Source organism: Citrobacter sp. Igbk 14 (assembly GCF_028069825.1).
Classification (GTDB): Bacteria; Pseudomonadota; Gammaproteobacteria; order Enterobacterales; family Enterobacteriaceae; genus Citrobacter.
Map to the genome: position 1 here is coordinate 1 of NZ_JANEWM010000031.1, position 53,900 is coordinate 53,900.

General features: G+C 51.9%; 54 protein-coding genes, 3 tRNA genes and 1 other annotated feature. Of the genes, 20 read left to right on the plus strand and 37 right to left on the minus strand.

What is annotated here, in order from left to right; all coding sequences use genetic code 11:
• The first annotated feature begins 109 nt into the window (after positions 1 to 109).
• From NNN64_RS13400 to satP, 3 genes are all read left to right on the plus strand, one after another.
• The gene (locus NNN64_RS13400; RefSeq protein ID WP_271441686.1) at positions 110 to 514 is read left to right on the plus strand and encodes a DUF2541 family protein; all 405 of its coding nucleotides are present in this window, start codon (positions 110 to 112) and stop codon (positions 512 to 514) included.
• A 26-nt stretch (positions 515 to 540) separates the two neighbouring features.
• Positions 541 to 1,254, plus strand: a complete 714-nt coding sequence (msyB, locus tag NNN64_RS13405; RefSeq protein ID WP_271441687.1) for an acidic protein MsyB — start codon at positions 541 to 543, stop codon at positions 1,252 to 1,254.
• Between the two features lie 149 nt (positions 1,255 to 1,403).
• Entirely contained in the window at positions 1,404 to 1,970 is a 567-nt protein-coding gene (gene satP / locus NNN64_RS13410) for an acetate uptake transporter (protein WP_137383779.1), read from the plus strand.
• Positions 1,971 to 2,003: 33 nt separating this feature from the next.
• Here satP and NNN64_RS13415 read toward each other — a convergent pair whose 3' ends face one another.
• The 3 genes from NNN64_RS13415 to tal all read right to left on the minus strand — a co-directional run bounded on the left by NNN64_RS13415 (position 2,004) and on the right by tal (position 5,086).
• Positions 2,004 to 3,311, minus strand: coding sequence for an MFS transporter (locus NNN64_RS13415; RefSeq protein WP_271441688.1), 1,308 nt, complete (start codon positions 3,309 to 3,311; stop codon positions 2,004 to 2,006).
• Between the two features lie 123 nt (positions 3,312 to 3,434).
• Positions 3,435 to 4,022 (minus strand): molybdopterin adenylyltransferase, encoded by a 588-nt coding sequence (gene mog, locus NNN64_RS13420; RefSeq protein ID WP_003018973.1) that lies wholly within the window; start codon positions 4,020 to 4,022, stop codon positions 3,435 to 3,437.
• Positions 4,023 to 4,132: 110 nt separating this feature from the next.
• Positions 4,133 to 5,086, minus strand: coding sequence for a transaldolase (tal, locus tag NNN64_RS13425; RefSeq protein WP_137383782.1), 954 nt, complete (start codon positions 5,084 to 5,086; stop codon positions 4,133 to 4,135).
• Positions 5,087 to 5,360: 274 nt separating this feature from the next.
• On the opposite strand from tal, the gene NNN64_RS13430 reads away from it, so the two are divergent.
• Positions 5,361 to 6,791: an alanine/glycine:cation symporter family protein gene (locus NNN64_RS13430; RefSeq protein WP_271441689.1), complete on the plus strand. Its 1,431-nt coding sequence runs from the start codon at positions 5,361 to 5,363 to the stop codon at positions 6,789 to 6,791.
• 77 nt (positions 6,792 to 6,868) lie between these two features.
• Positions 6,869 to 7,642 carry a peroxide stress protein YaaA gene (gene yaaA, locus NNN64_RS13435; RefSeq protein WP_271441690.1) on the plus strand — a complete coding sequence of 258 codons (774 nt, stop codon included), beginning with the start codon at positions 6,869 to 6,871 and terminating at the stop codon, positions 7,640 to 7,642.
• A gap of 46 nt (positions 7,643 to 7,688) precedes the next feature.
• Here yaaA and NNN64_RS13440 read toward each other — a convergent pair whose 3' ends face one another.
• The 7 genes from NNN64_RS13440 to yjjY all read right to left on the minus strand — a co-directional run bounded on the left by NNN64_RS13440 (position 7,689) and on the right by yjjY (position 14,663).
• Complete coding sequence (locus NNN64_RS13440) at positions 7,689 to 8,006, minus strand: DUF2502 domain-containing protein (RefSeq protein ID WP_271441691.1); 318 nt, start codon at positions 8,004 to 8,006, stop codon at positions 7,689 to 7,691.
• A gap of 267 nt (positions 8,007 to 8,273) precedes the next feature.
• Positions 8,274 to 9,560, minus strand: coding sequence for a threonine synthase (gene thrC, locus NNN64_RS13445; RefSeq protein WP_271441692.1), 1,287 nt, complete (start codon positions 9,558 to 9,560; stop codon positions 8,274 to 8,276).
• 3 nt (positions 9,561 to 9,563) lie between these two features.
• Positions 9,564 to 10,493, minus strand: coding sequence for a homoserine kinase (gene thrB, locus NNN64_RS13450; protein WP_271441693.1), 930 nt, complete (start codon positions 10,491 to 10,493; stop codon positions 9,564 to 9,566).
• Between the two features lies 1 nt (position 10,494).
• On the minus strand, positions 10,495 to 12,957 hold the full coding sequence (gene thrA, locus NNN64_RS13455) for a bifunctional aspartate kinase/homoserine dehydrogenase I (protein ID WP_271441694.1): 2,463 nt from the start codon (positions 12,955 to 12,957) through the stop codon (positions 10,495 to 10,497).
• Positions 12,958 to 12,980: 23 nt separating this feature from the next.
• Positions 12,981 to 13,107, minus strand: a sequence feature (Thr leader region).
• Positions 13,037 to 13,102 (minus strand): thr operon leader peptide, encoded by a 66-nt coding sequence (thrL, locus tag NNN64_RS13460; RefSeq protein WP_032337689.1) that lies wholly within the window; start codon positions 13,100 to 13,102, stop codon positions 13,037 to 13,039. Its footprint overlaps the feature before it by 66 nt.
• A 329-nt stretch (positions 13,108 to 13,436) precedes the next feature.
• Entirely contained in the window at positions 13,437 to 14,123 is a 687-nt protein-coding gene (locus NNN64_RS13465; protein WP_271441695.1) for a tRNA/rRNA methyltransferase, read from the minus strand.
• A gap of 399 nt (positions 14,124 to 14,522) precedes the next feature.
• A complete protein-coding gene (gene yjjY, locus NNN64_RS13470; RefSeq protein ID WP_001541509.1) occupies positions 14,523 to 14,663 on the minus strand; it encodes a protein YjjY in 141 nt (46 codons plus the stop codon).
• A 95-nt stretch (positions 14,664 to 14,758) separates the two neighbouring features.
• Here yjjY and arcA point away from each other — a divergent pair, with 95 nt between their 5' ends.
• Positions 14,759 to 15,475, plus strand: coding sequence for a two-component system response regulator ArcA (gene arcA, locus NNN64_RS13475; RefSeq protein ID WP_001194359.1), 717 nt, complete (start codon positions 14,759 to 14,761; stop codon positions 15,473 to 15,475).
• 60 nt (positions 15,476 to 15,535) lie between these two features.
• On the opposite strand, the gene creD is transcribed toward arcA, so the two are convergent.
• Genes creD through creA form a run of 4 tightly spaced genes read right to left on the minus strand, consistent with a single transcriptional unit; the run spans position 15,536 to position 19,539 of the window.
• On the minus strand, positions 15,536 to 16,882 hold the full coding sequence (gene creD / locus NNN64_RS13480; RefSeq protein WP_271441696.1) for a cell envelope integrity protein CreD: 1,347 nt from the start codon (positions 16,880 to 16,882) through the stop codon (positions 15,536 to 15,538).
• 57 nt (positions 16,883 to 16,939) lie between these two features.
• Positions 16,940 to 18,364: a two-component system sensor histidine kinase CreC gene (creC, locus tag NNN64_RS13485; protein WP_271441697.1), complete on the minus strand. Its 1,425-nt coding sequence runs from the start codon at positions 18,362 to 18,364 to the stop codon at positions 16,940 to 16,942.
• Complete coding sequence (gene creB, locus NNN64_RS13490; protein ID WP_271441698.1) at positions 18,364 to 19,053, minus strand: two-component system response regulator CreB; 690 nt, start codon at positions 19,051 to 19,053, stop codon at positions 18,364 to 18,366. Before creB ends, creC begins: the two co-directional genes overlap by 1 nt.
• 12 nt (positions 19,054 to 19,065) lie before the next feature.
• On the minus strand, positions 19,066 to 19,539 hold the full coding sequence (gene creA, locus NNN64_RS13495; RefSeq protein WP_271441699.1) for a protein CreA: 474 nt from the start codon (positions 19,537 to 19,539) through the stop codon (positions 19,066 to 19,068).
• Positions 19,540 to 19,750: 211 nt separating this feature from the next.
• On the opposite strand from creA, the gene robA reads away from it, so the two are divergent.
• Complete coding sequence (gene robA, locus NNN64_RS13500) at positions 19,751 to 20,620, plus strand: MDR efflux pump AcrAB transcriptional activator RobA (protein ID WP_137383794.1); 870 nt, start codon at positions 19,751 to 19,753, stop codon at positions 20,618 to 20,620.
• Here robA and gpmB read toward each other — a convergent pair.
• A complete protein-coding gene (gene gpmB / locus NNN64_RS13505) occupies positions 20,617 to 21,264 on the minus strand; it encodes a 2,3-diphosphoglycerate-dependent phosphoglycerate mutase GpmB (protein ID WP_271441700.1) in 648 nt (215 codons plus the stop codon). The two genes, robA and gpmB, sit on opposite strands and share 4 nt — an antisense overlap.
• Before the next feature lie 71 nt (positions 21,265 to 21,335).
• Here gpmB and yjjX point away from each other — a divergent pair, with 71 nt between their 5' ends.
• The gene (yjjX, locus tag NNN64_RS13510; RefSeq protein ID WP_271441701.1) at positions 21,336 to 21,851 is read left to right on the plus strand and encodes an inosine/xanthosine triphosphatase; all 516 of its coding nucleotides are present in this window, start codon (positions 21,336 to 21,338) and stop codon (positions 21,849 to 21,851) included.
• Positions 21,852 to 21,951: 100 nt separating this feature from the next.
• Here the strand turns inward: yjjX and trpR are convergent, their stop codons facing one another.
• Positions 21,952 to 22,278, minus strand: a complete 327-nt coding sequence (gene trpR, locus NNN64_RS13515) for a trp operon repressor (RefSeq protein WP_271441702.1) — start codon at positions 22,276 to 22,278, stop codon at positions 21,952 to 21,954.
• A 91-nt stretch (positions 22,279 to 22,369) separates the two neighbouring features.
• Entirely contained in the window at positions 22,370 to 24,307 is a 1,938-nt protein-coding gene (gene sltY / locus NNN64_RS13520; protein WP_271441703.1) for a murein transglycosylase, read from the minus strand.
• 331 nt (positions 24,308 to 24,638) lie between these two features.
• Here sltY and ettA point away from each other — a divergent pair, with 331 nt between their 5' ends.
• On the plus strand, positions 24,639 to 26,306 hold the full coding sequence (gene ettA, locus NNN64_RS13525; protein WP_005123940.1) for an energy-dependent translational throttle protein EttA: 1,668 nt from the start codon (positions 24,639 to 24,641) through the stop codon (positions 26,304 to 26,306).
• Between the two features lie 148 nt (positions 26,307 to 26,454).
• Here ettA and nadR read toward each other — a convergent pair whose 3' ends face one another.
• The 3 genes from nadR to serB all read right to left on the minus strand — a co-directional run bounded on the left by nadR (position 26,455) and on the right by serB (position 30,235).
• The gene (nadR, locus tag NNN64_RS13530; protein ID WP_411961646.1) at positions 26,455 to 27,684 is read right to left on the minus strand and encodes a multifunctional transcriptional regulator/nicotinamide-nucleotide adenylyltransferase/ribosylnicotinamide kinase NadR; all 1,230 of its coding nucleotides are present in this window, start codon (positions 27,682 to 27,684) and stop codon (positions 26,455 to 26,457) included.
• A 140-nt stretch (positions 27,685 to 27,824) separates the two neighbouring features.
• Positions 27,825 to 29,207, minus strand: coding sequence for a DNA repair protein RadA (gene radA / locus NNN64_RS13535; RefSeq protein ID WP_271441704.1), 1,383 nt, complete (start codon positions 29,205 to 29,207; stop codon positions 27,825 to 27,827).
• A 59-nt stretch (positions 29,208 to 29,266) separates the two neighbouring features.
• Entirely contained in the window at positions 29,267 to 30,235 is a 969-nt protein-coding gene (gene serB, locus NNN64_RS13540; RefSeq protein ID WP_202039572.1) for a phosphoserine phosphatase, read from the minus strand.
• A 116-nt stretch (positions 30,236 to 30,351) separates the two neighbouring features.
• Here serB and NNN64_RS13545 point away from each other — a divergent pair, with 116 nt between their 5' ends.
• Together NNN64_RS13545 and lplA are read left to right on the plus strand one after the other, a co-directional pair.
• Entirely contained in the window at positions 30,352 to 30,993 is a 642-nt protein-coding gene (locus NNN64_RS13545) for a YtjB family periplasmic protein (protein ID WP_137383800.1), read from the plus strand.
• A gap of 21 nt (positions 30,994 to 31,014) precedes the next feature.
• Positions 31,015 to 32,031, plus strand: coding sequence for a lipoate--protein ligase LplA (gene lplA / locus NNN64_RS13550; protein WP_271441705.1), 1,017 nt, complete (start codon positions 31,015 to 31,017; stop codon positions 32,029 to 32,031).
• Positions 32,032 to 32,130: 99 nt separating this feature from the next.
• Here lplA and deoD read toward each other — a convergent pair whose 3' ends face one another.
• The 4 genes from deoD to deoC all read right to left on the minus strand — a co-directional run bounded on the left by deoD (position 32,131) and on the right by deoC (position 36,603).
• Positions 32,131 to 32,850: a purine-nucleoside phosphorylase gene (gene deoD / locus NNN64_RS13555; protein ID WP_000224864.1), complete on the minus strand. Its 720-nt coding sequence runs from the start codon at positions 32,848 to 32,850 to the stop codon at positions 32,131 to 32,133.
• 195 nt (positions 32,851 to 33,045) lie between these two features.
• Complete coding sequence (deoB, locus tag NNN64_RS13560) at positions 33,046 to 34,269, minus strand: phosphopentomutase (protein ID WP_042312511.1); 1,224 nt, start codon at positions 34,267 to 34,269, stop codon at positions 33,046 to 33,048.
• Between the two features lie 51 nt (positions 34,270 to 34,320).
• A complete protein-coding gene (gene deoA / locus NNN64_RS13565) occupies positions 34,321 to 35,643 on the minus strand; it encodes a thymidine phosphorylase (protein WP_271441706.1) in 1,323 nt (440 codons plus the stop codon).
• A gap of 180 nt (positions 35,644 to 35,823) precedes the next feature.
• Complete coding sequence (gene deoC, locus NNN64_RS13570) at positions 35,824 to 36,603, minus strand: deoxyribose-phosphate aldolase (protein WP_003019042.1); 780 nt, start codon at positions 36,601 to 36,603, stop codon at positions 35,824 to 35,826.
• A 261-nt stretch (positions 36,604 to 36,864) separates the two neighbouring features.
• Between deoC and NNN64_RS13575 the strand changes: the two genes are divergently transcribed.
• Positions 36,865 to 38,415, plus strand: a complete 1,551-nt coding sequence (locus NNN64_RS13575; RefSeq protein ID WP_271441707.1) for a YjjI family glycine radical enzyme — start codon at positions 36,865 to 36,867, stop codon at positions 38,413 to 38,415.
• The gene (locus tag NNN64_RS13580) at positions 38,387 to 39,250 is read left to right on the plus strand and encodes a YjjW family glycine radical enzyme activase (RefSeq protein ID WP_271441708.1); all 864 of its coding nucleotides are present in this window, start codon (positions 38,387 to 38,389) and stop codon (positions 39,248 to 39,250) included. The genes NNN64_RS13575 and NNN64_RS13580 overlap by 29 nt, the downstream gene beginning before the upstream one ends.
• A gap of 108 nt (positions 39,251 to 39,358) precedes the next feature.
• Here the strand turns inward: NNN64_RS13580 and NNN64_RS13585 are convergent, their stop codons facing one another.
• From NNN64_RS13585 to holD, 8 genes are all read right to left on the minus strand, one after another.
• Positions 39,359 to 40,135 (minus strand): metal-dependent hydrolase, encoded by a 777-nt coding sequence (locus NNN64_RS13585; RefSeq protein ID WP_271441709.1) that lies wholly within the window; start codon positions 40,133 to 40,135, stop codon positions 39,359 to 39,361.
• Positions 40,132 to 41,205 carry a patatin-like phospholipase family protein gene (locus tag NNN64_RS13590; RefSeq protein WP_271441710.1) on the minus strand — a complete coding sequence of 358 codons (1,074 nt, stop codon included), beginning with the start codon at positions 41,203 to 41,205 and terminating at the stop codon, positions 40,132 to 40,134. Before NNN64_RS13590 ends, NNN64_RS13585 begins: the two co-directional genes overlap by 4 nt.
• Before the next feature lie 243 nt (positions 41,206 to 41,448).
• Positions 41,449 to 41,610 (minus strand): DUF1328 domain-containing protein, encoded by a 162-nt coding sequence (locus tag NNN64_RS13595; protein WP_003019081.1) that lies wholly within the window; start codon positions 41,608 to 41,610, stop codon positions 41,449 to 41,451.
• A gap of 128 nt (positions 41,611 to 41,738) precedes the next feature.
• Entirely contained in the window at positions 41,739 to 42,356 is a 618-nt protein-coding gene (gene osmY / locus NNN64_RS13600) for a molecular chaperone OsmY (RefSeq protein WP_271441711.1), read from the minus strand.
• A 299-nt stretch (positions 42,357 to 42,655) separates the two neighbouring features.
• The gene (gene prfC, locus NNN64_RS13605) at positions 42,656 to 44,245 is read right to left on the minus strand and encodes a peptide chain release factor 3 (protein WP_016151601.1); all 1,590 of its coding nucleotides are present in this window, start codon (positions 44,243 to 44,245) and stop codon (positions 42,656 to 42,658) included.
• A gap of 92 nt (positions 44,246 to 44,337) precedes the next feature.
• Complete coding sequence (gene yjjG / locus NNN64_RS13610; RefSeq protein WP_271441722.1) at positions 44,338 to 45,015, minus strand: pyrimidine 5'-nucleotidase; 678 nt, start codon at positions 45,013 to 45,015, stop codon at positions 44,338 to 44,340.
• 17 nt (positions 45,016 to 45,032) lie between these two features.
• Positions 45,033 to 45,479 (minus strand): ribosomal protein S18-alanine N-acetyltransferase, encoded by a 447-nt coding sequence (rimI, locus tag NNN64_RS13615; RefSeq protein WP_271441712.1) that lies wholly within the window; start codon positions 45,477 to 45,479, stop codon positions 45,033 to 45,035.
• Complete coding sequence (gene holD, locus NNN64_RS13620) at positions 45,448 to 45,861, minus strand: DNA polymerase III subunit psi (protein ID WP_137383810.1); 414 nt, start codon at positions 45,859 to 45,861, stop codon at positions 45,448 to 45,450. Before holD ends, rimI begins: the two co-directional genes overlap by 32 nt.
• A gap of 155 nt (positions 45,862 to 46,016) precedes the next feature.
• On the opposite strand from holD, the gene rsmC reads away from it, so the two are divergent.
• The 4 genes from rsmC (at position 46,017) to NNN64_RS13640 (ending at position 47,574) form a co-directional block, all read left to right on the plus strand.
• Complete coding sequence (rsmC, locus tag NNN64_RS13625) at positions 46,017 to 47,048, plus strand: 16S rRNA (guanine(1207)-N(2))-methyltransferase RsmC (protein ID WP_271441713.1); 1,032 nt, start codon at positions 46,017 to 46,019, stop codon at positions 47,046 to 47,048.
• 205 nt (positions 47,049 to 47,253) lie between these two features.
• A tRNA-Leu gene (locus NNN64_RS13630) sits at positions 47,254 to 47,340 on the plus strand.
• A gap of 28 nt (positions 47,341 to 47,368) precedes the next feature.
• A tRNA-Leu gene (locus NNN64_RS13635) sits at positions 47,369 to 47,455 on the plus strand.
• 33 nt (positions 47,456 to 47,488) lie between these two features.
• Positions 47,489 to 47,574 (plus strand) — tRNA-Leu (locus NNN64_RS13640).
• A 39-nt stretch (positions 47,575 to 47,613) separates the two neighbouring features.
• On the opposite strand, the gene NNN64_RS13645 is transcribed toward NNN64_RS13640, so the two are convergent.
• Positions 47,614 to 47,850 carry a DUF1435 domain-containing protein gene (locus tag NNN64_RS13645; protein WP_271441714.1) on the minus strand — a complete coding sequence of 79 codons (237 nt, stop codon included), beginning with the start codon at positions 47,848 to 47,850 and terminating at the stop codon, positions 47,614 to 47,616.
• 253 nt (positions 47,851 to 48,103) lie between these two features.
• Between NNN64_RS13645 and NNN64_RS13650 the strand changes: the two genes are divergently transcribed.
• Entirely contained in the window at positions 48,104 to 49,180 is a 1,077-nt protein-coding gene (locus NNN64_RS13650) for a GGDEF domain-containing protein (protein ID WP_271441715.1), read from the plus strand.
• A gap of 109 nt (positions 49,181 to 49,289) precedes the next feature.
• Positions 49,290 to 50,078 (plus strand): siderophore-iron reductase FhuF, encoded by a 789-nt coding sequence (gene fhuF / locus NNN64_RS13655; RefSeq protein ID WP_271441716.1) that lies wholly within the window; start codon positions 49,290 to 49,292, stop codon positions 50,076 to 50,078.
• Positions 50,079 to 50,108: 30 nt separating this feature from the next.
• On the opposite strand, the gene NNN64_RS13660 is transcribed toward fhuF, so the two are convergent.
• Complete coding sequence (locus NNN64_RS13660) at positions 50,109 to 51,452, minus strand: PTS sugar transporter subunit IIC (protein WP_271441717.1); 1,344 nt, start codon at positions 51,450 to 51,452, stop codon at positions 50,109 to 50,111.
• A complete protein-coding gene (locus NNN64_RS13665) occupies positions 51,442 to 51,582 on the minus strand; it encodes a hypothetical protein (RefSeq protein ID WP_271441718.1) in 141 nt (46 codons plus the stop codon). The genes NNN64_RS13660 and NNN64_RS13665 overlap by 11 nt, the downstream gene beginning before the upstream one ends.
• 235 nt (positions 51,583 to 51,817) lie before the next feature.
• Here NNN64_RS13665 and NNN64_RS13670 point away from each other — a divergent pair, with 235 nt between their 5' ends.
• Entirely contained in the window at positions 51,818 to 52,276 is a 459-nt protein-coding gene (locus NNN64_RS13670; protein ID WP_271441719.1) for a YbaK/EbsC family protein, read from the plus strand.
• A gap of 45 nt (positions 52,277 to 52,321) precedes the next feature.
• Here NNN64_RS13670 and bglJ read toward each other — a convergent pair whose 3' ends face one another.
• Positions 52,322 to 53,011 (minus strand): DNA-binding transcriptional activator BglJ, encoded by a 690-nt coding sequence (gene bglJ, locus NNN64_RS13675; RefSeq protein ID WP_271441720.1) that lies wholly within the window; start codon positions 53,009 to 53,011, stop codon positions 52,322 to 52,324.
• Entirely contained in the window at positions 52,972 to 53,697 is a 726-nt protein-coding gene (locus tag NNN64_RS13680) for a helix-turn-helix transcriptional regulator (RefSeq protein WP_271441721.1), read from the minus strand. The genes bglJ and NNN64_RS13680 overlap by 40 nt, the downstream gene beginning before the upstream one ends.
• Positions 53,698 to 53,900: the final 203 nt, after the last annotated feature.

Below are 53,900 nucleotides of genomic sequence, written 5' to 3' on the forward strand. Positions count from 1 at the left end.
CACCAAAAAATTGTAATAAAAAGAAAAGATTACAGGAATGAATCGTTTTTCTGGCAGCGTTAAGATGACGGCAACGAACACATTTTTGAATCCGTCAAAGAGAAACACCATGAAAGCCGCATTAACGCTTCCCGCCAGCCTGTTGGCGGGTCTTCTACTGAGCAGCGCCGCGCACGCTAACGATCATAAAGTTCTCGGCATGATTGCGATGCCCAGAAATGAAACCAACGACCTGGCACTAAAAATCCCCGTTTGTCGCGTAGTGAAACGCATCCAGCTCACCGCCGACCGTGGCGATATTCATCTGAACGGTGCATCTGTTTATTTCAAAGCTGCACGCATGTCCAGTCAAAGCCTGAATGTCCCCTCATCCATTAAAGAGGGACAGACCACCAATTGGATCAATATTAATAGCGACAACGACAACAAACGCTGTGTATCCAAAATTACCTTCTCTGGTCAGTCGGTAAACTCATCTGATATGGCGACATTGAAAATCATTGGCGACGACTAATCCCTTCTGCATAAGTAGAACTCAGTATGAATGTCACGTATTTGAACGACGACGATCTCGCTTTTCTCCAGCATTGTAGTGAAGAGCAGCTCGCCGACATTACGCGTTTACTTACCCACAACGAAAAAGGGAAAGCCCGTCTGTCGAGCGTTCTGAGTCATAACGAATTGTTTAAATCGATGGAAGGACACCCGGAACAGCACCGCCGCAACTGGCAATTAATCGCTGGCGAGCTTCAACATTACGGCGGTGACAGTATTGCCAACAAATTGCGCGGGCACGGGAAATTATACCGGGCGATTTTGCTGGATGTCTCAAAGCGGCTAAAGCTCAAAGCAGATAAAGAGATGTCTACGTTCGAAATTGAACAATATCTGCTGGAACATTTTTTGCGAAATACCTGGCAAAAAATGGATGCTGAGCATAAGCAAGAATTTCTGCAGGCGGTCGATGCAAAAGTCTCCGAGCTGGAAGAACTGTTGCCGCTATTAATGAAAGACCGCAATCTGGCGAAAGGAGTGTCTCACCTGCTCTCCGGCCAGTTATCCCGGATTCTGCGTACGCACGCTGCTGTTAGCGTCATCGGACACGGACTCCTGCGCGGCGCAGGGCTTGGAGGCCCAGTGGGTGCAGCCTTAAACGGGGTAAAAGCCGTGAGTGGAAGTGCCTATCGGGTCACCATTCCGGCCGTGCTGCAAATCGCCTGTCTGCGCCGAATAATCAACACCTCACAAGCGTGATGCTCGTCACAGGGGAAAATAATTCATTTTCCCTTCGTTAGATCATAGACAGTGCCCTCTCCCCTGATTATCATGCCGCGCCCCGAAGACTGTGATCGTTATTCGGGGAAACTATTTCACCATTCAATCAATGATGATTTTGAGGAATTATGGGCAACACTAAGTTGGCTAATCCGGCACCGCTGGGCCTGATGGGCTTTGGCATGACCACCATTCTGCTTAACCTGCACAACGCGGGTTTCTTCGCCTTTGACGTTATTATTCTGGCGATGGGAATTTTCTACGGCGGTATCGCGCAAATTTTTGCCGGCCTGCTGGAATATAAAAAAGGCAATACCTTCGGTTTAACCGCCTTTACCTCCTACGGTTCTTTCTGGCTGACGCTGGTTGCGATCCTGATCATGCCGAAAATGGGCCTGGCAGAGGCAACAAATGGTCAGTTCCTGGGCGTATACCTGGGTCTGTGGGGCGTGTTCACTCTGTTCATGTTCTTCGGAACGTTGAAAGCCGCCCGTGCATTACAGTTTGTCTTCCTGAGCCTGACGGTGCTGTTCGCGCTGCTGGCTGTTGGCAACATTGTCGGTAACGAAGCCATTATCCATGTTGCAGGTTGGGTTGGCCTGGTGTGTGGCGCAAGCGCCGTTTACCTGGCGATGGGTGAAGTACTGAACGAACAGTTTGGTCGTACCATCCTGCCGATTGGTGAAGCGCACTAATCGACGTTATCCCCCCTTACGGGGGGATATTCCTTACAAGCGCTGTAGCTCCCCCTGCACGCTCGCATCACGATGATAAATATCCTGTCGCAGCCAAATCCCCAGACCTAATCCCACCAGCGACAACGCCAGCACATACCAGGCCGGAGCCATTGGCGACACGCTCATTAGCATTGTTACTGCAATCGGCGTCAGACCACCAAAAATGGCATAGGAAACGTTGTAGGAAAAGGAGATGCCGGTAAAGCGCACTTCTGCTGGGAACGCCCGCACCATGACATAAGGTACTGCACCCACAACACCAACACACAACCCCACCAGCCCGTACAACAGGAAGAGATACTCAGGGTGGCTACCGGTCAGGTGATAGAAGAACCAGCTGGAACAGGCCAGCAGCAGGCTACCGATAATAAAGGTTTTGCTGGCACCAACCCTGTCGACAATAAATCCAGCCAGCAGACACCCAATACACAGCATAATGGTGGCGACACTGTTCGCCTGTAACGTCAGCGCGGGGGCAAACCCATACTGTTTCTGCAACCAGACGGGCGACATCAGAATCACCACCACAATCCCGGCTGATAACAACCAGGTCAGCAGCATTGAAATGACCACGGCCTTTTTATGTTTACTGACTACCGACTTCACCGGCAGTTCCTGCGCCAACGCCTTACGTTGCTGCATTTCAAGGAAGATAGGTGTTTCCTGCAGCCAACGACGCAAATACATCGCCACCAGCCCAAACGCCCCGCCCAACAGGAAAGGGATACGCCAGCCGTAGTCATGCACTGCCTGCTGCGTCAGCGTGGTATTCACCAGCGTCGCAACCACCGAACCTAACAAAATCCCCACCGTCAGCCCAGCAGTCAACGTTCCGCATGCGATGCCAATGCGACGTTCCGGTACATGTTCAGCCACAAATACCCACGCCCCCGGAACTTCGCCACCAATGGCTGCGCCTTGCAAAATACGCATCAACAACAGCAACAGCGGAGCCAGGATCCCCATTGAGGCGTAAGTGGGTAGCAAACCAATTGCCAGTGTTGGTATTGCCATCAGCAAAATGCTCAGGGTGAACATTTTCTTGCGCCCGACCAGATCGCCAAAGTGCGCCATGATGATGCCGCCGAGCGGACGCGCCAGATAGCCTGCGGCAAAAATACCGAAGGTTTGCACCTGACGTAGCCATTCCGGGATGTCTGTGGGGAAAAAGAGTTCGCCAACGACGGCGGCAAAGAAGACAAAAATAATGAAATCATAAAACTCCAACGCTCCACCGAGGGCAGCAAGCGTTAGGGTTTTATAATCCTGGCGATTCAGCGGTCGAGAATGTTGTGACATAGCAAACCATGAGTCAGTGGAGTCATTGAACGTTTTGGCGATATGTGTAAATCAAAAATTACTATATCGTAAACAATTCAATACTCCACCGCGTTTGCCATTTATATCACGAATAGACTACTTTCAGGCGTTTGTATCGCGTATTGCGCTTTTAGGGCGAAAAGATGCTACGACAGCGGGCGCAGTTTCCACATACGGCCCATCCAGCAACTGTATACAATACGGTACACTTGCAAAGATACCCGGCACGATAACCTTACCGTCAGCATCTTTTACGCCTTCGAGCGTTTCTTTGATCGATTTCGGCTGCCCAGGCAGATTCAGGATCAGCGCCTGCTTGCGAATGACCCCAACCTGACGGGAAAGGATCGCCGTCGGTACAAAGTGCAAACTAATCTGGCGCATTTGCTCACCAAACCCAGGCATTTGGCGATCGGCAACAGCCAGCGTGGCATCAGGCGTCACATCGCGGCGTGCCGGACCGGTACCACCGGTGGTCAGCACCAGATGGCAGCTCATTTCATCAACCAGTTCACATAACGTTTGCTCAATGATCGCCTGCTCATCCGGGATTAACCGCGTTTGCAGCTCAAAGGGGGTAGTCAGAGCCGATGCCAGCCACTCTTCAAGAGCAGGGATACCCTTATCCTGGTAAACGCCACTGGAGGCGCGATCGGAAATGGAAACCAGGCCAATGCGTAAAGTGTTCATGATTATTCCGTTTAAACAGTCTCGTTAAACAGAATGATACACTGCGAAGGGAAGGACAGACAGGTTTCAGAAGAGGTAGCGTGACCCATATCAGGGCCACGCCTTAATGATTACAGCAGATCGCCGATCATTTTTTCCAGTTTACCCTGGTCTACAGCAAACTTACGGATACCGTCCGCCAGTTTGTCTACAGCCATCGGATCCTGGTTGTGCTGCCACAGGAACTCAGCTTCAGTGATGCGTGCAGGACGCGCTTTCACTTCGCCAGAGAAGGACAGTTTACGTTCGATAGCGCCTTCGCTTTCCGCCAGCTCTTTCAGCAGTGCCGGAGCAATCGTCAGACGATCGCAGCCTGCCAGCTCAATGATTTCGCCGATGTTACGGAAGCTTGCGCCCATGACGACGGTTTCGTAACCGTGCTGTTTGTAGTACTCGTAAATTTCCGTTACGGAAACCACACCCGGATCTTCTGCCGGTGCGTACTCTTTCTTGTCAGTATTGGCTTTGTACCAGTCAAGAATACGGCCAACGAACGGAGAAATCAGGTATACGCCAGCTTCAGCACATGCACGCGCCTGCGCGAAGGAGAACAGCAGAGTCAGGTTACAGTTGATACCTTCTTTTTCCAGCTGCTCTGCAGCACGGATACCCTGCCAGGTAGAAGCCAGTTTGATCAGAATGCGATCGTTGCTGATGCCAGCATCGTTGTACAGTTTGATCAGACGTTTCGCTTTCGCGATAGACGCGTCGGTGTCGTAGGACAGGCGAGCATCAACTTCAGTAGAGATACGACCCGGGACCAGTTTCAGGATCTCCAGACCGATATTTACCGCCAGTTTATCCGTCGCGTCGACGATCTGCTGAGCACGATCGTCGCTCTGCTGCTTAGCCCATGCCACAGCGTCATCGATCAGCTTGCGGTATTCTGGGATCTGCGCTGCGTTAAGAATGAGAGAAGGGTTAGTTGTGGCATCCTGAGGCTGATACAGCTTCATTGCCGCGATGTCTCCGGTGTCGGCCACTACTGTGGTGAACTGACGAAGGGAGGTCAATTTGTCCGTCATGATAGCGATTCTCTTTAAACAGCTTGTTAGGGGGATGTAACCGATCTTCCCTGATGATAGCACGACGCACTCTCAGCGCAACCGCCGGGATTGTCCAACTCACTGCTCATTCCCGATTACGCATCTTAAAGCCCCTGATGCGCAATTAAGGGTTATACCCATTGTTATGGTAAACTCCCGCAATCAATCTCCTGACAAGGTATATACTGTTCGATAATTGGTAGCGCTTACATGGGAATATTAGCGCGTACCGGCATCAACAAGAGGGATGTTAATGCCTGATTTTTTCTCGTTTATTAATGAAATACTCTGGGGATCGGTGATGATCTACCTCCTGCTTGGCGCAGGATGTTGGTTCACCTGGCGTACCGGGTTTGTTCAGTTTCGCTACATTCGCCATTTTGGCAAAAGTCTTAAAAACAGCCTCAGCCCACAACCGGGTGGCTTAACCTCGTTTCAGGCATTATGTACCAGTCTCGCTGCTCGTATTGGCAGCGGAAACCTCGCCGGGGTTGCCCTGGCGATCGCCGCGGGTGGCGCAGGGGCCGTCTTCTGGATGTGGGTCTCGGCGATCATTGGCATGGCGACCTCCTTTGCCGAGTGCTCACTCGCGCAACTGTATAAAGAACGCGATAGCAAGGGGCAGTACCGCGGCGGGCCAGCATGGTATATGGCGCGCGGTCTGGGGATGCGCTGGATGGGCGTACTCTTTGCCCTCTTTTTGCTCATCGCATACGGCCTGATTTTTAACAGCGTACAGGCAAACTCTGTCTCCCGCGCATTGGCATTTGCGTTCGACATCCCTCCCCTCGCATCCGGCATCGCTTTGGCGATACTGTCATTCCTGGTGATCATTGGCGGTATTAAAGGTGTTGCTCGTCTGATGCAATGGTTTGTGCCGATCATGGCGCTGCTGTGGGTCGGTTGCAGCATTGCTATCTGTCTTTGGCATATCGGGCAGATCCCCGAGATCATCGTCAACATCGTAAAAAGTGCTTTAGGGTGGCAGGAAGCTGCTGCCGGCGCGGCCGGTTATACGCTGAGTCAGGCCATTGCCAGCGGTTTTCAACGCGGTATGTTCTCTAATGAAGCGGGAATGGGCTCAACACCTAACGCAGCAGCTTCGGCTGCCTCCTGGCCACCGCATCCCGCGGCGCAAGGCATTGTGCAAATGATCGGTGTATTAGGTGATACGCTAATTATCTGCACAGCCAGCGCCATGATTATTCTTCTGGCGGGGAATGGCACAACCTATATTCCAATGGAAGGCATCCAGTTGATGCAGAAGGCCATGGTCTCACTGACCGGCGAATGGGGGGCTGGGTTTGTCGCATTTATTGTGATTCTGTTTGCTTTCAGCTCTATCGTGGCTAACTACATTTATGCGGAAAACAACCTGGTCTTTTTACGTCTGGACAATATCCGGGTTATCTGGCTGTTGCGCATTGCTACCGTCAGTACCGTGATCGCAGGCACCTTAGTCAGTTTCCCGCTAGTCTGGCAGCTCGCCGACATCATCATGGCCTGTATGGCGATAACTAACCTGACGGCGATTCTGCTGCTCTCCCCGGTTGTTCATACCCTTGCCAGCGACTATTTGCGTCAGCGCAAACTCGGTGTACGCCCGGAATTTGATCCGCGCCGTTATCCTGAGATCAGACAACAGCTTGCACCGGATAGCTGGGATGAAACGCCGCGCAGTTAGCGCGGCAATCACAACCATCGATCAATTCTGTCGTTTTTTTTGCTAAAGTCGCAGTAAATCTCCTGCAAGGACTGGATATGCTGATTCTGATTTCACCTGCAAAAACGCTCGACTACCAAAGCCCGCTGGCTACCACACGCCATACGTTGCCTGAACTGCTGGATCACTCCCAACAGTTAATCCACGTGGCGCGTCAACTCTCTGCGCCGCAGATCGGCAAGCTGATGGGAATTAGCGATAAGCTGGCGGATCTGAACGCGACTCGTTTCCATGATTGGCAGCCAGACTTCACACCGGACAATGCGCGTCAGGCTATTCTGGCGTTCAAAGGTGACGTGTACACCGGATTGCAGGCAGAAACCTTCAGCGAAGCGGATTTCGATTTCGCCCAGCAGCACTTACGCATGCTGTCCGGGCTGTATGGCGTTCTGCGCCCACTGGATTTGATGCAACCCTACCGTCTGGAAATGGGCATTCGTCTGGCCAATGCGAAGGGTAAAGACCTCTATCAGTTCTGGGGAGATACTATCACCGATAAGCTTAACGAAGCGTTGGAAGCACAAGGTGATAATGTGGTGATTAACCTCGCCTCAGACGAGTATTTTAAATCCGTGAAGCCGAAAAAACTGAATGCAGAACTGATCAAACCGGTATTCCTTGATGAGAAGAACGGCAAATTCAAAGTCATCAGCTTCTATGCCAAAAAAGCCCGCGGCCTGATGAGTCGCTACATTATTCAACATCGCCTGACGAAGCCTGAGCAACTGACTGCGTTTAACAGCGACGGCTATTTCTTTGATGAAGAGGCATCAGGGAGTGGAGAACTGGTGTTTAAGCGTCACGAGCAATAATGCAGCACATGTCGGATAAGGAGGCACCTTATCCGACAGCACAAACTTAATGGTGCCCGTTCGCTCCCGGACGGTGGTCGTCGCGGCGATCGTCATGCCGATCGTTATGATGATCATCATAGCGATTGTTGTGTGGCTGTGGACGCGGTCCGTGAGGTTGCCAGCGATGATCCCGCCACTCATAGTGTTTTCCCCACCAACCGTGATCGCGCCAGTTCCCGCCATCCCAGTAGTTACCCCGGCTGTCACGATCGCCAATCTGTAATTTAACTGCCGGTACCAGAGTAATTTCAGCCGCCTGCACGGCAAGGGGAGCAACCAGCATCATAGAAAGCGCAAGAAGCACAGGTTTGAATTTTTTCATTGGTGACTCCTTTTTATCATTGCCCTTATCGGGTCGATAAAAGGAGATTACGTGAAGGGAATAGAAGTTATTATTCTCCGCAATCCTAATCTCTAAGTTAGCGCATTTATTGAGAATTTCTCCTTTTTCGCTACCTATTTCCTCCTTATTTTCTCCATAAAAAAAGCCGGGTAAAACCCGACTCAGATTGTTAGCAAGTATCGCCTACCTGTTACCGGATAACAGGTGCCGTCTGCCCGGTAAGCAGAGCGTCACCGGGCACAACAATTAACTGCGGGTCATCATTAACTGACGCAGCGCAGCAAAATCAGCAGGCAGATGGTGAGAGAGCAGCGGTAAATCTGCACGTTCAGCCAGCTCTTTTGGTAGATCCAGCGTGACATTCAGAATCTGTTCAACGCTTTCTTTAAATTTCGCCGGATGTGCGGTGCCAAGGAACAGGCCATATTCGCCCGGATTCAACTGGTCACGCAGTGCACGATACGCCACCGCAGCATGCGGTTCTGAGGTATAACCTTTCTGCTGCAGCTCACGCATGGTGTCCTGCGTTGTTGCATCATCCACAGCGGCATAGCCCAACTCATTCAGGCGCCATATTTTACGGCGGAACAGTTCCTCCACACGCGGCCAGTTGTTTGGCTGGCTAACGTCCATGGCATTCGATAAGGTCGCCTGAGTCGCTTTCGGTGCCCACTCGCCTTCGGCAAGAAAACGTGGAACCGTATCGTTGACGTTGGTAGCCGCAATAAAGCGCTTCACTGGCAAGCCAAGTGATTTCGCCAACAGACCCGCGGTCAGATCGCCAAAGTTACCGCTGGGAACAGAAATAACCAGTTGGTTACGCGCTTCCTGCGGCAGTTGAGCCACGGCTTCAAAGTAGTAGCAGATTTGCGCCAGCAGGCGGCTGATGTTGATGGAGTTAGCGGAATTCAGACCCAAAGCCGCCTTCAGCTCTTCATCATCAAACGCCTGTTTCACCAGTGCCTGGCAGGCATCAAAGTCACCATCAATCGCGACGGTTTCAATATTGCCGCCCAGCGTACAGAACAGTTTCTCCTGCAATGGGCTGATCTTACCATTTGGGTAGAGGATCACCACACGCACATTTTTCAGGCCATAAAAAGCATGTGCAACCGCCGCCCCGGTGTCTCCGGATGTCGCAGTCAGGATAGTCACCGGTTTGTCGCCGCTGATGTGCGTTAGCATTTGCGCCATAAAGCGTCCGCCAAAGTCTTTAAACGCCAGTGTCGGACCATGGAACAGCTCCAGACAGCCGACATCACCTTCGACCTGAGCAACCGGTGCCGGGAAGGCAAACGCCGCACGCACGCGTTCTTCCAGGATCTCTTGTGGGATCTCCGAGCCAATGAATGCGGACAGGATCTTAGCGCTGCGGCTAACGAAGTCCTGGTTCAGCATCTCATCCACTTCTGTCAGATTAAATTCCGGCAGTTCGTGCGGAAAAAACAATCCCTGATTCTTGCCAAGCCCTTGCGTGACGGCCTGCGCAAAGCTGACCTGTTCGTTGTGATCTTTCAGATTATAGAGTTTCATTGATTATCCCAGTACCCGTGCGCCCGCCGTGTCCAGCCGGCAAATATGAACAAAGCCTTCCTGATTTTGCAGGTAATTTTTACCCAGCCAGTCTGCTACGCGCTGTGCCGTATCCGGCTTATCGCATAAGGCGAACAGCGTTGGCCCTGATCCGGAAATGCCGCTGGCCAGCGCGCCGATTTCCGCTACCGCCTGACGTGCCTGACTAAAGCCGGGCAGCAAGCGGGTACGGTATGGCTCAGCAATAACATCTTTCATCAGCTTCGCGGCAAGCCCTGGCTGACGGGAATAGCAGGCATGAATAAACCCTGCCAGATGCCGCCCGTGGGCAATACAGTCCTGACGACGATACTGTGCAGGTAAAATCGCCCGCGCTTCCGCCGTGGAAACTTTAATGCCTGGATACGCCAGTACCCACAGCCACTCATCAAAGCCTGGCACCTGCTGGCTGATAATGCCGTTTTCTTCGATCATTAACTGCATGCCGCCCAAAAAGCACGGGGCGACATTATCGTAGTGAATACTGCCGGAGATACGCCCTTCCAGTTCGCCCATAATCGCCAACAGCCGCGTATCGTTGAGCGGTTTACCACAAAATTCGTTCATCGCCACCAGTGCGGCCACAACGGAACAGGCGCTGGAGCCTAACCCGGAACCAATCGGCATATTTTTTTCCAGCGTCATCGCAACCGGAACAGCTTTACCCAGTTCCTGACAGAAGCGCTCCCAGCACTGATAGACGATATTTTCCCGCGGCGCTGATGGCAGCTTATTCGCAAAGCGCCCCAGGTTATTCAGGCTGAACTGGTCAGCCGCCTCAACCGAGACCACATCACCCAACAGTGAACCATCTACGGGGGTGACCGCCGCGCCAAGCACATCAAACCCGACGCTCATATTGGCACTGGAAGCCGGGGCATAAACTCTCACCATGTCAGACTCCTAACTTCCATGAAAGGGTGCGAAGAAGATCGGCAAATACACCTGCCGCCGTAACATCATTACCCGCACCATATCCGCGCAGCACCAGTGGTAAGGGCTGATAGTAATGGCTGTAGAACGCCAGCGCGTTTTCACCGTTTTTCACTTTGAACAGCGGATCGTTACCATCCACTTCAGCGATTTTCACCCGGCAGACGCCGTTTTCTTCGATATTGCCAACATAGCGCAATACTTTACCCTCATCACGAGCTTTCGCGACGCGAGCGGCAAACTCATCGTCCAGTTGCGACAAATTCGTCATAAACGCGGAAACATCACCAGAATCATCAAATGCTTCTGGCAGCACCGGCTCAATGACAATGTCAGAAAGCTCCAGTTCGCGGCCGGTTTCACGCGCCAAAATCAGGAGTTTACGCGCCACATCCGTACCAGAGAGATCATCACGCGGATCGGGTTCGGTGTAACCCAACTCCCGTGCCAGCGTGGTGGCCTGCGAGAAGCTCATGCCTTCATCCAGCTTGCCGAAAATAAACGACAGCGAACCGGAAAGAATGCCGGAGAATCGTTGCAGTTCATCGCCCGCGCTGAGCAGATTTTGCAAGTTTTCAATAACCGGCAAGCCCGCACCCACGTTGGTGTCGTACAGGAATTTACGACGCGACTTCGCCGCGGCGAAACGCAGCTGATAGTAGTAATCCATCGACGACGTGTTGGCTTTTTTGTTCGGGGTGACCACGTGGAAACCTTCACGCAGGAAATCGGCATATTGGTCTGCCACCGCCTGGCTTGAGGTACAGTCGACGATCACCGGGTTAAGCAGATGGTATTCTTTTACCAGACGGATCAAACGGCCGAGGTTGAAAGGCTCTTTCGCGCACTCCAGTTCCGATTGCCAGTTTTCCAGATTCAGACCGTGGACATTCGTCAGCAAGGCCTTCGAGTTCGCCACACCGCACACGCGCAGATCGATATGTTTGCCCTTCAACCAGCTTTGCTGACGCTTGAGCTGCTCAAGCAGTGCGGAGCCTACACCGCCAACGCCAATCGCAAACACTTCAATCACCTGGTCGGTGTTGAACAGCATCTGATGGGTAACGCGTACGCCGGTGGTCGCGTCATCGTTGTTCACTACCACCGAAATAGAGCGTTCGGACGACCCCTGGGCGATCGCCACGATGTTGATGTTCGCACGAGCCAGCGCGGCGAAGAATTTCGCCGAGATACCGCGTAGCGTACGCATGCCATCACCAACCACTGAGATGATCGCCAGGCGTTCAGTTACAGCCAGTGGCTCCAGCAGCCCTTCTTTCAGCTCGAGGTAGAATTCATCCTGCATCGCCCGCTGCGCCCGTATGCAGTCGCCTTGCGGCACGCAGAAACTGATGCTGTATTCAGAAGAAGACTGCGTGATCAGCACCACTGAGATACCGGCACGAGACATCGCCGCGAAAACGCGAGCCGCCATGCCTACCATGCCTTTCATTCCAGGGCCGGAGACGCTAAACATCGCCATGTTATTGAGGTTAGAAATACCTTTTACCGGCAAATCGTCCTCATCGCTGCTGGCACCGATCAGTGTACCTGGCGCTTGTGGGTTTCCGGTGTTTTTAATCAGGCAAGGGATTTGGAACTGAGCAATCGGGGTAATGGTTCGCGGGTGTAATACTTTGGCGCCAAAGTAAGAAAGCTCCATCGCTTCCTGATAAGACATCGACTTTAACAGCCTGGCATCAGGAACCTGGCGCGGGTCGCAGGTATATACACCGTCAACATCGGTCCAGATCTCACAACAGTCCGCGCGTAAACAGGCAGCCAGCACAGCGGCAGAGTAGTCAGAGCCATTGCGCCCCAACACCACCAACTCACCTTTTTCATTCCCGGCAGTAAAGCCTGCCATCAAAATCATATGATCTGCTGGAATACGGCTGGCTGCGATGCGACGCGTAGATTCGGTGATATCAACGGTAGATTCGAGGTAATGACCTACCGCCAGTAGTTTCTCAACCGGATCGATAACGGTAACGTGATGCCCACGCGCTTCCAGCAGGCCTGCCATGATAGCGATCGACATTTTTTCGCCACGGCAAATAAGCGCAGCGTTAATGCTGTCCGGGCACTGTCCCAGCAGGCTGATACCGTGCAGGACATGTTTAATTTGGGCAAATTCTTGTTCAACGAAGGCTTTAAGCTGTGTCAGCGGGAAGCCCGGCTGCGCGGCGGCGAGGCCAACCAAAAGCTCTGAGAAAATACGTTCGGCGTCACTGATATTGGCTAAAGCGTCCTGACCACCGATGGTCTTCTCAATCATCGCCACCAGATGGTTCGTAATTTTTGCGGGGGCAGAAAGAACAGTCGCGACCTGCCCCTGCCTGGCATTGCTTTCCAGAATATCGGCAACTCGCAGAAAGCGCTCTGCATTTGCCACTGATGTACCGCCGAACTTCAACACTCGCATGGTTTACCTCGTTGCCTTTGGTCGAAAAAAAAGCCCGCACTGTTTAGGTGCGGGCTTTTTCTTGTGTTTCCTGTACGCGTCAGCCCGCACCGTTACCTGTGGTAATGGTGATGGTTGTTGTAATGGTGATGCTGATGCGTTTCATGATGTTGTGTGCTCTGTAATTATGTACCCTAAATAATTCGCGTTGCAGGAAGGCGGCAAGTGAGCGAATCCTCAGGAGCATAGAAAACTATGTGACTGAGGTAAGCGAATGCAGCCAACGCACATGCAACTCGAAGTATGACGGGTAATCTGTCTGTCTTGTATTCTTTTAGGGTTAAAGTATCTGCTGACCTAAGTCAATAAATTTTTAAATTGATCACATTCCGAAACTTGTTCACGAGCGACTGCTTGCCCTTTTATTTTCAACCAATACAGCATGCGCACCCCACTTGAAGTCAGAATCAAACGCTAAAAAACAAAACAAAGAAGACATTTTATTTTGTAATATTTTTTTCGATATCATGTAAAAAACGGTGCAACATTGCTGTATCTCGCTGTCCTAACAACCCCATCCGCTGCTGTAGCCAATCCGTGAGCTTGATATCATCCGCAACGTCCAGCGTGGTTAATAATTGCAAAACCCGGGCACGTAACGCCTGCAACTGAAGCTCATCCGTCACCTCAATGTTTTTTGCCGGTTGTTGTATTAAACCTGCTAATTGATAGCAATACACCATCACCGCCTGACCCAAATTCAGTGAAGGGTAGTCAGCCACCATCGGCACGCCGGTTAGCACATCCGCTAGCGCTAATTCTTCATTTGTCAGCCCCGAATCTTCACGGCCGAACACCAACGCGGCGTGATCCATCCACGTTGATTTTTCCTGCAACAGGGGAACCAGCTCGACCGGAGTGGCGTAATAATGGAACTTCGCGCGGCTACGAGCCGTGGTGGCGATGGTAAAATCAACGTCGTGCAACGCATCGGCTAACGTTGGAAAAACGTTAATATTATCAATAATGTCACCTGAACCATGTGCCACCCATCGCGTCGCAGGCTCCAGATGAGCCTCGCTATCAACGATCCGCAATTGCGTGAATCCCATGGTTTTCATAGCACGCGCTGCCGCGCCAATATTTTCGGCTCTGGCTGGAGCAACCAGAATAATTGTTAAACGCATTTTGATACTCTTTTTGACCGGCCTGCAGATAATTATGTGATGTGCATCAACATATTACGCAGCGCGAATTTACATATTTTTAACAGAAATCACTGAAAAAGCATTTCACATTCAGTAAAAAATGCTAAACTATTTCCTGCCTGTACTATTGCTTTTTATGTTAACAGAAGTTGCATATCCTTCTGTTTATCCATGATAATTTAATTTAGAATGGTTCTCATAGATTGGATTCATTACATTTATTAATTAGCGCGTGCAACTAGTTGTAATATTGCAATTTTGTGATGAAAGCTATCATTTAGATACGTTGATTTCATCAAACTGTTAACGTGCTACAATTGAACTTGATATATGTCAACGAAGCGTAGTTTTATTGGGTGTCCGGTACGTCTTAGCCTGTTATGTTGCTGTTAAAATGGTTAGGATGACAGCCGTTTTTGACACTGTCGGGTCCAGAGGGAAAGTGCCCACGACCAAGCTAATGATGTTGTTGACGTTGATGGAAAGTGCATCAAGAACGCAATTACGTACTTTAGTCATGTTACGCCGATCATGTTAATTTACGACATGCATCAGGCAGGTCAGGGACTTTTGTACTTCCTGTTTCGATTTAGTTGGCAATTTAGGTAGCAAACATGCAGACCCCGCACATTCTTATCGTTGAAGACGAGTTAGTAACACGTAACACGTTGAAAAGCATTTTCGAAGCGGAAGGCTATGATGTATTCGAGGCGACAGATGGCGCGGAAATGCATCAGATCCTCTCTGAATATGACATCAACCTTGTGATTATGGATATCAATCTGCCAGGTAAAAATGGTCTTCTGTTAGCGCGTGAACTCCGCGAACAAGCTAACGTTGCACTGATGTTCCTGACGGGCCGTGATAACGAAGTCGATAAAATTCTCGGCCTCGAAATCGGCGCTGACGATTACATCACCAAGCCGTTTAACCCACGCGAACTGACTATCCGTGCTCGTAACCTGCTGTCCCGTACCATGAATCTGGGCACAGTGAGCGAAGAGCGTCGTAGCGTCGAAAGCTACAAGTTCAATGGTTGGGAGCTGGACATCAACAGCCGCTCTCTGATTGGCCCTGACGGCGAGCAGTATAAACTGCCACGTAGCGAATTCCGTGCCATGCTTCACTTCTGTGAGAATCCGGGCAAGATCCAGTCTCGCGCAGAACTGTTGAAAAAAATGACCGGTCGTGAACTGAAGCCGCATGACCGTACCGTTGACGTAACAATCCGCCGTATTCGTAAGCACTTCGAATCCACGCCGGATACACCAGAAATCATCGCTACCATTCACGGTGAAGGCTACCGTTTCTGCGGCGACCTGCAGGATTAATATCATCCTGACTGGTATAAAAACGGCGCTTTATGCGCCGTTTTTCATTTCACTACGCCCCTATTTCCACAACCGTAATTCATCGTCCTCAGTTGCGTTCTCCGTTTTGGGCTTTGGCTGTGCAAGTGCGTGCCAGTCAAGATGACGCGTCAGGAACATGACCCCACAAAGCGCCAGTAACAGTACACCCGTTCCCAGCAATAAAGCGCTATCCTGCGAACGCAACAGTGCCCACATCACGCCATCCAGTCCCAGCAATGCTGCGGTAAAAAACAGACTGTTACGCCATCCCTGCAGTATCGCCTGTAAATACACGCCGTTCATCAGCGCGCCAATCAGGCTGGCGACAATCCATGCGGCAGTAAAACCAACGTGCTCCGACAGCGCCAACAACAGCAAATAGAACATCACCAGAGATAATCCCACCAACAGATATTGCATCGGGTGCAGTCGAAGGCTGGTCATACTTTCGAGCACAAAGAAAGACATAAAAGTTAGTGTAATCAATAAAATGGCATACTTTGTCGCTCTGTCTGTCAATTGATACTGATCCGCAGGCGTAGCCACAGCGACGCTAAATGCGGGCATACCCTGCCAGCCAATCTTCTCATCGCCAAAGCGCTCTCCCAGATTATTCGCGAACCAGCTACTTTGCCATTGCGCCTTAAATCCTGACTCACTGACTTCACGCTTAGCCGGAAGAAAATCACCGAGGAAGTTAGGATGTGGCCAGTTGCTGGTCACGGTCATTTCGCTATTACGCCCAACCGGGACAACGGAAAAATCACCTGTTCCACTCAGATTAAGCGACAACACGACACTGAGATTTTTTTCCGCCCAGCCGGCGTCCGGTAGCGGAATGTGGATCCCCTGAGCACGACCATCCAATCCTGTACCAGGTTCGACCACCAGCGATGTTCCATTAATCTGCGAAGCCTTCACGACGCCAATACCGCGCGCATCGCCCACCCCAACCACCACAAAAGGTGTGCCGATGGTGATATTGGGATGGTTCAGTTCACTGAGGCGTTCAGCATTAAACTCGGCCTTCACCGACAAATCGTTGTGCCAGACCTGTCCTTCATAAATACCTATCTTACGGGCTTCAACATTCTGGTTACCCTCAACAACCAGCGATTCCGGCAACCAGAAGTGGATGTAGCTACGCTTTCGCTGGATCTGTTTGTCACCTTCCAGCTCGGTATACAGTTCCGTCACCGGGACGGCAATCAGCGGACCTACCACCTTTTGCGGTCCGCTGGTGCTCTGTCGGATAGCATCTTCTACCTCACTACGATAGTCCGACCGCTCAACAATTATCTGCCTGACCATCGTCAGTGGAATTAACAGCAGCAGCATAGCGCCACCTAAGGTGACTATTTTCCAAAACAGGGGTGATTTAAACATAGCGTTCTCCTTTGCGATGTCAGCAAGGTAGAACAGCTATGTGCGGGGAATTTGAAGTTATGTGAAGTGACGGTGAAGTGTAAACGAGGCCTGCACCCCGCCTTCTGACCGGTTGCACAACGCCACGTCACCTCGATGCAATCGCGCAACCTCACTGACAAACGCCAGCCCCAGCCCACTGCTTTTATGCCCATTCTCGCGGGGCAGCGAATAGAAGCGCTCAAAAATACGCGGCAACGCAAAGTCAGGTATGCCACTGCCGTTATCACTGACCTGTATTGTGACGCGGTCCTCCTGCGAATGCGCGCTCAATACAATTGTCCCGTTCTCCGGCGTAAAATCGATGGCGTTATCCAGCAGATTACCCAACGCCTGCTCCAGCAGTGCGGCATCGGCGTCAACCGTCAGCGATGAAGGTACGACGGTAAGCGTGATGTTTTTTGCGGCCAGTTGCACGCTACGGGCTTCACGAAGCTGAGTGAACAGCACGTCCGTTGTGACGGGCGTGAGCCTAATATCCTGCCGGTTCTCCAGTCTGGCCTGGCGTAACAGCGTTTCGACCAGCACCTGCATGCGCGCATTCTGCGTCAAAATATTATCGGTAAATCGCGCGGCCACACCGGACGGCGGGCCTTCGCGCAAAATTTCTGCCGCGCCGCGAATCGCCGCCAGCGGGCTTTTTAGCTCATGCGTCAACGCATAGACGTACTGCTCAATGTAATTCTTGCCCTCCAGCTTAAGCCGCATACTTTCCAGCGCCTGCGCCAGCTTACGTAGCTCACTGCTACCAAGATCAGGAAGCGCAACGGGGCGATTCTCAGTGACAGAATCAGCATAGCGTGCCAGCCGCGCGATAGACCGATTTATCCACCATACCATTCCTGCGCCAATCATTAAGGCGATCCCCAGTAACACGGCGCTGGCCCACAGTATTCGCCGCTCGCTACGCTGAATAACAGGAGCCATTGCCGCATTTGGTTTGCCGACACTGAGCACACCAATAATACGTCCGCGGTCAACAATCGGTGCGGCAACATACATCACCGAACTTTCCGGATCGGCCGGGTTCTGTGGCGTACTTCGTGCGCCATACTGCCCACGCAGCGTTAACCATACGTCGTTCCAGCGAGAATAATCTTCGCCTACGGCTTTGTTGGCGGAATCAAACACCACCTTGCCCTGCGCGTCCGTCATGTAGACGTGATACTCATTGCGCACTTTGTTAATACCACTGATATTGGCGCGAAAAGGACGATCATGCAGTTGCGAAAATGCCTGCGCCAACCTGCCGTGGGAGGGAGAGCCAGAAAGCAAATCATCACGCGCCAGCGCGGCCAGCAGCGTAGCGGTATCAATCAACGTACCTTCCGTCGCACGACGAACGCCGGGCTTAATCTCCTGTACAAAGATGGACAGAACGAACCAGGCGGCAACGGCGACAATCAGAAAGTAGCCCAGCAGCAAACGCATGCCAATGCGCATCAGGTGCTCCTCAGGCTGTATCCCATACCACGATGTGTATTAATCGGTGAGCACTCCGGGTTGACGGCCCGCAGTTTGGCACGCAGCGTTTTAATGTGCGTGTCTACCGTTCGGTCAAAAGTATCCTGGGCATCGGCCCAGACTAAATCCATTAACTGTTGGCGTGAGTAGACGCGTCCCGGCGACAGCAGTAATGTTTTCAGCAACAAGAATTCATAGCGTGTCAGATTTAACGGCATACCAAACCAGGTAATCTGTGCGGCAAGCTCATTGAGTTCAAAATCACCGCACCGCGTCGCCGGTGGAGGCGTGGAGAATTTTTTCACCCGCCGCAGCAACGTACGCACGCGGGCGCACACCTCACGCGGAGAGAAGGGTTTCGCCACATAATCATCCGCACCGATTTCCAGCCCCAGCAGGCGATCGACTTCATCGCTACGCGCAGTCAGAAAGAGGATTGGCAATGCCGGGTGACGTTCCAGTAATCGCCGGCACAGTTCAAAGCCGCTGATATCCGGGAGTCCGACATCCAGAATGATCGCATCCGGACATCTTTGGCGTGATTTTTCCAGCACGGGCAATCCACGCTCAAAGGCTTCAACGCTAAAACCTTCCTGCTGCAGCATGTAGATAAGCGTATCCGCAATCCCCTGCTCGTCCTCAACCAACCAGATCAGCGCCTGTTGCATTTTGCCTACCTGTTATCGCTGCCACGGCATGATGGGTACCGCGCTGATAGCATTTTTGGGCGATCCATCAACCACCTTATCTGAATAGGCCAGATAGGCCAGCGTGTTGCGTTTCGCATCATAAAAACGCACGACCTGTAAGGATTTAAACACCAGAGACGTACGTTTCTTAAAGACCACCTCGCCCTGGGCTTTGCCGTTTTTAATTCTGTCGCTCAGCTCCACCGGCCCCACTTGCTGACAGGAGATAGCCGCGTCGGAAGTATCTTCAGCCAAACCAAGCCCACCTTTAATGCCACCCGTTTTGGCGCGGCTAACGTAGCAGGTCACATTAGTGACATCAGGATCATCAAATGCCTCGACCACAATTTTATGATCCGGTCCAAACATTTTGAACACGGTATCGACAGATCCAATCTGCTCCGCATGGGCAACCTGCGTCATCATCAGCAGAATTGAGGAAATGACTAAGCTCTTATATTTCATATTGTTACCATTCTTAAATGTTACTCTGTGTAATTATTAGACATTCTAAGATAAAACGTATACAGATCACAGGATTACAATAATCACGCTTTCGTATGTGCGAAAAAAGCACTTATGAGCAAAAAAAACACTGAATGCTAAAACAGCAAAAAATGCTATTATCCTCATACCTGACGTCAGGTACTCGTTGTTGAAAGGATGAGGATATTTTATGGATCAGGCTGGCATTATTCGCGACCTCTTAATCTGGCTGGAAGGCCATCTGGATCAGCCTTTGTCGCTTGACAATGTGGCGGCAAAAGCAGGCTATTCCAAGTGGCATCTGCAGAGAATGTTCAAGGACGTGACGGGCCACGCTATTGGCGCCTATATCCGTGCTCGTCGTTTATCGAAGTCCGCAGTGGCGCTACGCCTGACTGCGCGTCCAATACTGGACATCGCCCTACAGTATCGCTTCGATTCTCAACAGACGTTTACCCGCGCGTTCAAAAAGCAATTTTCCCAGACGCCTGCGCTGTATCGTCGTTCACCGGAATGGAGCGCTTTCGGTATTCGCCCTCCGATGCGCCTCGGGGAATTTGCCATGCCAGCGCATGAATTCGTCACGCTGGAAGATACACCATTGCTGGGTACCACGCAGAGTTATTCCTGCTCGCTTGAGCAGATTTCAGATTTCCGTCATGAAATGCGGATCCAGTTCTGGCGCGACTTCCTTGCTCAGGCTCCTGCGATCCCGCAGGTTCTGTACGGACTCAATGAAACGCGTCCCAGCATTGAGAAAGATGACGAACAGGAAGTGTTTTATACCACCGCGCTCACACCAGAGCAGGCCAACGGATACGTGCAGTCGGCGCAACCCATCCTGTTACAGGGCGGCGAGTATGTGATGTTTACCTATGAGGGTCTGGGGACGGGCGTGCAGGAGTTTATCCTGACGGTGTACGGCACCTGCATGCCAATGCTGAACCTGACTCGCCGTAAAGGGCAGGATATAGAGCGATACTACCCGGCAGAAGATGCCAAAGCGGGAGATCGCCCTATTAACCTGCGCTGCGAATTCCTGATTCCTATCCGCCGTTAACGCTGTAGTTCATCCAACGCAGGGGCATCCAGATGCGAGATGTCCCCTGCCGTTTCAACCACCCAGCCCGGTGCCAGCCATAAACTTTCCTGGTAATCGACACGAGAAATAGAGCAGTTGCGCAGACGCAAACGACGCTCAGCCCATGCAGGCAATCCCAGAATAGTACTCACCAGGCAGCCCAGCGCAATACCATGGCTCACCAGCAATGGACGACTCCCCGGCGGCAGTTCCAGGCAGGATGCCAGCGCCGCGTTGACACGATCGCTCAGTTCCTGCATCGATTCCCCTTCCGGAATACGACCATCCACCGTACCGTTCACCAACTGACGACGCCAGCCCTCTTCTTCTGGGGTCAGTGTATCGATATGGCGTTTTTCCAGCACGCCCATATTGAGTTCACGCAGGCGCGCATCATAAGTGATCTCACAGCCACACGCCTGAGCGATAATTTCTGCAGTGCGTCGTGTACGACCTAAATCGCTACTGATAACGTGCGTAATGCCAAACGAGCGGGCGCGTTCACCAACCTGCATGGCTTGCTGCTCACCTTTAGCGGTCAGTGGGCTGTCTGACTGGCCTTGAATACGTCGCTCGGCGTTCCACTGCGTTTCACCATGGCGAACAAGGTATACCTGTAACATGCTTTTTTTCCGTTATATACTCGTCGTACTTTGAGTAGACTCTGCGATGAATTTTCAAACTGAGCTTAATTATGCACAAGGTTATCTCTGCGACCACCAATCCTGCCAAAATTCAGGCAATTCTGCGGGCATTTGAAGAGATTTTCGGGGAAGGATCCTGCCATATTGAACCCATCGCCGTCGAGAGTGGCGTGCCGGAACAGCCTTTTGGAAACCAGGAAACGCGCACTGGCGCACGAAATCGCGTTGATAACGCGCGCCGCCTGCACCCGCAGGCTGATTTCTGGGTCGCTATTGAAGCGGGAATTGACGATGACGCCACCTTCAGTTGGGTGGTAATTGATAACGGTATCCAGCGTGGCGAAGCCCGTTCTGCTACGCTGCCATTGCCTGCCGTCATTCTCGACAGAGTACGCCTGGGTGAAGCGCTCGGTCCGGTGATGTCGGATTACACGGGTATTGATGAGATTGGCCGTAAGGAGGGCGCAATTGGCGTCTTTACCGCGGGCAAACTGACACGTTCGAGCGTCTATCACCAGGCGGTGATTCTGGCGTTAAGCCCATTTCATAACGCGGTGTATCGGTAATTATTTGCGCTATGTTGTAGGCCTGATACGCACAGCGCCATCAGGTATTTCGCTGCAATGTTGCCGGATGGCGGCTTCGCCTTATCCGGCCTACGACGAATCAGCCGTTTTTGAGCAACACCTGCTCCAGCCACTGGCGTAACTCTACGGGTGCCGACTTGAGGCTGTTGGAACCACGCGTAATGGTGGCAATCCCGGCCCCAAGTTCGTTTTTTAGCTCGCGCTGGCTCATCTCACCACGCAACAACTCTTCAATGATGCGCACGCGCGTTCCCAGCGCTTCGCGCTCATCCGGCGTTAACATCAAATTGAGCAGTGGCTGATGTAAATCTTGCTCGTAAGCCTGTTTAAGCAGGTCGACAAAACGTAACCACTCCTGGTGACGCTGTTCTGCCATCGCTGCTGAATAGGGTGATTGCTGGGTCATAAAATGTCGCCATCGTTGCGGGGGGGAAGCGTGCTTGCTTCCCCCTTTTGTACTCTTTAACGAGTACGATAGCATAACACACTCAACGCGATCAGTAACGACGTTGCCATTCTGCGTCGCTCATCAACGTCGGTTTATCCCCGAGGAAATAACGGTAGTATGCATCGTATGCCAGCACGTTCTTCACATATCCTCGCGTTTCCGAGAATGGAATACTTTCGACAAACGCCACGGCATCAATACGACCTGCGCTATTGCCAAGCCAGGTACGAACGCGTCCCGGGCCGGCGTTATACGCCGCAGAAGCAAAGATACGGTTGTTGCCAAATTGCTGGTACACGTACTGCAAATAGCTAGTACCGATGTTGATATTGGTATCAGGATCTAACAACTGATTTGGGTTGCTGTAACCTGGAATCGAGAACATTTTCACCGTATGCGTCGCCGTGCCCGGCATAATCTGCATCAGCCCACTGGCACCTACCGGCGATTTTACTTTCGGGTTCCAGGCGCTTTCCTGACGTGCAATGGCCATCGCATAACTCTGTGGAATATCTTTTCCGCGGGTGTAGCGGGTAAACAGATCCTGGTAAGCCAGCGGGAAGCGCTCTTCCAGATGATCCCACAGCTTACCGGCGATCGTGGCCTGAACGCTCAGATCCCACCAGTGGTTATTAAACGCATAACGCGCCAATTGTGCCTGCTCAGACTTGGCGCGGCTGGTGACCAGGTTCGCCCACTCACTGCGCGCGGTATTGTCCAGGTTCCAGTACATCAGTTCACGAACACGCGCCATTTCCGGCCCCTGAGTCAGGGCAGAGTCAACATTCGCTGGCGCTTTATCCACTTTCAACGCGTACTCTTCTCCCAGCCTTTGCGCGGCCACCATCGGGTAGAAACCGCGCTGCTGCATGAGCTGATGCAGGATCTCTTTCGCTTCATCATTGCGTCCCCGCTCCAGCAGCAGATCCGCCTGCCAGTAGCGCCACTCATCTTTTTCTTTTGCCTCCATTGGCAAACGCGCCAGCCAGGTGTTCAGCCCGCGACGATCGCCGGTTCCCAGCGCCATACGCACGCGGCGCTCCACAAGCGAGGTGGAATTGGAGCGCATAATCGCGTCATCACGCCATTTGGCCTGCTCGTCGGTGACGTCATTGCCCATCAGACGCCAGGCGACAATGTCGCGCAGTTCCTGGGTTTGCTCGTCATTCAACTGCTGCGCCTGCACCAGGGAAGGGATCATCAGGCGAGCGTTTTCCACATCCTGACGCGCCACGCTGGCAAAGGCCACCGCCGCCATCTGTCGGGTGAAATCCGTCGCACCGGTGGTGCGCGCAAAGGTCATCACCGAATTAGGATCGTTCGCCAGTGCGATGATTGCCTGCGCGATTGTCTGATACTGTGCTGGCATCTGTCCGGCCAGCGCGGTCACCAGTCCGGTATTCCCCGCCTTCATCGCCAGACGGATACGTTCCAGATACGCCAGTGGGTCCTGAGTGCCGGAAGCGCGCCATACGCCGAATAATTTGTCACACGCATTCGGCTGGCTTTTGCCGGTTAACCACAACTCTTTTGCGCCCTGCCAGGCCTCTTCGATTTGCCCGGTGCTCCATTTCGCATAGTAGTAGTTACATTGCGCCTCAGTAGTGCCAGGCTTATCCGGGCTAAATGCCAGCAGCCCGCGCCAGTCTTCCCGACGCGCCAGTTCGTTCACAAAACGCGATTGCAGAGTACGTGCCGGTGGGAGCGTCGGGTTAGCGCGCACAAAGTTCGTTACGGTGATGGTAGGCTGATTCATCAAGTCGTCAGTGATCTGGCGATATTCCAGATAGGGGTACAGAGGATAGTTCTTCAGGCCGGGCATCATCTGCTCTACGACGTCCATTTGTCGGTTATCCCAGGCCTGCTTAATTTGCGCATAGCGATTGCGCTGCTCATCCAGGGAATCGGCTCGCGCCACTTGACTGACCGTCAGCAGACATACGCTGGCAGCCAGCAGGCGCCAGGTAAATTGTTTGGCTTTGTCCACAAGCTCTTCCTCTTGTCGTTTACGTCTGTGCAGCATCATGCCGCTTAATTAGTTCATGCTAACCAGACATTGCAGAATGTGCCACGTCACGGACACTTTTTTACTTTTGTTGCGAGTGAGATCTGCTGGCTGGGATTGGGCAATGAAAAAGGCTACACTTCGCCTTTGATAACTATTTACCAATAATTAGCCCTAAATAATTCAAGTTGCAGCAAGGCGGCGAGGGAGTGAATCCCCTGAGCGTACAAAAGTACGTGACTGGGGTGAACGCACACAGCCAACGCATCTGCGGCTTGAAGTATGACGGGATAAACATAGAGGCGAGTCCAACGTGGCCCAATTCGTTTATACCATGCATCGTGTCGGCAAAGTCGTTCCGCCGAAACGTCATATTCTTAAAAACATCTCTCTGAGCTTCTTCCCAGGCGCAAAAATCGGGGTGCTCGGTCTGAACGGTGCGGGTAAATCTACCCTGCTGCGTATCATGGCCGGCATTGATACCGATATCGAAGGTGAAGCACGTCCGCAGCCGGGTATCAAGATCGGTTACCTGCCACAGGAACCGAAGCTGAACCCGGAACACACTGTTCGAGAATCCGTTGAAGAAGCGGTTGCCGAAGTGGTTAACGCACTGAAAGGCCTGGATGAAGTGTATGCGAAATACGCAGAGCCAGACGCAGATTTCGATAAACTTGCTGCGCAACAGGGCAAGTTTGAAGAGATTATTCAGGCGCATGACGGTCATAATCTGAATGTGCAGCTCGAACGTGCCGCCGATGCCCTGCGTCTGCCGGACTGGGATGCCAAAATTGAGAAGCTCTCCGGTGGTGAACGTCGCCGCGTCGCACTGTGCCGCCTGCTGCTGGAAAAACCAGACATGCTGCTGCTCGACGAACCGACGAACCACCTGGATGCCGAATCCGTCGCGTGGCTGGAACGCTTCCTGCACGACTTTGAAGGGACCGTTGTGGCGATTACCCACGACCGTTACTTCCTTGATAATGTTGCCGGATGGATTCTGGAACTTGACCGTGGTGAAGGTATTCCGTGGGAAGGTAACTACTCCTCATGGCTGGAACAAAAAGATCAGCGTCTGGCTCAGGAAGCCTCTCAGGAAGCTGCGCGTCGTAAATCCATTGAGAAAGAGCTGGAGTGGGTACGTCAGGGTGCTAAAGGCCGCCAGTCTAAGGGCAAAGCCCGTCTGGCGCGCTTTGAAGAACTCAACAATACCGAATACCAGAAACGTAACGAAACCAACGAACTGTTTATTCCACCAGGACCACGCCTGGGCGATAAAGTCGTTGAAGTGACCAATCTGCGTAAATCCTACGGCGATCGCGTACTGATTGACGATTTGAGCTTCTCAGTACCAAAAGGGGCAATTGTCGGTATCATCGGTCCGAACGGTGCAGGTAAATCCACCCTGTTCCGCATGATGTCCGGTCAGGAACAGCCTGACAGCGGCACCATTGAACTGGGTGAAACCGTGAAGCTGGCGTCTGTTGACCAGTTCCGTGATGCCATGGACAACAGCAAAACCGTGTGGGAAGAAGTCTCCGGCGGGCTGGATATTATGCGTATCGGCAACACCGAAATGCCAAGCCGTGCCTACGTAGGCCGCTTCAACTTTAAAGGTGTTGATCAGGGTAAACGCGTAGGCGAACTGTCCGGCGGTGAGCGTGGTCGTCTGCACCTGGCGAAACTGCTGCAGGTTGGCGGTAATATGCTGCTGCTCGATGAACCGACAAACGACCTGGATATCGAAACCCTGCGCGCGCTGGAAAACGCCCTGCTGGAATTCCCAGGCTGTGCGATGGTTATCTCGCACGACCGTTGGTTCCTTGACCGTATCGCCACCCACATTCTGGATTACCAGGATGAAGGTAAAGTCGAGTTCTTTGAAGGTAACTTTACCGAATACGAAGAGTACAAAAAACGCACGCTGGGCGCTGATGCGCTGGAGCCGAAGCGTATTAAGTATAAGCGTATTTCTAAGTAATTACCGTTAAGCGCCGGATGGCGGCGTTCCGCCTTATCCGGCCTACGAGATTAGTACGATTTGTAAGCCGAATACGCGCAGGTCATCCTGCCAATGAGGTAAGTGCGACTTGTAGGCCGGATAAGCGCAGCGCATCCGGCATTAAAACCTACCTCTGCTCACCCATCAGTTCTTTCACCAGCTCCACGCAGCGCAGGAACCGGCCATCATAGTCAGGCTCTTCCACGTGGACAAAATCGATATTGTTTTCCTGTAGCATCTCCACCAGCAGAGACTGAAATGCCTTACGGTCAACCGAACTCCCAAGGCTGCGTAATCCATCCGCCACCCACGGAGTATTGTTTTCCAGCAGGATCACCAGGTCAAAGCGGTATTCGTCAATCAATGCCTGCACAAACGGATGCTCACGCCCTTCGTACTTTTTACAGAATGCCTGAGTGGTCACAAAGTCAGTGTCGATAAATGCCACTTTATTGGCATATTTCACTGCGAAATCAATGTACTGTGCCTGTCCCAGCGCAATCTTGTCGTAGTCCGAGTATTGCAACGCCATCTCGTCGCCCCCCAAATGGGAAAAGACGTAATCACGGCCATATTCCCACGCACTGGTGGTGTTGAAGATATTGGCAAGCTTATTCACCAGCGTCGATTTGCCGCTCGACTCTCCACCGAGGATCGCCACGGTGCGCACGAAAAACGGTTTCACTTCAGTCGGGATATATTCCCAGTAGCGGAATGGGTTTTCTCGAATTTGCCCGCCGCTGATGCTCATAAATGTCCGTTTGGGATCAACCAGTACCGTTTCAATGCCCAGATGTTCAAGATATTGCGGGGCATCAGATTCTTCAGAGGTGTAAATCCAGTTAGGCTGAATCCCCTTCTCCTGCATAAACGTTTTGATGCCATTGCTCCAGACATCCCAACCGTGCGGATACGGCTCCATGCCCTCTTCATTGAAGGCATGAATACGGATGTTTTTCTGATATTTGAAGGTCTGCAACAGCCAGCGCAGACGATCGGAGACCGTTGGCTGTTGTGACATGGCACTGTCTTCAAACAGGCTGCGATCGCGTGTATCGTCATAGCCCATGATGATATGCAATTCATCTACCTGGCTGCAGGCGCGCTGAATAAGATAGATATGACCGGTATGCAGCGGATAAAACTTGCCAAATACCACACCGATATTTTTCTGCTGACGGGGAAACTCAAGCCCCAAAAAACGGTGCAGCGCCTCCAGTTTTTGCGCACTGGGGCTTTTGATTTTGGCATTCAACAGTTGGCTGAGATATCCCTTGGTCATGCCACTGGCATCCGCCACTTGTTGCAGGGTACAGCCCTTTTGCTTAATGGCGGTTTTCAGATAATCAAATGACACAAGAGCCTCCTGCTGGAAAAATCGCGTAACACTGCCTGATGGCGCTTCGCTTATCAGGCCTACAACATCAATCCGTAGGCCGGATAAGACGCATTGCGTCGCCATCCGGCAAATTATACAACATCACTGCATACAGAGGATTATAAGTCGTCAAACACGCTTAGCGCATCTGCAAGCTTTTTAACGCCAAAAACCTGCATTCCTTCCGGTACTTTTTTCGGTACGTTGGCGGCAGGCACAATCGCCCGGCGGAAGCCGTGCTTCGCCGCTTCCGAAATACGTTCCTGACCGCTGGGCACCGGGCGGATTTCGCCTGCCAGCCCCACTTCACCAAAGACGACTAAATCCTGCGGTAGCGGTCTGTCGCGTAAGCTGGAAACCATCGCCAGCAGCAGCGCCAGATCGGCACTGGTTTCAGTGACTTTTACGCCACCCACCACATTGACGAACACGTCCTGATCCGCCATCTGCAAACCACCGTGACGGTGCAGTACTGCCAGCAGAATCGCCAGACGGTTTTGTTCCAGTCCAACCGCCACGCGACGCGGATTCGACATCATGGAGTGATCGACCAATGCCTGGATCTCCACCAGTAATGGACGTGTCCCTTCCCAGACCACCATTACTGAGCTGCCCGAGGTAACTTCATCACCGCGACTTAAAAAGATAGCAGAAGGGTTACTGACTTCGCGCAGTCCCTGTTCGGTCATCGCGAAGACACCCAGCTCATTCACCGCACCAAAACGGTTCTTATGGCTACGCAGGGTACGAAAACGGGAGTCGGCATCACCGTCGAGCAGCACCGAGCAGTCAATACAGTGCTCCAACACCTTTGGCCCGGCCAGCGACCCGTCTTTGGTGACATGACCGACCATAACAATCGCCACACCACGCGTTTTAGCAAAGCGCGTCAGGTAAGCGGCGGTTTCCCGTACCTGCGCCACACTGCCTGGCGAAGACTGAATATCCGCCATATGCATCACCTGAATGGAGTCGATAACCATCAGCCTCGGCTGTTCTTCTTCTGCAATCAGGCAAATTTGCTCAATGCTGGTTTCCGACAGCATATTCAGATTCGCCGTCGGAAGACCCAGTCGGTGTGCGCGCATCGCAACCTGCTGCAAAGATTCTTCCCCTGTGACGTACAAGGTTTTCATCTGCTCGGCAAGTTTGCACAACGTTTGTAGCAGCAGCGTCGACTTCCCTGCTCCGGGGTTACCGCCAATCAGAATGGCGCTACCCGGCACCACACCGCCGCCCAGTACGCGATCGAATTCTTTAAAACCGGTAGAAAAACGCGGCAACTCCTCGAGGCTAATATCAGACAGCTTCTGCACCTTTGCGACACCCGCATTCCCGGCATAGCCGCTGAGCCGCTCGTTACGCGCCACCGTAGGCGACGCCGCAAGACGTACCTCGGTAATGGTGTTCCAGGCCTGACAAGCGCTACATTGACCCTGCCAGCGCGGGTAATCGGCCCCACATTCATTACAAACAAAGGCGCGTTTTGGAGCTTTTGCCACGTTTAACCTCTTTTGTTAATGCTTTTGTCGGATGGCGCAGCCGTCACCCGACATCAAAATTATTTCTGGTTCATGCTGCCGGAGAGAATGCAGAACACGCCCATAAGATCAGCATGACGGATAGTGATCTCCGTCTTTTCATTCACTTTCGGTTTTGCATGGTAGGCGATCCCCAGACCTGCCGTTTTGATCATCGGCAGATCGTTGGCACCATCCCCGATCGCCACCGTCTGCGCCATCGGGATTTCATACTCTTGCGCCAGACGTGTCAGGGTATTGGCTTTGTACTGCGCATCAACGATATCGCCAATCACATTACCAGTGAATTTACCGTCCATGATTTCCAGCTCATTCGCCACAACGGCAGTCAGTCGCAGTTTTTCACGCAGGTATTCCGCAAAGAAGGTAAAACCACCGGAGGCAATAGCCACTTTCCAGCCGAGCGTTTCCAGCTTCAACACCAGTTGCGTCAGGCCAGGCATCAGCGGTAAGTTTTCGCGCACCTGTTGCAGAATGTTGGCATCGGCCCCTTTCAGGGTGGCAACCCGGCTGCGCAGACTGGCGGTAAAATCCAGTTCACCACGCATCGCGCGTTCGGTCACTTCCGCGACCATTTCGCCCGTTCCGGCCAGTTTGGCGATTTCGTCGATACATTCGATCTGGATAGCCGTAGAGTCCATATCCATCACCAGTAGCCCTGGCGTACGCAGATGGGGAATTTTACCTAATGGCGCAACATCCAGTTTGGCGTCATGCGCCAGTTTTGTCGCACGCGGTGTTAACGACCCCGCGAGGCGAATCACTTGATAATCCTCAACGCACCAGGCGGCTACGATCACCATCGCCGCACCCAGTTTGCTCTGGTATTGCGTTAAACGCTGTTTATCCAGCCCACGACCATACAGCAGCCAGCCACTGCGGCCCGCGTGGTAGTCCAGCGGCATGACTTCATCACCGCTTAAAGAAAGGGGCAGACCTGGCCACAGAGAGACATCTTCAGGTAGATCGCACCAGGTAATGTTAGGCATTAAAGCTCCTGTAAAATCGTTCGGGTCGGAATCATCCAGGGGAAAATAACGCATGAGGCTACCCTGTAACCAGCGCTTCTGGCAACATTAAGCCTCAAATTTTCAGCAGGTGGAATATGGCTCGCGCAAAACTGAAATTCCGACTTCATCGTGCAGTGATTGTATTGTCCTGTCTCGCGTTGCTTGTCGCCCTGATGCAGGGTGCATCCTGGTTTAGTCAAAGCCACCAGCAGCAACGTAATCCGCAGTTGGAAGAACTGGCCCGGACACTGGCCCGCCAGGTCACCTTAAACGTCGCGCCGCTGATGCGTACCGAAACACCGGATGAAAAACGCATCAAAGCCGTACTCACACAGTTAACGGAGAGTAGCCGTATTCTGGATGCTGGTGTGTACGATGAACAGGGCGATCTGATTACCCGCACCGGTGAGAGCGTCAATGTCCGTGACCGGCTGGCGCTCGATGGCAAAAAGGCCGGGGGCTATTTTAATCAGCAAATCGTTGAGCCCATTCAGGGGAGAAACGGTCCGCTGGGTTATCTGCGCCTGACACTCGACACCCACACGCTTGCCACCGAAGCGAAGCAGGTAGACAACACCACCAACATCTTACGCCTGATGCTGCTCCTGTCACTGGCTATTGGCGTAGTCCTCACTCGCACATTATTGCAAGGCAAGCGTACCCGCTGGCAGCAATCCCCTTTCCTGCTGACCGCGAACAAACCGGTACAGGAAGAAGACAACGAGAAAAAAGAGTAATTTAAAGAAAGGAAACCGACCATGACCACACTACGCCTGCTTATCTCTGACTCTCACGATCCCTGGTTTAACCTGGCCGTTGAAGAGTGCATTTTCCGCCAGATGCCCGCCACGCAGCGCGTCCTGTTTTTATGGCGTAACGCCGATACGGTGGTTATTGGCCGCGCGCAAAACCCATGGAAAGAGTGTAACACCCGCCGAATGGAAGAGGACAACGTACGGTTGGCACGTCGCAGCAGTGGCGGTGGTGCGGTATTTCACGATCTCGGGAATACCTGCTTTACCTTTATGGCCGGCAAACCGGAGTATGACAAAACCATCTCCACGGCTATCGTATTGAATGCGTTGAATTCACTGGGTGTAAACGCCGATGCCTCCGGGCGTAACGATCTGGTGGTTAAAACCGCCGAGGGCGACCGCAAAGTCTCTGGTTCCGCATATCGGGAAACCAAGGATCGTGGATTTCACCACGGAACACTGCTGTTGAATGCCGATCTCAGTCGACTGGCCAACTACCTGAACCCCGATAAAAAGAAACTCGCCGCGAAAGGGATTACCTCTGTACGCTCGCGAGTTGCCAATTTGACTGAGTTGTTACCGGGCATTACCCACGAACAGGTGTGTAAGGCTGTTACAGAAGCCTTTTTTGAACACTACGGCGAACGCGTAGATGCCGAAATTATCTCTCCTGACAAAACGCCGGATTTGCCGAATTTTGCCGAAACCTTTGCCCGCCAGAGCAGTTGGGAGTGGAACTTTGGTCAAGCTCCAGCGTTTTCACATCTGCTGGACGAGCGTTTCACCTGGGGCGGCGTAGAGCTGCATTTTGACGTTGAGAAGGGGCATATTACCCGTGCACAGGTCTTTACCGACAGCCTCAATCCCGCGCCGTTAGAAGCGCTGGCGGGTCGTCTGCAAGGGTGTTTGTATCGGGCGGATAGGCTGCAACAGGAGTGCGAGGCGCTGCTGGTTGATTTCCCACAGCAGGAGAAAGAGTTACGCGAGCTGTCGGCATGGATTGCCCGAGCGGTGCGTTAAGCACTGGCCTGAAAAATGCCGGATGGCGGCTGCGCCTTATCCGGCCTACGAGAACAATGGCAGGCCCGGCCAGCACAGCGCCACCGGGCATCACAACGCTTACTCTTTATCGCCCAGCAGAACGGATTCCAGTGCGATTTTGATCATGTCGTTGAAGGTCGTCTGACGTTCAGCGGCAGTGGTCTGCTCGTGAGTACGGATATGGTCGGACACGGTGCAGATGGTCAGCGCTTTCGCACCAAATTCAGCCGCAACACCATAGATACCCGCCGCTTCCATTTCCACGCCCAGTACGCCGTACTTTTCCATCACGTCGAACATTTCACCGTCCGGAGAGTAGAACAGGTCAGCGGAGAACAGGTTGCCCACGCGCGCGTCAACGCCCAGCGCTTTTGCCGCATCAACAGCGTTACGCACCATGTCGAAGTCAGCGATAGCTGCAAAGTCATGATCTTTAAAGCGGATACGGTTAACTTTGGAGTCAGTGCAAGCACCCATACCGATAACCACGTCACGCAGTTTGACGTCCATACGCACAGCGCCACAGGAGCCTACGCGAATGATTTTCTTCACGCCGAAATCAGTGATCAGCTCTTTGGTGTAGATGGAGCAGGACGGGATACCCATACCGTGACCCATAACAGAGATCTTACGGCCTTTGTAAGTCCCGGTGAAACCTAACATGCCGCGAACGTTGTTCACTTCACGGACATCTTCGAGGAAAGTTTCAGCAATGTGCTTAGCACGCAGCGGGTCGCCCGGCATCAAAACTACGTCAGCGAAATCGCCCATTTCTGCATTAATATGTGGGGTAGCCATCTTTTATCCTTATCTTGTTGTTATTGCCTGATGGCGGCTACGCCTTATCAGGCCTACAAAACGTATTCAAATACCCTAAGGATTTCGCGTTGTAGGAAGGCGACGAATTCGTGAATCCCCGGGAGCATAGATTAACTATATGACCGGGGTGAGCGAATGAAGTCAACGCATCTACAGCGCGAAAGACAACGGGTATTACAGCATGTTTTTACCGTAGTCCATCGGCGACGTACCAAAGTAGCTCGCCAGCGTCTGACCGATATCCGCGAAGGTTTCACGGTGGCCTAAAGAACCCGGTTTCACTTTCGGGCCGTAAATCAGCACCGGAATGTGTTCACGGGTATGGTCGGTCCCGGTCCAGCTCGGGTCACAGCCGTGGTCAGCGGTCAGGATCAGAATGTCATCTTCACCTACCAGCTCCATCAACTCTGGCAGACGGCGGTCGAACAACTCCAGACCAGCAGCATAGCCAGCGATATCGCGACGGTGGCCCCAGGAAGAGTCAAAATCAACAAAGTTAGTGAAGACGATTGTCTCATCACCCGCTTCTTTCATCTCTTTGATGGTAGCGTCGAACAGCGCGTCCAGACCGGTCGCTTTCACTTTTTTAGTGATACCGCAGTTGGCGTAGATGTCCGCGATCTTACCGACAGAGACAACATGACCTTTTTTCTCATCGACCAGTTTCTGCAGTACCGTCGGCGCTGGCGGCTCAACAGCCAGGTCGTGACGGTTACCGGTACGCTGGAAGTTACCGGCCTTGTCACCGATAAACGGACGCGCGATAACACGGCCAATGTTGTAGCCGCCTTCAGTCAGTTCTTCACGAGCGATTTCACACAGCTCGTAGAGTTTATCCAGGCCAAAGGTTTCTTCGTGGCAGGCGATTTGGAACACGGAGTCAGCGGAGGTATAGAAAATCGGCTTGCCGGTTTTCATATGCTCTTCACCCAGTTGGTCCAGAATAACGGTACCGGAAGAGTGGCAGTTACCGAGGTAGCCCGGCAGATTGGCACGCTTAACCAGTTTATCCAGCAATTCTTGTGGGAAGCTGTTCTCATGATCGGAGAAATAACCCCAGTCAAACAGAACCGGAACACCCGCGATTTCCCAGTGGCCAGAGGGTGTGTCTTTGCCGGAAGAGAGTTCATGCGCCCATGCGTAGGCACCAATCACTTCCGCGTTGCCGTCCATACCCGCAGCAATTTTACCCGTCGATCCTTCGTGAGCTTTCACCAGACCCAGACGAGTCAGGTTAGGCAGATTCAGTGGGCCTTTGCGGCCATTGTCAGCTTCGCCCTTCGCACAGGCTTCTGCAATATGACCCATAGTGTCTGAACCTACGTCGCCAAAGCGATCCGCATCTTCAGTCGCACCAATACCAAAGGAGTCCAGCACCATAATAAATGCACGTTTCATCTTGTTCTCCATACATCTGCGCCGCAAAAAAGCGATCAGATCAGTATACAGTTAATCGGTTATACGACGATAGACTGTCGGTGTAATTTCTGGCGCTTTGTCGTCAAGGCTGATTGCCGCTTTGACCGCTTTCGCCGCTTCCTGCCAGCTGGCTTCGTCTTTGGCGTGGATTACCGCCAGCGGACGCTGTCCGTCTACGCTGTCGCCCAGACGCGCCATGTCGGTGAAACCGACGCTGTAATCAATGGTGTCCGAAGCCTGACGACGACCGCCGCCCATGGAAACGACCGCCATACCTAGCGCACGGGTATCCATTGCGCTGACAAAACCTTCGGTATCAGCATATACCGCTTTGCTGAGCATTGCCGTCGGCAGGTACTTCGCATAATTTTCCACGAAGTCGGTTGGGCCTTTCTGCGCCGCAACCATGCGGCCAAAAATTTCTGCTGCTTTACCGTTATCCAGTACGGCCTGCAACTTCGTGCGGGCTTCTGCGTCATCTTTCGCCAGTTTACCGGAGATCAACATCTCCACACACAGCGCCATCGTAACGTCGAACAAGCGTGGATTACGGTATTCGCCGGTCAGGAACTGCACCGCTTCACGGACTTCAACCGCATTACCTGCACTGGAGGCCAGCACCTGATTCATATCCGTTAACAGCGCAGTGGTACGAACCCCCGCACCGTTTGCCACGCCGACAATCGCTTCGGCAAGGGCTTCAGAGAGTTCGTAGGTCGGCATAAAGGCGCCACTACCTACTTTGACGTCCATCACCAGCGCATCCAGTCCTTCCGCCAACTTTTTAGCCAGAATGGAACCCGTGATGAGTGGAATGGAATCCACCGTCGCGGTGATATCGCGGGTGGCATAAAAACGTTTGTCCGCCGGTGCGAGTGAGCTGGTTTGCCCAATAATCGCCACACCCACGTCTTTAATAATTTCACGGAAACGCGCATCGTCCGGGAAGATATCAAATCCCGGGATCGCTTCCAGTTTATCGAGCGTACCGCCGGTATGCCCCAGACCGCGCCCGGAGATCATCGGGATAAAGCCGCCGCAGGCTGCGACCATCGGACCTAACATCAGTGACGTCACATCACCTACACCGCCGGTAGAGTGTTTATCCACAATCGGGCCGTTCAGCTGCAAACTTTTCCAGTCCAGCACGGTTCCTGAATCACGCATTGCCATGGTCAGCGAGACACGCTCAGGCATTGTCATATCGTGGAAGAAAATGGTCATCGCCAGGGCGGCGATTTGCCCTTCAGAGATGGTGTTGTCGCGAATACCGTTAATAAAGAAACGAATTTCTTCATCACTCAGCGCATGACCATCACGTTTTTTACGAATAATTTCTTGTGCGAGAAACACGGTAACCCCCGATTAATCAGGTTAAATGCGGCGGAAAACCCACTGCAATGAATGATTACTCTAAATAATTCAAGTCGCAGGAAGGCGGCAAGGGAACTCATCCCCAGGAGCTTACTACAGTAAGTGACTGGGGTGAGGGAGTGCAGCTAACGCACCTGCAGCTTGAAGTATGACGAGTAATTAGTAGCTGCTTGCGCTCTTACCGTCGCCGTGACCCAGAGCTTTCAGCAGGCTAGCCAGCAGGCTGGACGCACCAAAACGGTAGTGACGAGAATCAGCCCAGTCTGCGCCAAACAGTTCGTCGGCAATTGCCAGGAACTGCTGTGCATCTTCTGCAGTACGCACGCCGCCAGCCGGTTTGAAACCAACCGTTTTAGAAACACCCATATCGCGGATCACTTCCATCATGATGCGTGCGCTTTCCGGCGTCGCATTGACCGGTACTTTACCGGTAGATGTTTTGATGAAATCAGCACCGGCTTTGATGGAGATTTCAGATGCTTTACGAATCAAAGCTTCTTCTTTCAGTTCACCAGTTTCGATGATCACTTTCAGCAGCACATTGGCTGCTGCGCACGCGTCTTTACAGGCTTTAACCAGATCAAAACCAATCTGCTCATTGCCTGCGATCAGTGCACGATACGGGAATACCACATCAACTTCGTCTGCACCGTAGGCAATCGCGGCGCGGGTTTCTGCCAGCGCGATCTCGATATCGTCGTTGCCATGCGGGAAGTTAGTCACGGTGGCAATACGGATGTCCGGTGTGCCCTGCTCTTTCAGAGTCTTACGCGCAATAGGGATGAAACGCGGATAGATGCAGATTGCAGCAGTGTTGCCAACCGGGGTCTTCGCCTGATGACACAGCGCGATCACTTTCTCATTAGTGTCGTCGTCATTCAGGGTGGTCAGGTCCATCAGTTTCAGTGCACGCAGGCTGCTTGCTGTTAAATCGGTCATAACATTCTCCAACGGCATCGCCGTATAAAATTTCACCTTGCGAGTTTGTTAGTATTCTAACATCCGCTCGCTATTACACTTCGATATACATCACAGTTAATGAAAACCACATACAGATTTGCATTACTCTAATGAGATCTACTTCAAATAAATGACCTTTACTGGCGGCATGCGGTGACATCAGGCGCATCCGGATCAAAGGTTGGCGCTGCGTTGCTTCCTACAATGGCGCTTAACCTTCAGCACATAAAGGAACCAACGATGCCCACGTCAAGCGAACTCGCGCTGCAACAGCGCTGCCAACAAATCGTGACCAGTCCAGTGCTCAGCCCTGAACAAAAACGTCATTTTCTGGCACTGGAGGCAGAAAACGCTTTGCCGTATCCGCAACTGCCTGCACAAGCACGCCAGGCGCTGGATGACGGGGTTATCTGCGATATGTACGAAGGTCATGCCCCGTTCAAACCGCGCTACGTATTACCCGATTACGCGCGTTTTCTGGCCAACGGTTCATCATGGCTGGAACTGGAAGGCGCAAAGGATCTCGATGACGCATTATCCTTACTCACCATTCTTTACCACCACGTTCCGTCAGTGACGTCGATGCCGGTGTACCTTGGTCAGCTCGATGCGTTGCTGCAACCGTATGTTAAAATTCTAACACAAAACGAGATCGATGTTCGAATAAAACGTTTCTGGCGCTATCTCGACAGAACGCTGCCCGATGCGTTTATGCACGCCAATATTGGTCCTGCCGACACGCCCGTAACGCGGGCAATTTTACGCGCAGATGCAGAGTTAAAGCAGGTTTCGCCCAATCTGACATTTATTTATGATCCGCAAATTACACCTGACGATCTGCTGCTCAACGTCGCGCAAAATATTTGCGAATGCAGTAAACCGCACATTTCTAACGGCCCTGAAAATGATAAAATTTTCACAAAAGGCCACTATGGCGTCGTCAGTTGTTACAACTCACTGCCACTGGCGGGCGGTGGAAGTACGCTGGTCAGACTCAATCTGAAAGCCATTGCAGAGCGCAGTACCTCTGTCGATGACTTCTTTACGCGTACCCTACCGCATTACTGCCAACAGCAAATCGCCATCATTAAGTCACGATGTGAATTCCTCTACGAGAAATCACATTTCTTTGAGAATAGCTTCCTGGTGCAGGAAGGGTTGATCGATCCCGAACGTTTTGTGCCTATGTTTGGCATGTATGGCCTGGCAGAAGCCGTAAACCTGCTGTGCGATAAGGCGGGGGAGAACGCTCGCTACGGCAAAGATGAGTACGCTAATCAGCTTGGTTATCGTATTAGCGCCCAGCTCGCCGACTTTGTTAACAACACGCCGGTGAGATATGGCTGGAAGCAGCGCGCGATGCTGCATGCGCAGTCGGGTATCAGTTCTGATATCGGCACCACGCCGGGCGCTCGCCTGCCTTATGGTGATGAACCCGATCCCATCACCCATCTGCAAACCGTCGCGCCGCATCATGCGTATTATCACGCCGGGATCAGCGATATTCTCACACTGGACGAAACCATCAAACGTAACCCGCAGGCGCTGGTACAGCTTTGCCTCGGAGCGTTTAAAGCCGGTATGCGCGAGTTTACCGCCAACGTGAGCGGAAACGATCTGGTCCGTGTGACCGGCTACATGGTGCGCCTGTCGGATCTGGAAAAATATCGTACCGAAGGTTCACGTACCAACACCACCTGGTTGGGTGAAGAAGCCGCGCGCAATACGCGTATTCTGGAACGACAACCCCGAGTGATCAGCCATGAACAGCAGATGCGCTTTAGTCAGTAAGCTGATTCCCTTCTCCTGCGTCGACGGGCCGGGGAGTCGCCTGGCCCTGTTCCTGCAGGGATGTAATCTGCGCTGTAAAAATTGCCACAATCCGTGGACGATGGGACGCTGCAACGATTGCGGGGAATGTGTGCTGCATTGCCCGCATGAAGCGTTGAGTCTGAGCGCGGGAAAAGTATGGTGGCAATCTGATATTTGCCAGCAATGCGACACCTGCCTGCATATGTGTCCTCAGCAGGCCACACCGATGACGCAAACCATGAGTGTGGATGAGGTGCTGCAGCATGTTCGTAAAGCCTCGCCGTTTATTGAAGGAATGACGGTCAGCGGTGGTGAGGCGACAACACAGTTACCGTTTATTGTTGCGCTGTTTAGCGCGATCAAAGCCGATCCGCAGCTACAGCACCTGACCTGCCTGGTGGACAGCAACGGCATGCTGAGCGAAACCGGCTGGCAAAAGCTGCTACCGGTTTGCGACGGTGCGATGCTCGATCTAAAAGCCTGGGATAGCGCATGTCATCTGCAACTGACAGGGCGCGATAATACTCTGATTAAAAACAGTATTATTTTTCTGGCAGACCAGGGAAAACTCACGGAATTACGCCTGTTGGTGATCCCCGGTCAGGTAGACTATCTGCAACACATCGACCCGCTGTCTGCGTTTATTCATCGCTTAGGTAACGTGCCTGTGCGGCTAAATGCCTTTCATGCGCATGGGGTGTATGGCGAAGCGCAATCCTGGCCGAGTGCCACACCGGGAGATGTGGAGCAACTGGCAAATGCGTTACGCAATCGTGGCGTGGATAATGTGATCTTCCCGGCGCTGTACCTGTGATTACCGAATGCAACGACTTCATGTGTAGGCTGGATAAGGCGCAGCCGCCATCCGGCAAAGATATGCCTGATGCACTTCGCTTATCAGGCCTACGGAGCGCAGGATACCTCACACATTAAACAACGCCGTCGTATTGCGATACAGCGCATCTGCTATCACGTCCGCAGGCTCTTGACGCAGTACGCATAATGTCTCAAAGACTCTGACCACCTGCTCAGGACGATTAGGCTGACCCTGAAAACCGTTAAGCGGCATATCCGGCGCATCGGTTTCCAACAGCAGCGATTCCAGTGGCAACGTCGCCATCACCTCACGCGTTTTGCTGGCGCGTGGATAGGTGATGGTCCCACCGACACCTATCTTGTACCCCAGTTGTACAAAACGCGTTGCCTGTTGCAGGCTTCCGGAAAAGCCATGCACCACACCGGTTCGCGGGAGATCATGGCGTTTAAGATGCATAGCCAGCTTGTCATGGGTACGGCGCGAATGGAGGATCACCGGAAGATCGTAACGCTTCGCCAGCTTAAGCTGTGCTTCCAGCACCCTTTCCTGCTTATCAAACTGCGGATCTTCACGCCAGAGATCCAGCCCGATCTCACCGACCGCCACCAGCTTCTGCGATCGTTGCTCCAATTCCTGTTGCAACCTGTCCAGACCGTCATCATCGTGATCTTCAATAACAATGGGATGCAGACCCAGCGCGGCATACAACGAAGGATAATTTTCCGCTAACGCCAGTACGCGTGAAAAGTTCATCGCCTGCGTTGCCGGAACAATAATATGGTGCACACCAACGTCAGCCGCACGCTGGAGGCTGGCTGGCTCATCGCCGGTAAAGGGGGGAAAATCAAAATGACAATGCGTATCGATGAACCGGGGACTCACGCCAGATCCTCATTATTAAACGTCGTATCATTGGCCTGGGGCGCACTGCTCGCAACGGATGCATGGGCGTCGTTGGCAACGGGGGCAGGTGGAACCACCACCGGGCTGGGCACCACAATCTTCGGCGTCTGACGAGGCAACGGCACATTTTTCGCCAACAGTTTACCAATCGTTGCCAAAAAATAGCGCCCGCACAGGCGTCCGGTTTTGTAGTCTTCACGCAATGCCGGAATGCGGCTCCCCAGTGCCATACTATGGAGTGGCTTTGGTGGGTAGATCTCAAAAATACGCAGCTTGCCCGGCGGTTTTTCGATAAAGCGCTGAATAGCGCGGTAGCTGGCTTCATGATGTTGAACCAGATTCACCAGCGGCTGCAGACTGCTCTCCCCCAGCCAACGCTCCATACGTTTGAACCATTGTGGGGTGTAGTACATTTGCGAAGGCACGGTGCGGATCACCACCAACGTCTTCGCCCCTTGTTTCGCCGCCTCCTGAACAGGTATGGCATCACTGACTCCACCATCCAGATAGTTCACGCCATCCAACACAACCCCTGAACGATAGAATCCCGGAATCGCACTGGATGCACGAATGAGATCCAGCCAATTGTGCCGATTCGGCGAAAAATAGCCCGGTGTGTAATCATCTCCCCGGCAGGCGCACATATAAAACGCTTTACCTGCCTCAAACAGGCGCTCCGCGTTATCCAGCGCCAGCGGCATCTGCGCAGCGGTGGAGTCCACCAGCCAGTCGAGATCGATGAGATTCCCCCCGCGTACGAATCGTACCGGGTCAAAAAACTCACGCCGGGTGGTGTAGCGCATGATCACCTTGCGCCCGTAGCCGGGTTGGTTACAGAGATAGGCCGACAGATTTTGCGCGCCAGCAGATGTCCCATAGAAGAGATCGAAAGGATTAAATTGCGCACGCATAAACTCATCCAGTACGCCGGCAGTAAAGATCCCCCGTTGCCCTCCGCCTTCGCACACCAGCGCCATACTGCCTGGTTGAAATGGACGTAACGATAACGGCGCTATATTACCGAGCGTGACGGGTATTCTCTGCCCCACCTCTGCCTTCCTGTTTTTTGTAATAGAGCAACAAGGTAACGCAAATTGCCCAGCGCTAAAACCGTAAAAGCCAGTCCAATGGACTGGCATAGTAGCAATTATTCTTTACAGCTAATCCCCCAAAATAATTCGAGTTACAGGAAGGCGGCAAGTGCGTGACTCCCGATGAGCTTACTCTGGTAAGTGATTCGGGTACACGCACTTAGCCAACGCACCTGTAACTTGAAGAATAAAGGGGATACGCTAGGGTCGTTTACGCCCGGTAAACAAGCTGACCAGAAACAGGATGATCCCCACCACAAAAACAATTTTTGCAGCGCCGGCTGCGGTACCCGCCAGTCCACCAAATCCCAGAGCGGCGGCAATTAACGCGATAACCAGAAATATGATGCCCCATCGAAACATATGCTTCTCCTTTACCATAGTTAATGTCGACCGCTTGATATGAGCGCTCAGGCAGCTCATCGGCGATATTTTTAGTGTGGTGCACAATACGCCTCCCGACAAACGTCAGGAGGACGAATTAAGTCGAATTACTGAGTTTTGAGGTCGTTTTTGACGCTTTTCACGCCATCAATTGCTTTAGCAATACTCTCAGCTCGCTCACTTTGCGCCTGTGAATCGACGGTTCCTGAAAGCTGGACCACGCCATCGGTCGTCTCTACTTTCACTTTACGAGAAGGGACAATGTCATCGGCCAGCAGCTTGGCTTTCACTTCACTGGTGATAGCCGTATCACCCGCATAGCCTTTTACAGAGGTGTTTTTGCTGTCACGCACGTGCAGTTTGTCGCTAACGGAGGTCACGCCCTCAACGCCTTTCGCAACTTTAACGGCCTCTTCGGCCTGAGCCTGGCTTTCAACGAACCCACTTAACGTCACCACTTTCTGGTCCGTTTTGACGGAGATATCGGTGCTCTTAATGCTTTCGTGGTCCACCAGCGCGGCTTTTACTTTGGCGGTGAGGGTGCTGTCATCCATGAAATTACCGACTTTGTTCATAGAGCTATCGACTTTCTGCCCCGCACTTTCGAGCCCGGATTGCGCTTTATCCATTGTGCCGTTTTCTGCATAGGCAGAACCCGTTGCGACAGCGGAAGTCAGCATCACGGCCAGTAGCGTTTTAGAAATCTTAAGTCCTGTCATTGTCATCGATGTATTCCTGTTTGTTGTGCTTATAGCGATGTTCTGCCACTTAGCGGTCATAACCAGCAACTAATCACGTGACTGAAATAAATATCAGCTAAAGAGGCTGAAAAATGCTTAATGAAGAGCATTAAAAGCCGATATTTATGTCATCACATTGTTAAATATAGTTCACGATTTCGTGGCTGATGTCTGAATTGATTAAAAAGCAAACAAAATTCAGGGGATTTAAGAACATTCCGCAAGGGATTTAAAAGACAGGAAAAGTTGCAGGGCGCGGTGAATACCGCACCCTGGAAGGCAGATTAGTGTTCGCGCGTTTTGCGGAACTGAACGTCAGGGTAACGTTCCTGGGTGAGATTCAGGTTAACCATGGTCGGCGCGATATAGGTGAGGTTATCGCCGCCATCCAGCGCCAGCTGAATTTCGTTTTTACGCTTAAATTCTTCGAATTTTTTCACGTCAGAACACTCTACCCAGCGCGCAGTCGCCACGTTGACTGACTCATAAATCGCTTCAACGTTGTATTCGCTCTTCAGACGAGAAACCACCACGTCGAACTGCAGCACACCGACGGCGCCAACGATCAGATCGTTGTTGGCAATCGGACGGAAGACCTGCACTGCGCCCTCTTCTGACAGCTGAACCAGCCCTTTCAACAACTGCTTCTGCTTCAACGGATCTTTCAGACGGATACGGCGGAACAGTTCCGGTGCGAAGTTCGGAATACCGGTGAACTTCATCATCTCGCCCTGAGTAAAGGTATCGCCGATCTGGATCGTGCCGTGGTTATGCAAACCAAGAATATCGCCAGGATACGCCTCTTCCACATGAGAACGGTCACCGGCCATAAAGGTCAGCGCATCGGAGATCACCACGTCTTTACCAATACGTACCTGACGCATTTTCATGCCTTTCTCGTACTTGCCGGAAACCACACGCATGAAAGCGACACGGTCGCGGTGTTTCGGGTCCATGTTGGCCTGAATTTTAAAGACGAAACCGGTGAACTTCTCTTCTGAGGCTTCTACAACGCGGGTGTCGGTTTTACGCGGCATCGGCGCAGGCGCCCACTCCACTAAGCCATCCAGCATATGGTCAACACCGAAGTTACCCAGCGCAGTACCGAAGAAGACCGGCGTGATTTCACCGGCAAGGAACAGCTCATGATCGAATTCGTTAGACGCGCCCTGCACCAGCTCCAGCTCGTCACGCAGTTGCTGCGCCAGGTCTTCACCTACGGCAGCGTCAAGTTCAGGGTTATTCAGCCCTTTAACAATGCGCACTTCCTGAATCGTATGGCCTTTACCGGTCTGGTACAGATACGTTTCATCTTTGTACAGGTGATAGACGCCCTTGAACAACTTACCGCAGCCAATCGGCCAGGTGATCGGCGCGCAGCCGATTTTCAGTTCGTTCTCGACTTCATCCAGCAGCTCCATTGGATCGCGGATGTCACGGTCGAGTTTGTTCATAAAGGTCAGGATCGGCGTATCGCGCAGACGGGTAACTTCCATCAGTTTACGGGTCCTGTCCTCAACGCCTTTCGCGGCGTCAATAACCATCAGGCAGCAGTCCACCGCCGTCAGAGTACGGTAAGTATCTTCGGAGAAGTCTTCGTGCCCTGGGGTATCCAGCAGGTTTACCAGGCAGTCATGATACGGAAACTGCATCACAGAGGTGGTAATTGAGATACCACGCTGCTTTTCCATTTCCATCCAGTCAGACTTGGCATGCTGGCTGGAGCCACGGCCTTTTACCGTACCGGCGGTCTGAATTGCCTGTCCGAATAACAGCACCTTTTCAGTAATTGTCGTTTTACCGGCATCCGGGTGAGAAATAATGGCAAAAGTGCGGCGTTTGGCCACCTCTTGCAAATAAGGAGACAACGTCATAGTCAAATCTTCTTAGGTAAGCACGGCATTGTGCCGCGCAAGTTGAATACGAAAAATTGCGGCTATTTTACCCATCAATGGGGGGGAGGCAATCAGTGTTTACACAGGAGCTGCTCCAGTTCGCTTAACGACACGACAGTCCAGGTCGGCTGAATGCCCGCTGGCTGCTCGCGGCGGTGCGTATTTAGCCAGCAGGTGGATAGCCCGGCGTTAATACCACCAAGAATATCGGACTCTGCGGTGTCGCCCACCATCAGCACGCGGGAACGGTCAGGGTTGCCCGCCTGCTCCAGCGCATGGTCAAAAATACGGGGATCGGGTTTTGCCACCCCAACCTGCTCAGAAATCACCAGCAGATCGAAATAGTCGCGCAGGCCCGTACGCTCCAGACGGATTTGCTGTAATGCAGTAAAACCATTGGTAATGATGCCAATCTTTGCTTTACCGCGAATCGCATTAAGCAGCGACACGGCCCCCGGTAACGGCGAACAGATTTCCGCCATGGCATTAATAAACGCATCGTTTAGCTGGCCTGGCTCGACCTTCAGGCGCTCAGCCCAGCTCTGAAAACGAGCATGCTGCAGCTGTAATGAGGTAATTGCGCCGTTTTGATAATCCACCCACAGCGGTTTATTCACGGCCTGGTAGTCCTGAAAATCTTCAGCGGTAAAGGTGATGCTATAGTCGAGAAACATCCGCTGTAAGCCGGTAAACGAGTCAAACGTAAACAGCGTTTCATCGGCATCAAAGAAAATCCAGTCCCACTTCATCATCATTACACCTTGTCTTACATGCTGATTGGCAATGCCATTATGATGGCATCTTCGTGACCATCGGCTGTCGGATAGTAATTGCGCCGAATCGTCGCCTCGTTAAAGCCAAGGCTTTCATACAATGCGATTGCCGCAGCATTCGAGGCGCGAACCTCAAGCCACAGCGTCAGAATACCGCGCTTTTCCAGCTCATCGATCAGGTATTCCAGCAGCTCACGCCCCAAACCCCGGCGTTGAAAGTCAGGATCAACGGCGATGTTGAACAGCGTAGCTTCATCCAGCACGACCTGCGTAATCGCAAAGGCTGCCATCGTGCCGTCAACGGTCAGTTGAAAGTTGAGATAACGATCGCCCTGGTTGCTGGCGAATGTTTTTTCACTCCACGGAAAGGCGTGGGCGCGTTTTTCAATCTGAAATGCTGCAGGTAAATCAGTCGGTTCGAGGGAAGAAATCGTGTTCATATGCGCAGATTTGTTGCCATAACGCGGCGCGTGCCGCTGGGTTATCCCGTAATTCATTAAACGCAGGACTGGCGACCTGAGCGCCCTCCAGCAGCAGCGGCTCTTCGGTTCCCAGCCGCCAGCTATTACAGCGGCTACCTTGCGGCAGCATGGCGACACGGTCAGGCGTCAGTTGTAAAACCTGATCCGGACTCACGGTCAATGCGTGTAAAATATCGCTCATTAACGGTTCGGTTAGCGCGGGTAACTGTGCAGCAACCATCACCAAACGGACATGCGCAGGAATTGAAATCGCGATCTCGCCCCGCAGCGCGCCAGGACGGCGCAGCGACCACTGCGTAATGCCCAGTTGCTGTAACTGCCAGTCTCGTCGGGATGTCATAGCGAAACACTCCTGTCTATCAGGGGCGCAAATATAGCAAATTCGTCGAATCAGCGCCAACAAACAACGATACACGTCATCCCGCAGACCGCCTTGATTCAGCTTGAATGATTTTGTGTATATAATCGCACCCTATATAAATTAAGGAGCATTCCATGTCTGCTTTTACCCCGGCAAGTGAAGTCTTGCTGCGCCACAGTGATGATTTCGAACAAAGCCGTATTCTGTTTGCCGGTGATTTGCAGGATGACCTGCCAGCCCAATTCGCAAGCGCCGCCAGCCGCGCGCATACTCAGCAGTTGCACCATTGGCAGGTACTGAACCGCCAAATGGGTGATAACGTCCGCTTTAGCCTCGTCGCCCAAGCCGATGACGTTGCTGACAGCGATACGCTGATCTACTACTGGCCGAAGAATAAGCCAGAAGCCCAGTTCCAACTGATGAATATTCTGTCGCTGTTACCCGTCGGCACCGATATTTTTGTTGTCGGTGAGAACCGCAGCGGTGTGCGCAGCGCAGAGCAGATGTTGGCCGAATACGCGCCACTGAATAAAGTCGACAGCGCCCGTCGCTGTGGTCTTTATCATGGTCGCCTGGAAAAACAGCCCGTTTTTGATGCAGAAAAATACTGGGATGAATACACCATCGACAATCTGACCATCAAAACCTTGCCTGGCGTATTCAGCCGTGACGGACTGGATGTCGGCAGCCAGTTGCTACTCTCTACGCTGACGCCGCACACTAAGGGCAAGGTTCTGGATGTCGGCTGTGGCGCGGGCGTGCTCTCTGTTGCATTAGCCAGTCACTCGCCGAAAGTTCGACTGACCCTGTGCGATGTCAGCGCATCCGCGGTTGAAGCCAGTCGCGCAACGCTTGCGGCCAACGGCATTGAAGGTGAGGTGATTGCCAGTAACGTCTTTTCTGACGTGACGGGTCGCTTTGATATGATCATCTCTAACCCACCGTTCCACGATGGCATGCAGACCAGCCTTGATGCAGCTCAAACGCTGATTCGCGGGGCAGTTCGTCACCTGAACAGCGGCGGTGAGCTGCGTATCGTGGCCAACGCCTTCCTGCCGTATCCGAAAGTGCTGGATGAGGTGTTTGGTTTCCATGAAGTTATCGCACAGACCGGTCGTTTCAAGGTTTATCGTACCATCATGACGCGTCAGGCGAAAAAAGCCTAACTGATGCAGGTCGGATAAGGCGTTTACGCCGCCATCCGGCGTGACACCGAGTATTGCCGGATGGCGCTATCGCTTATCCGGCCTACGGTTAGCGCCCATTTTTACATCAATTAATCGCGTCCTGGGCAATTAACTATTGACGAAAAGTTGAAAACCACTAGAATGCGCCTCCGTGGTAACGATACTTTTTGAGTGTCGATGGTATGCGAAGGTGGCGGAATTGGTAGACGCGCTAGCTTCAGGTGTTAGTGTCCTTTCGGACGTGGGGGTTCAAGTCCCCCCCCTCGCACCATAATCCACGTTGATATTGCTCGCACTGGGCGAAGGTGGCGGAATTGGTAGACGCGCTAGCTTCAGGTGTTAGTGTTCTTACGGACGTGGGGGTTCAAGTCCCCCCCCTCGCACCAACGAGGCGATATCAAAAAAAGTAAGATGACTGTGCGAAGGTGGCGGAATTGGTAGACGCGCTAGCTTCAGGTGTTAGTGTCCTTAGGATGTGGGGGTTCGAGTCCCCCCCCTCGCACCAATTATCTTATTTTCCTTTCGGTTTTCTTCTCTGTGTTACTCATCCCTGATTCGCATTCATCATCACCAGAACAATACCGCCGATCAATGCTGCACATGAAGGCAACAAAACGAAATGCCGTAAACGTTTGTGGTACAGCATTAGCGAAGTCAGCAGCAGTCCTAATACAATCATCGCCTTCCATGCGTCGAGTGACAGGTCAGTAAATGCCAGCCCGGCAATCACGATCCCCGGCAGCAAAACCCCCCATCCACTGCCCAGCGCACGTTGCAACATGGTTTCACCTATGAAATTGATAATGATAACCAATATCATATGATAAATTTTCTCATTTGTCAGCCAGGAAAGGCTATCAATTCTATGAGTTTTACTTAACGATTGATGACATAAATAGTTTAAGGTGATAAATTGCTCGCCGGTTAGCTTTTCATCAAAAAACAATAACGACCTGAACGAATGATTTTTCGCTCATCATTTTTTCCTTACAAACACACCTTCGTATATTGCAGATAAATAACAATATTTACCTATGACAGTACAATCCTGGCGAACTCTGCGCACTAAGAAATATCAACTTTCTTTACGTCTGTTTCTGCTTCTCAATGCAGTCTCCGCGCTGTTTACGCTTGTTTTCCCACTTTTTGCCGTCAAAGCCGTATCTGTCCCGGCGTTGCTCATCCTGGTCGCCAGTACATTGCTGTTGGCATGGCATGGCAAATATGCGAATAAAAGAATTAATCTTCCTTTTATTTCAATCATTTTCGGCTTGTTGTGGGCAGCCCATATTGTGTTGAAATTCACAAAACTGGGTAATAATGATTATTATTTTCTGTTAATTGCACTTCTCAGCGTGCTGTTTATTGGTTCTATCGCTTTTGCCAACAATATCATCGCCTTTACGCTACATTCGCTACCCTCAGTCATCGTCTGCTTATGGCTTAACGGTAGCGAGCATGGTCTGCGAATTTTCTATTTTATGGCGTTGCCTATGGCCGGGATTGCCATTCAACACGTGATCCAAAAGCGCTACGACGGCTTCGCCCAACAGCTGATGTACAAACTGCTGGAAGAGCGAGAAACCCTGAACGGCCTCAGTATGCTCGATCCGCTGACGGGGCTGTATAACCGTCGTGGGCTGCAACACCGACTCGATACGTTGCTAGCACTGAGCAACGCGAAGCATTACGTCTTATTGCTGGATATCGATCATTTCAAAGCCTATAACGACCATTACGGACATATGATGGGCGATCAGGCGTTAATTCGCGTTTCTGCCGCGATTCGTGATTCCGTACGCTCCCGGGATGTGGTCGCGCGTTTTGGTGGCGAAGAATTTATGGTGTTACTGACCGCCGTCGATCCACAGCAGGCGCAGGCCGCAGCTGAGCGTATCCGCCAGAAAGTATACGACCTTAAGATCCCTCATATGTTTAATGAGAGCGTAGCAACCAATGTGACGGTCAGCATCGGCATTGCGCCTTTAGTGGATCAGGATATTGACTCCGCGATTACCAGAGCAGACAAAGCGCTTTATGAGGCCAAGAATCTCGGTCGAAACAACACCCTGGTCAGCGATGAGCTGCGGATAAACTGCACCTCTTCCTGAGTTTATCCGTGCGGAACTGCCCGATATTGCGACAAAGATCTTGCCATCGTTTACCCTCAGCTATAGGATTGGCAATCATTATCATTTAGATTAACATCCTTATATCGCCATGGCTTACCGTTCCGCACCCATCGTTGAAGATGTCATCTGGCGCAGCCATCTCCCTTCAGAGATGCCCTCGCTGGCGGCTTCCGTGCGTGCGACCATAGCCCAAACTCGCGAACACTTGCTGGATTTTATTCGTCTTGACGAGACCCCACCGCAAGGTGCAATGACATTATATGAATGGACGCAACCGACAACGTTAAGTTCGCTTCTGGCCGTTTATTCAGACCACATCTACCGCAACCAGCCCACGTTAGTACGCGAAAATAAACCGCTGCTCTCCCTCTGGGCGCAATGGTATATCGGCCTGATGATGCCCCCGCTCATGGTGGCTCTGCTGACGCAAAAAGAAGCCATTGATGTCGCGCCGGAACATATGCACGTGGAGTTTCACGAAACCGGGCGTGCCGCATGTTTCTGGATAGATGTACATCAGGATCACCAGACCACTGCACTCTCACCGCAACAACGCATGGAAACGCTGATTTTGTCAGCCCTGACACCGGTGGTTCAGGCGCTGGAATCGACGGGTGAGATCAACGCGAAACTTATCTGGAGCAATACCGGGTATCTCATCCACTGGTATTTAACGGAAATGAAGTCGCTGTTAGGTGAAGAACTGCTGACAACATTGCGTCAAACCTGCTTCTTTGAGAAACAGCTCTCCTGTGGTCAGGATAATCCGTTGTGGCGTACCGTCGTTCCACGTGAGGGACTGTTAGTACGCAGAACCTGCTGTCAACGCTATCGCTTGCCCGATGTTCAGCAATGCGGTGACTGCACGTTAAAGTAAGCGAGGAGCCGCAGCCCCTCGCCTGCACGATTACGCTACCTGCTGACTTTCCTCTTCTATACGCTGGGCTTCTTCTTTTTCCTGCGCCAGCAGTTGCTTCTCATAGACCTTAAAGAAGGGGAAGTAGATGATGGCAGAAACCAGCGCCAACACGACCACCAGGATCGCCGCACGATAATCCCAGCCTAACGCCCATGCCGCCCCCACCGGGGCCGGTGCGGTCCAGGGAACTACAGAAATGACGCGACCAATCAAATCCAGCTTCATCGCTGCCCAGGCCAAGACAGCATTCACCATCGGCGCAAGCAGGAACGGAATAAAGAACACCGGATTCATCACTATCGGCGTACCGAAAATCACCGGTTCATTGATATTAAAAATACTTGGGACGACGCTGAGGCGTCCAATCGAGCGTAAATGGGCAGAACGACTGCGCAGATAGCAAATCACCAGCCCCATCGTCGCCCCCGATCCCCCCACCACGATGAAGAACGTCCAGAACGCTTCCATAAAGATATGCGGCAAAGGAGCCCCCTGCGCCAACGCCGATTGATTCATGCCGAGGTTGGTCAGCCAGAACATTTGCAGCATCCCGGACACAATCGCCGCCCCGTGAATCCCGGCAAACCACAGCAGGTGGCCTATCAATACCGCCAGCAGTATCGCCGGAAGAGAATCGGCAGCAGACACCAGCGGTTTAAAGATTGCCATAATGGCCTGAGGGATCAGCATATCAAACTGCGACTGGATCACCAGGCTCAGCGGGTACAGCGTCAATACCACAACCAACACTGGGATCAGGAGATCAAATGAGTTTTTGATCATCGGCGGCACTTGATCGGGTAAGCGGATCCCAATGTTGTGTGCCTTCAGGAACCGCATCATCTCAACGCAATAAATCGCCACGAGGATCGCGGTGAAAATCCCCGTCCCTCCCAGGCTATCAACCGGCATCGAACCTTTGGTTTTCGGTGCAGCAATCAGTAAAAACGCCATGATGGACAGCATCGCGCACATAAACGGATCCAGCTGATACGACTTCACATAGTGTTTACCCAGGTTGTAAGCAATGGCGGCACATATATAGACCGACATGATCCCCATCGTCATATCAAACGGCGTGAGTATCTGGCCTTCAAATTGTTTTGCCAGATCCAGCCATGCGCGGGCAAATCCCCAGGTGGTATCCGGCGAAAAAGGAGGATAGGCAAAAACCAGCAGAAAAGATCCTACAATCATAAACGGCATTGCCGAAATGAAACCATCACGTATTGCCATCACATGACGTTGTGAAGAAATGCGCCCGGCGACAGGGCTAACGTAGTTTTCAACAAAGCGGAAAATCACATTAAACACAGCATGGTTAGTAGACATAGCCGCTCTCCTGTTGTGCAAAACCCTGTAAATGTGCTGGTATCAACACCACCACGTAAGGCCCGTTACCACTTTTCGCAACCGTGCCGGGAGGAACGCCAGCGCTACCGCTATTAAAGTTAAGTTTCATAGATGGCTCTTATTATGTGATACAGAGGAAGTGACAGCTTCAGTATTAATCGCCATTTCAACATTCTGCAACCGGTTACTGTAACCGGTTTCTTTGATTGTGAAGGTGATCGAAAAACTGCCGATGTTGCTATGTTGTTACAATAAAATATTTACAGTAACGCTTCCCCTATGACAAATTACGCCAGGCGGTTTTCTGCTATACAGGGCTGCGGATAAGCGAGAGGGAGAAAAGAGTGAGTTTGCAATCAGTGCGGCAGTTTTTTGCGCAACATGCGCCAGATATTGAAATCATCGAATTAGATCAAAGCACCGCCACCGTCGATCTGGCCGCAAAAGCCCATAACGTCGAACCAGGGCAGATAGCAAAAACGCTGTCACTAAAGGTGAAAAACGACATTATCCTGGTCGTCGCCAGAGGAGATGCGCGCCTCGATAATAAAAAACTGAAAAATACGTTTGGTGCCAAAGCGCGCATGCTGAGTAGCGATGAAGTGGTCATCGCAACAGGTCATCCCGTGGGAGGCGTATGTCCTTTCGGCCTGGAGACACCAATATCGGTGTACTGTGATGTCTCGTTGAAACACTACACTGAAGTGCTCCCTGCGGCTGGAGCCACTCATAGCGCGGTTCGCATCACGCCAGAGAGGATAGCAGAACTGACTACGGCGACCTGGGTTGATGTGTGCCAGTGATCGATGTACCTTTCCATGCCAATAACTAAGCTGATACACCTTTTCTCAAGCGCGCCATAACGGGGCAGTACGACGAAAAGATGACGGTTCTGCAGAGCGTACATGCAACAGAATATCGGCAGCGTCCAGTAACCCGGCATCCGAACTCACACCCAGTTTGGACATCACATTAAATTTATGCGCGCGAATCGTTTTAATGTTTCGCTCAAGCTCAATCGCAATCTGCAGCATCGAATAGCCATTCGACATATAGCGCAGAATTTCGCGCTCGGTTGGGCTAAGCATACGACATTGATTGATATACCAGAGTTTTTTTGTATCCTCTGTTTCCCCTCTGACACACTCCAGCGCTGCAAATAATTCTTCCTGTAACACACTCAGCGTGGATGCTTTGCTAATCACGGCATCCAATGGTGACGGTGACAGCGAGCCAATTAACCGCGCCTCATCATCATCATCGGCAATGACTACTCGCTTGATGCGAGGGTGTTTCACAGCCAGTTCCGTCAGGTAAGCCAACCCGGTGCGACGATCGGTTCTTTTCGCGGAAAGTGAAAAAATAACCGCGGAAAATGACGTCTGTGACATCGCCTGGCTGAAGGCAGGCTGTCGTGAAAAGGGATGGAGTCGGTATTGGTTATTCGGTCTGGCATTAAATAAATTATAAATACCCACACTGCTCATTACACACTTTTCTACCAGTGCGACATTTCTTTTGATACTTCTGTCTTCCATTCCGTGGTCTCTCCATAAACTGAAGGTAGATTCAATTCTCGTGCTCCTTGAGAACTATTTATCCAGGCATACATCTCCGCATTGCTGTGTATTGACAGACGACGCATCGCACTATTTTTCTGGGCGCTGATGGTCTTATTACTTTTTTTAAGTAATGTGGCAATCTGATTAATCCCCCAGCCCTTTCCCAGAAGCCGTAGCACTTTCCGTTCAGATAGCGTCAGAATAATTGAATGTACGCTATGATCCTGTCTTTCTGGTGTTATTACCGGAGAGAGCAATACCGGGCTAATTCTGTCAGCATAAACATTCCCCGCATCAATAGCATTTACTAAACTGTCGATCGGTTCGGCATCGGATAAAAGCGTACTGATTGGACACATCAGCAACTCAACGGCCACAGGATAATAATTTCGAGAAACGAGAAAGACCCAGTGAATATCGCGGTATTGAGGTAACAAAGAATAATATTGTTCGCAGATCAAACGCGGATGACTACAGTCTCCGGTTAAATCAGCGATAACCAGATCTGAACGTCGCAGTTGCAGCAATGTCAGTTCTTCTACGGCGCGGCAGTAGGTCAGTTTGTAATCGGAGAAATGCGCTTGCATTACCCCTTTAAGCCCAGTTTGTATGATAGGTAATTTACTAATAATAATTGCGTTCTTGCAGCGTCCTGGCAACATAACTCCTCCATATTCACATGTCTTCAATCTTGCGCGCGCAAATATCACCTACAATCAAATAAAATAATCAATAAATAGACATGCGTTAAACAATAGACAGGATGAATTATTTATCCCTATTATAAATAGAGAATGGTGATGCTACATTCCCAATGGCATCACACTATAAATTTATCATGACATAATTACGCATAAGTACATTC

Coding starts and splice junctions, on each gene's coding strand:
- NNN64_RS13400 (WP_271441686.1), top strand. CDS start 110: ATGAAAGCCGCATTAACGCTTCCCGCCAGCCTGTTGGCGGGTCTTCTA.
- msyB (WP_271441687.1), top strand. CDS start 541: ATGAATGTCACGTATTTGAACGACGACGATCTCGCTTTTCTCCAGCAT.
- satP (WP_137383779.1), top strand. CDS start 1,404: ATGGGCAACACTAAGTTGGCTAATCCGGCACCGCTGGGCCTGATGGGC.
- NNN64_RS13415 (WP_271441688.1), bottom strand. CDS start 3,311: ATGTCACAACATTCTCGACCGCTGAATCGCCAGGATTATAAAACCCTA.
- mog (WP_003018973.1), bottom strand. CDS start 4,022: ATGAACACTTTACGCATTGGCCTGGTTTCCATTTCCGATCGCGCCTCC.
- tal (WP_137383782.1), bottom strand. CDS start 5,086: ATGACGGACAAATTGACCTCCCTTCGTCAGTTCACCACAGTAGTGGCC.
- NNN64_RS13430 (WP_271441689.1), top strand. CDS start 5,361: ATGCCTGATTTTTTCTCGTTTATTAATGAAATACTCTGGGGATCGGTG.
- yaaA (WP_271441690.1), top strand. CDS start 6,869: ATGCTGATTCTGATTTCACCTGCAAAAACGCTCGACTACCAAAGCCCG.
- NNN64_RS13440 (WP_271441691.1), bottom strand. CDS start 8,006: ATGAAAAAATTCAAACCTGTGCTTCTTGCGCTTTCTATGATGCTGGTT.
- thrC (WP_271441692.1), bottom strand. CDS start 9,560: ATGAAACTCTATAATCTGAAAGATCACAACGAACAGGTCAGCTTTGCG.
- thrB (WP_271441693.1), bottom strand. CDS start 10,493: ATGGTGAGAGTTTATGCCCCGGCTTCCAGTGCCAATATGAGCGTCGGG.
- thrA (WP_271441694.1), bottom strand. CDS start 12,957: ATGCGAGTGTTGAAGTTCGGCGGTACATCAGTGGCAAATGCAGAGCGC.
- NNN64_RS13465 (WP_271441695.1), bottom strand. CDS start 14,123: ATGCGTTTAACAATTATTCTGGTTGCTCCAGCCAGAGCCGAAAATATT.
- yjjY (WP_001541509.1), bottom strand. CDS start 14,663: ATGACTAAAGTACGTAATTGCGTTCTTGATGCACTTTCCATCAACGTC.
- arcA (WP_001194359.1), top strand. CDS start 14,759: ATGCAGACCCCGCACATTCTTATCGTTGAAGACGAGTTAGTAACACGT.
- creD (WP_271441696.1), bottom strand. CDS start 16,882: ATGTTTAAATCACCCCTGTTTTGGAAAATAGTCACCTTAGGTGGCGCT.
- creC (WP_271441697.1), bottom strand. CDS start 18,364: ATGCGCATTGGCATGCGTTTGCTGCTGGGCTACTTTCTGATTGTCGCC.
- creB (WP_271441698.1), bottom strand. CDS start 19,053: ATGCAACAGGCGCTGATCTGGTTGGTTGAGGACGAGCAGGGGATTGCG.
- creA (WP_271441699.1), bottom strand. CDS start 19,539: ATGAAATATAAGAGCTTAGTCATTTCCTCAATTCTGCTGATGATGACG.
- robA (WP_137383794.1), top strand. CDS start 19,751: ATGGATCAGGCTGGCATTATTCGCGACCTCTTAATCTGGCTGGAAGGC.
- gpmB (WP_271441700.1), bottom strand. CDS start 21,264: ATGTTACAGGTATACCTTGTTCGCCATGGTGAAACGCAGTGGAACGCC.
- yjjX (WP_271441701.1), top strand. CDS start 21,336: ATGCACAAGGTTATCTCTGCGACCACCAATCCTGCCAAAATTCAGGCA.
- trpR (WP_271441702.1), bottom strand. CDS start 22,278: ATGACCCAGCAATCACCCTATTCAGCAGCGATGGCAGAACAGCGTCAC.
- serB (WP_202039572.1), bottom strand. CDS start 30,235: ATGCCTAACATTACCTGGTGCGATCTACCTGAAGATGTCTCTCTGTGG.
- NNN64_RS13545 (WP_137383800.1), top strand. CDS start 30,352: ATGGCTCGCGCAAAACTGAAATTCCGACTTCATCGTGCAGTGATTGTA.
- lplA (WP_271441705.1), top strand. CDS start 31,015: ATGACCACACTACGCCTGCTTATCTCTGACTCTCACGATCCCTGGTTT.
- deoD (WP_000224864.1), bottom strand. CDS start 32,850: ATGGCTACCCCACATATTAATGCAGAAATGGGCGATTTCGCTGACGTA.
- deoB (WP_042312511.1), bottom strand. CDS start 34,269: ATGAAACGTGCATTTATTATGGTGCTGGACTCCTTTGGTATTGGTGCG.
- deoC (WP_003019042.1), bottom strand. CDS start 36,603: ATGACCGATTTAACAGCAAGCAGCCTGCGTGCACTGAAACTGATGGAC.
- NNN64_RS13575 (WP_271441707.1), top strand. CDS start 36,865: ATGCCCACGTCAAGCGAACTCGCGCTGCAACAGCGCTGCCAACAAATC.
- NNN64_RS13580 (WP_271441708.1), top strand. CDS start 38,387: ATGAACAGCAGATGCGCTTTAGTCAGTAAGCTGATTCCCTTCTCCTGC.
- NNN64_RS13595 (WP_003019081.1), bottom strand. CDS start 41,610: ATGTTTCGATGGGGCATCATATTTCTGGTTATCGCGTTAATTGCCGCC.
- osmY (WP_271441711.1), bottom strand. CDS start 42,356: ATGACAATGACAGGACTTAAGATTTCTAAAACGCTACTGGCCGTGATG.
- prfC (WP_016151601.1), bottom strand. CDS start 44,245: ATGACGTTGTCTCCTTATTTGCAAGAGGTGGCCAAACGCCGCACTTTT.
- yjjG (WP_271441722.1), bottom strand. CDS start 45,015: ATGAAGTGGGACTGGATTTTCTTTGATGCCGATGAAACGCTGTTTACG.
- rimI (WP_271441712.1), bottom strand. CDS start 45,479: ATGAACACGATTTCTTCCCTCGAACCGACTGATTTACCTGCAGCATTT.
- holD (WP_137383810.1), bottom strand. CDS start 45,861: ATGACATCCCGACGAGACTGGCAGTTACAGCAACTGGGCATTACGCAG.
- rsmC (WP_271441713.1), top strand. CDS start 46,017: ATGTCTGCTTTTACCCCGGCAAGTGAAGTCTTGCTGCGCCACAGTGAT.
- NNN64_RS13645 (WP_271441714.1), bottom strand. CDS start 47,850: ATGTTGCAACGTGCGCTGGGCAGTGGATGGGGGGTTTTGCTGCCGGGG.
- NNN64_RS13650 (WP_271441715.1), top strand. CDS start 48,104: ATGACAGTACAATCCTGGCGAACTCTGCGCACTAAGAAATATCAACTT.
- fhuF (WP_271441716.1), top strand. CDS start 49,290: ATGGCTTACCGTTCCGCACCCATCGTTGAAGATGTCATCTGGCGCAGC.
- NNN64_RS13660 (WP_271441717.1), bottom strand. CDS start 51,452: ATGTCTACTAACCATGCTGTGTTTAATGTGATTTTCCGCTTTGTTGAA.
- NNN64_RS13665 (WP_271441718.1), bottom strand. CDS start 51,582: ATGAAACTTAACTTTAATAGCGGTAGCGCTGGCGTTCCTCCCGGCACG.
- bglJ (WP_271441720.1), bottom strand. CDS start 53,011: ATGGAAGACAGAAGTATCAAAAGAAATGTCGCACTGGTAGAAAAGTGT.
- NNN64_RS13680 (WP_271441721.1), bottom strand. CDS start 53,697: ATGTTGCCAGGACGCTGCAAGAACGCAATTATTATTAGTAAATTACCT.